Origin of the sequence: Pseudomonas sp. BNK-44-b, from assembly GCF_047456245.1 — a bacterium.
Lineage (GTDB): Bacteria > Pseudomonadota > Gammaproteobacteria > Pseudomonadales > Pseudomonadaceae > Aquipseudomonas > Aquipseudomonas machongensis.
Genome location: NZ_CP179908.1, coordinates 1,999,940 through 2,057,610, shown reverse-complemented (window position 1 = coordinate 2,057,610; position 57,671 = coordinate 1,999,940). Strand labels below are relative to the sequence as shown.

The following is a 57,671-nucleotide window of genomic DNA, read 5'->3' as shown; positions in this document are numbered from 1 at the left end:
CACGGCACGATGGCCGACAGCACCGCGATGGCCAGCACGTAGAAGATCAGTACGCGGAACACCACGTTGCGCACCGCCCGCGGAATGCTCTTTTCCGGCTGGTCGGTCTCGCCCGCCGCCACGCCCATGATCTCGCAGCCCTGGAAGGCGTAGACCACGGTCATCATCACTGCGAACACCGCAGGCAGCCCGTTGGGGAACAGCGAGTCGCCAACCAGATTGTCGAGCATCGGTGCCGGTGCGCCGCTGGTCAGCGGGATGGCGCCGAAGATGACCAGGATACCGACGATGATGAAGCCCAGGATCGCCGCGACCTTGATCCCCGAGAACCAGTACTCGGCCTCGCCGAAAGCCCGGGTCGCCAAGGCGTTGAGGCCGAACAGCACGGCAACGAACAGCGCCGACCAGTACCAGATCGGCACCTCGGGGAACCAGCGGGTCATCAGCATGCCGGCGGCGGTGAACTCCAGGCCCACGGTGGTGGCCCAGCTCATCCAGTACACCCAGCCAATCATGAAGCCCGTGGCCGGGCCGATGTATTTTGTCGCGTGGGCCTGGAACGAGCCCGATACCGGCATCTGCACCGACAGCTCACCCAGGCAGACCATCACCAGGTACATCAGGAAGCCTGCCACCAGGTAGGCCAGGATCGCCCCCATCGGGCCACCCTGGTTGATGGTCACCCCCGAGCCCATGAACAGGCCGGTGCCGATCACACCGCCCAGCGACAGCATGAAAATGTGCCGGCTCTTGAGCGCGCGAGTGAGGTGGATTCCTTTGCGTTCGGAGGGCTCAGACATGAAGCACCTCCAGCATGGTGTTGGGCTGAGCTTTGGGACCTTTCATTATTCTTATCTCCAATAAGCCTGACGGACCGCGAACCACACGGTTGTCAGGGATTATTGGAAAGCGATGTAAGCGGACGTTGAAGCTTGGGATCGAAGATGTAAAAAGTCGTAAGAATTATGTACGAGCGCTCTGGATCAACTGCTCCAGCAGGATGAGCGCGGCATCCAGGGCGGTTCGCGTACTGTCTGCCAGCGCTTGCAGCGCCTGGCTGTCCAGAGCCACTGCTGCTTGCTCGACCTGCCTCAACGCCGTCGCCAACCCGCTCAGCCCCAACGAATCGCTGCTGCCCGCCAGGCGATGGGCCAAGTCTGCGGCCTGGGTGCAGTCCCCCAGGTGCAGGGCGTCGAGCAAAGCCCTGCGCTGCGCCTCGAGGCTCTGGCGCAGGGTCGCCAGCAGCCCCTGCACCTTCTGCTCGCCGAGCAACTGGCGATGGGTTTGCAGCAGGGCCAGATCCAGGGCGGTGTGTGCATCGGGCTCGAGCACCAGCGGCTCGGCCTGGGCCAGTGCACGGCGCAGTCGATCCTGGCGCAACGGTTTGGCCAGCACCCCTTGCATCCCGGCTTCCAGGTAGCCGCGTACCACGGCCGGTTGCACGCCCGCCGTCAGGGCCAGGATTCGCGTCTGCCGATTCGGCCCGGCGCCCGCGCGCAGTTGCCGGCACAACTCGACACCGCTCATGCCTGGCAGGTGCACATCCAGCAGCAGCAGGTCGAAGCGTCGTTGTGCGCAGACCGCCAGCGCCTGCGCCGCATCCTCGGCGAAGCTGACCCGGTGACCGTCACGCTCGAGCAAGCCGCCCGCCACCTCGCGGTTGAGCGCCACATCCTCGACCACCAGGATCTCGAGGGCAGGCGAAAGCCCCTGGCTGGCTGACAGGGCGGCGACGTCACGCCCCGCGGGCAGCTCCACCTCGAACCAGAAGCAACTGCCCTGCCCTTCGCGGCTATCCACGCCGATCCGACCGCCCAGGCGTTCGATCAGGTGCTTGCAGATTGCAAGCCCCAAGCCCGTACCGCCGTAACGCCGAGCCACGGTTTCACTGGCCTGGGTGAAGCGCTCGAAGATCCGCGCCTGCATTGCCGGGGCGATGCCGATGCCGTCATCGCTGACCTGCACCCGCAACCACTGCCCCTGCAGCACGCGCACCTCGAGGCTGACCCGGCCGCCTTCGGTGAACTTGATCGCATTGGCCAGCAGGTTGCTCAGCACCTGGCGCAGGTACTGCTCGGCGCCGAACTGATGGGGCGCCAGCCGGGCATCGATATGGCAGTCCAGCTCGGTGCCATTGGCGGTGGCGCGCGGCTCGAGCAGGGTTAGCACCTCGCTGCACAGCTGGCGCAGGGCAAAATTCACGGGCTCCGGGTGGCTTTCACCTTCTTCCAGACGGGCGAAGAACAGCACCTCGTTGAGGATGCTCGACAGCCCTTCGCCGGCCTTGTACAGCGCCTCCAGACGCTTGCGGCCCAACGTGTCGAAGCTGCTGGTGCGCAGCAGTTCGGCCATGCCGAGAATGCCGTTGAGCGGAGTGCGCAACTCGTGGCTCATGGTCGCCAGGAAGCGCGACTTGGCCAGGTTCGCCGCCTCGGCTTCGTCCTTGGCCCGGGCCAGGCTTTCGGTGCGCCGCTCGACCATGGCCTGCAGTTCGTCACGCTTGTCCTGCAGGGCCAGGCGATCCTGCTCGCGGCGCTCGATATCGCTGAGGATCGCCTGGCGCATGTCGTCCAGGGCGTGGGCCACGGTGTCGATCTCATCGGCGCGTGGCGAACGCCGCTTGTCCAGGCGTAGCGGCTCCTGCCACTGGCCCGCCGCCACGCGCCGGGCAAACTCGGCCATCACCTGCAAGTGGCGAGTGACCAGGCGGTAGAACAGCCCGGACAGCGCCACCGCCAGCCCGCAGAGAAACACGCTCATCCATAGCAGGCTGGTCAGCCCGGTGGCAAACAGGCGCTGATGCACCGCGCCCAAGTCGATGCTCACCTCGAGTTCCCCCAAGTGCCTCGGCGGTCCGGAAGGCGGCTGGAAGTCCAGGGCGAACCGCTCGACGCGCAGTGGCCCGGCAGGTTCGGCCTGGCCTTGCAGCAACTGAAAGTCGCTGCTGTCCAGCCGCACCCGAGCCACATCGGAGAAGTCCACCAGCCCGCGCAACTGAACGTTGAGCTGCTCCTGGTCAAGGTCCCACAGGCTGCGCTCCAGGCTCGCCAGGTAACCGGCGCGGATCAGCTCCATGCGCGCGTCGATATCGCGCATTTCGCGGCGGTACTCGAAATACAGCTGCACCGCGCTGGCCAGCACGGTGAAGCACAGGCTGAACAGCAGGATGAACAGCAGCAGGCGGCGCAGCAGGCCGTCGGCGCGCAGACGAATCATCGCGCACCTGCCGGTTGCCCGATCATGTCGCGGTAGGTCACTTCGCTCTGATGCAGCCAGTTGTCGATTTCGCCGCGCTCGCTCATCTGCTGCAACTGCGCGTCGATCTCATCCATGCGCTGGCTCAAGGGGCTATGGCGTGAAACGGCGACTCGCAGATAGTCGACACTCAGCGCCGCGGGCAGCGCCTGGATATCGCCTGCGCCGGGCAGGTGCTCGACGAACAGCTCGCCAGTGCGCCGCTCCTGGATCACGAAGTCGATGCGCCCGCGAATCAGCTTGCCGAAATTCTGCTGGCTGGACGACACCCATTCGATGTTCTGGTGACGGGCAACGAAACGGTCGAAGGCCGGGCCGTAGCTTTCGCCGAACAGCAGCCCGCCGCGATAGCTGGCAAGATCGTCGAGCTGTTCGAAACGTACCGGTCGCTTGCGGTTGACGAATACCGCGACCTCCTCGCGCAGTACCGGCACTCGGGAGAAGCGCATGCCTTGATCACGTTGATCGCTGCTGTAGGCCAGCACCACATCCACCCGCCCTTCGGCTGCATCCAGCAGGCAGCGCTTCCAGTTGCCCAGCACCACGATCTCGACCTCCAGCCCGAGCCGAGCGAACAACTCGCGCACCACGGTCGGCGCCAGGCCGCGCACCTGCTTGCCATCGCTCCACGACACCGGCGGGTACACCGGGTAGTCGCAGTAACGCACCGGCGCTGCCGCCAGCGCCTGCACGCTCAGCAGCAACAGCCAGGCGAGGCCCAGGCCGCGCATGGCCTCAGGCCGCCACGCTGGCGGTGAACAGGTAGCCGGTGCCGTGGATGGTGATGATCAGTTGCGGCTCGGCCGGGTCGTCGTGCAACTTGCGCCGCAGACGGCCAACCAGCACGTCGATGGAACGGTCGTTGGGCACCCACTCGCGGTTGCGGATCTGGTCCATCAACTGGTCGCGGCTGAGGGTGTGGCCACTGTTGCGCAGGAACACGCTGAGCAGCTGGAACTCGCCATGGGTCAGCAAGGTTTCACCGCCCTGCGGGTCGATCAACCGGCGTCGATCGCTGTCCAGCGCCCAGTCGGCGAACTGCTTGAGGCAAGGGCTGGCGATGGCGCCAGGGCGGGTTGTCTGGGCGTGGCGCACGCGACGGATCAGGTTCTTGGCCCGCGACACGAGTTCACGCGGGTTGAGGGGCTTGATCACATAGTCGTCGGCGCCGCATTCAAGGCCGACAATGCGGTCGATATCATCGTTGCGGCCAGTGATCAGGATGATGCCGACCTCCGAGCGCACCCGCAGCTCGCGGGTCAGGGTCAGGCCGTCCTTGCCCGGCAGGCGGATGTCGAGCATGACCAGGTCCACCGGCTGGCTGGCCAGGTAGCGCTCGGCCTCTTCGGCGGTGTCGGCGCAGCGTACGTCGTAGCCTTCTCGCGCGAGATAGGCCTGCAACAGGTCACGAATGAGCGGATCGTCGTCGACGACCAGTACCCGAGGTGTCATTGCGTGTGGTCTCTTCTTTGATGTTGTTCTGAAACCCGCGCCAGCAGCCTACCCGGTACTGAACGACCGATCAACAGCCTCCCGGCAGGCTGAAGCGCCGACGCCCGCCGGCCTGCAGGCCATCGACCCAGGCCTCACAGATCTGCACGCCCTGTTCCGGGGTGAAGGTGTTGGGATTGAGCCCCGATTCGAGCCACAGGCCATCGAGCAAGGCGCTCAGGCTGATTGCGGCGAGGTCCGCGTCGAAGGCCTGCCAGCCCTCCTCGCCGGCCAGCGCCGCCAGCAGTTCGGCCAGTTCGTTGCGGTATTCGGAGTAGGAGTGGTCGTGCGCCTGATTGATCGCCTCGGCTGTTTTCACCGCCCCCCAGAAGGCCAGCCAGGCGTCGAGCAACTGCGGGTCGAGCAACTCGGCGCAGAACGATCCGCGAAAGAACGCCGACAGGCGCTCGCGGGCATTGGGTGCGGCCTGCGCCATGGCCTCGCGCAGCAGGCCCATGACCCGCCCGGTCACAGCGCGGTAGGCCTCGGCGACCAGTTCGTCCTTACCCGAATAATGGTGACTGATCAGCCCTACCGACACCCCTGCCTCGGCGGAGATCTTGCGGATCGACGCGCCCTGGAAGCCATCGCGCTTGAGACAGGCCAGGGTCGCCTGGACCAGGATGGCCTTGCGCTCTTCGGGCGCCATGCGGTTGTAGCGGGCTTCCTGGGTCATGCAGATTCTCGTGGTGGCGGGTTGGACTGAACGACTGTACAACAAGGCGCAGCGCGTGATAAACCCTGTGCTCCGGCCAATAACAAGAATCCCAGCCATGCCCGACCTGATCACCTGCAGCCTCGACCAGGGTTTACTGACCCTGACCTTCAACCGCCCCGACAAGCTCAACGCGCTCAACAGCGCGATGTACAGCGAGCTGGACCGCCATCTGCGGGCGGCCAGCGAAGACCCGGCCGTCGAGGTGATCCTGCTGACCGGCGGCACGGCGTGCTTCAGCGCCGGCAATGACCTGCGCGACTTTCTCGACACCCCCCCACGTGATCTGGACAGCCCGGTGTTTCGCATGATGCGCACCGTGCTGGCACTGGACAAGCCGCTGCTCGCCGCCGTCAACGGCCCCGCCATCGGCATCGGCTGCACCCTGTTGCTGCACTGCGACCAGGTGCTGGTCAGTCGTTCGGCGAAACTGCGCATGCCCTTCGCGCCCTTGGGCGTGTGTCCGGAATTCGGCTCGAGCCTGCTGCTGCCACGCCTGCTCGGACATCAGCGGGCGGCGCGACTGCTGCTGGCCAACGAGTTGCTCAGCGGCGAACAGGCACTGGCCTGGGGCCTGGCCAATGAGTTGCATGACGACGGCGAACAGTGCCTGGCGGCCGCGGTAGCGCTTGCCCGACGCTTGCAGGCCATGCCGCAGCAGGCCCTGCGCATCAGCAAACGCCTGCTCAAGGATGGGCTGCGCCGGGAGCTGGAAGAGACCGTGCGGCGCGAGGGCGAACTGTTTATCCAGTGCCTGGCCAGCGATGAAGCCCGGGCGGCGTTGCAGGCGTTGGTCAACCAGTAGCAGAGCACACCGATCTCGGTGTAGGAGCGGCCTTGTGCCGCGATCGGGCGCGAAGCGGCCGCAAACTCGGCAACCGAGGTTTTCCTGATAGATCTCGGCGCCTGGTTTTACGGCCGCTTCGCGCCCGATCGCGCACAAGGCCGCTCCCACAGGGGTTGGACTGGCCTCTAGATTTTGAACAAGACGCTTGCTCCTGCACACAAAGGAGCAGGCCGCGCCCAATAGAAGCATTTCGCCACCAGTCATTCCTCTGTCATCTTGCTGTCTTATTTTGGCTGCACCACAGGGCCCGGGAACAACACAACGTGAACCGCCGCTCCCCCTCGCCTGCAGGCTTGTTGCCCCTGCTGCTGCTGATGCTGTGCACCGTCACCCTGGCCTTTCTCTGGGGGCTGCATTTCACGCAAAAGGCCGCCGCCCGTCATGATGCCCTGGCGGCCAAGGCCGCCGAGCACCTGAACCTGGCCAGCATTGTCGGCGAAAGCCTACGCCAACTGGTCGATCGGGCCCAGGCCGTAGGACGTGTCACTCAGGATGACCTGCTCAACATGCGCCAGGGCAACCTCAGCCTGGCGCGGCTGCTGGCCGAAGACCCCGTGTTCAAGCGCATGAGCCTGTACGACCAGCAGGGTCGTCTGGTCTCTGCCAGCCCTATCGACGAGGCCCAGCAACTGCCGGAAGACTGGCTCAAGCAGCTCAAGCAGCATGTCGCGCGCCATGGTTTCAAGCCCTTCATGCCCCAGATCGCCCCCGACAACGCCCCCAACGCCTTGCCAAAATGGCGCCTGCCCTTCCTGCTGCCGCTGACCGACCCGAGCGGCCGCGAGATCGACAACATCCTCGTGGTACAGCTGGACATCGGCTACCTGGCGGTACTCTTCCAGCACATCGACCTGGGTCACAGCGGCCTGTTGCGCCTGCTCCAGGCGGACGGCCAGGAGCGCGTACGCATCGACAGTAGCGGCGTGGTGGTGGCCGCCGAGTCGCTGGAACCGGAACTGCCCAGCGGCAACAGCGATGCGGGACAGTTCACCCAGTACACCTACGCCAGCACCTACCAGAGCCTGTACCGCCGGGTCGCCGACCGCGGCTTCAGCGTGGTGGTCAGCCAGCGTCATGACGAGATTCTCGCGCCCACCACCCTCGCCTACGACCGCCAGTTCTGGCTGAACCTGTGCATGACCCTGCTGATCCTCGGCGGCCTGTTCTGGAGCCTGCGCCTGCTGCGCAAGCGTCAGGAAGCCTTCAGCGAGCTGGAGCAGACGCAACAGGTCAACCAGCAGTTGATCGGGCGCCTGGAGGATGAACACCGACGCAGCAGCCACGCCGCCGCCACCGACCACCTCAGCGGCCTGCACAACCGCCGCCAGTTCGTCGAAGTCGCCGCCCAGGCCCTCGCTCGCCAGCGCGCCCGGCGTCGCCTGACGGCGATCCTGTTCATCGACATGGACCGTTTCAAGTCGATCAACGATTCACTCGGCCACAAGATCGGCGACCTGTTGCTGCAAGCCGTCGCGGGGCGCATCCAGCGCATGCTCGAACCCGAAGACGAAGCCTCGCGCTTCGGCGGCGATGAATTCGTGGTGCTGTTGGCCGGCAACCGCAGCGAGGAACAGATCGACGCCTGGGTCCGCGCGCTGGTGATCAAGCTGTCCGCGACCTACGCCCTGGACGGCAAGGAAGTCAACACCAGCCCCAGTGTCGGGGTGAGCATCGCCCCGCGCGATGACCAGGAAATCGACAGCCTGATCCGCTGTGCGGACGCGGCGATGTACTCGGCCAAGCAGGCTGGGCGTGCGCAGTACCGCTTCTTCGACCCTTCGCTGAACCTGCCCGACATCCAGGCCTTCACCCTCGAACAGGCCTTCGGCAGCGCCCTGGCCGAGCACCAGTTCGTGCTTCACTTCCAGCCGCAGATTCGTCTGGACACTCTGCAGGTACTGGGCTACGAGGCACTGGTGCGCTGGGAGCACCCCGAGTTCGGCCTGCTCTACCCGGACCGTTTCATCGGCATGGCCGAGCGCAGCGGCTTCATCGTCGAGCTGGGCTGGGAAGTGCTGCGTCTGGCCTGCGAGGCGTTGGCGAGTTGGCAGGCCCAGGGCCGTGATACGCGCCTGGCGGTGAATGTCTCGGCGCTGCAACTGCGCCAGGCCGACTTCAGCGAGCGCTTGCTTGAAAGCCTGGCGCAGCATGCCATCGACGCACGGCACCTGGAGCTGGAGATCACCGAAACCACCGTGCTCGACCCCGAAGGCACAGCCCTTGAGCACCTGCACCGGCTGCGCGCGGCCGGTATCGGCATCAGCCTCGACGACTTCGGTCGTGGCTACGCGGGCTTCGCGCACCTGCAGGCGCTGCCGCTGTCGAAGCTGAAGATCGACCGCGCCCTGATCGCGCCGCTGTGCAACAGCCATGACGACAGCCCGATCGTCTCCTCGACCATCATCCTGGCCAAGCGCCTGGGCCTGGAGGTGGTGGCCGAGGGCGTGGAGACCCGCGAGCAGTTGGTGTGCCTGAAGCTCGCCGGTTGCGACATTGCCCAGGGCTATCACTTCAGCCGTCCGCTGTCGCCGGCACAACTGCGCGACTACCCGCCCTTCAATGCCCTCGAGGAGAAATCATGCGTGCATTGAAAGCACTGACACTGCTGGCCCTGATGCTGCCAGCGGTCGCCGCGCGGGCCGACTGTGCGCCCCGCAGCCTGCGCCTGGCGGTGATCCCGCTCAAGGGCGCCGAGGCGATGCTGCGCGAGAACCAGCCACTGTTGCAGCGCCTGAGCGAGGCCACGGGCGTGCCGGTGGAGCTGGTGGTCGCGCCCTCCTACGAGGGCGTGGTGGATGCCATCGTCTCCGGCGGCGCCGACATCGCCCGGCTGGGGCCGGCCTCCTATGTACTGGCGCACCGTCGCGACCCGCAGGTCGAGGCCTTCGCCACCTTTACCCTGAGCGCCGGGCCCTATACCCCGGCCGGCAACCACTACCAGGCATTACTGCTCACCCGCAGCCCGGGGCCTGCGGACCTGACGGCACTGCGCGGCAAGCGCGTGGCACTGAGCGACCCGGCCAGCACCTCCGGCAGCCTGGTACCGAGCGTCGAGTTCGCAGCGCAGGTGACCACGCCCTTGCAGCGCTACTTCGGTGCGCTGGTGTACGCCGGCACCCATGACAAGGCGCTGCAGGCCCTGCTGGAAGGGCGCGTCGATGCTGCCTTCGTCGCCAGCGAGCGCGCCGATGCCTACCTTGCCAGCCACGCCATCGACCCCGCAGGGCTCCAGGTGCTGTGGCGTTCGGCGCCGATCTACTACGACCCCTACGTGTTCCGCGCCCACCTGTGCCCGGCGCTCAAGGCGCGCATTCGCCAGGCCATGCTCGACGACCCCGAAGCCCTCGCCGCCTTCGCCCACTCCCAGGACGCCAGCGGCCTGGTTGCGGTCAGCCATGCCGAGTATGCCGCGCTTGAGCGGATGATGGACGCCGCGCTGGAGCCACGCTGAAAGATTCAACTTTCGCCAGTGTCCGGCGTCCAAGCAATCACACCACAGTCATTGCGGAGGTTGTTCATGGCGATTCGCGCCACCTTGCTCGTTTCCTGCCTGGCCCTGGCGCTGGGCGGTTGCGTCGGCTCCTCGGCGGACAAGCCGCCACCCAAGACCATGCCGGTCAATCTCGAGCAGTACCAGGGCAAATGGTACGAACTGGCACGCCTGCCGATGTTCTTCCAACGTGACTGCGTGCAGTCCGAGGCCAATTACCAGTTGCGCGAAGATGGCCAGGTCGATGTCACCAACCGCTGCCGAGACGAAGACGGCGAGTGGCAGGAGGCGACCGGCATTGCCCAACTGCAGCAACCCGGCCAGACCGACAAGCTGTGGGTGAGGTTCGACAACTGGTTCAGCAAACTGGCGCCGGACACCGCCAAGGGCGAATACTGGGTGCTGTACCACGATCCGGACTACCGCGTGGCCGTGGTTGGCCATCCGAACCGCGAGTACCTGTGGCTGCTGTCGCGCACGCCTACGGTGAGCGAACGCACGCGCAACCAGTTGCTCGAAGTGGCCCGCCAGCGCGGCTACGATACCCGCGAGCTGATCTGGCGCCAGCCCGACTGATATCTGCAGCTCAACGCAGGTCCTGGGTCACCTGCCCGACCGCCTGCACCACGCGGCGTGCGCCTTCCTGAATATCGGTGATGGCGCTGCCCGCCTGGCCTGCCAGGGTCAGCCCGACCCCCGCCTGCTCGCGGCTGTGTTCGATCTCCACCACTGCTTGATCGGCCAATTGCTGGTTACGCGCCACCACCGCGACGATCTCTTCGGTCGCCGCGCTGGTGCGCGCTGCAAGCTGGCGCACCTCATCGGCGACCACGGCAAACCCGCGCCCCTGCTCGCCCGCACGGGCCGCTTCGATGGCAGCGTTGAGCGCCAGCAAGTTGGTCTGCGAGGCGATGCTGCCGATGGTCTGCACGATCGAGCTGATGACCAGCGACTGCTTGCCCAGGGCCTCGATGGTGGTCGAGGCGCTGTGCATCTGATCGGCCACCGCCTGCATCGTCTGCACCGCTTCCTGCACCACGCTCGCCCCCTCGCGAGCACTGACGTCGGTGTTGCGCGACACCTCCAGTGCCATTTGCGCAGCGCGGCGGATATCGTCCTCCTTGCGCACCTGGTCGGTGATCACCGAGGCGAACTTGATCACCCGGCTGATCTTGCCCTCGGCGTCGTAGACCGGGTTATAGCTGGCCTCCAGCCAGACTTCCTGCCCCCGGCTGTCCAATCGGCGGAAGCGCCCGGCGACATAGCGCCCGCTGTTGAGGGTCTTCCAGAACTCCTGGTAGGCGGGAGCTGCAGCCTCTTCCTTCGGGCAAAACAGGCGATGGTGCTGGCCGACCAGTTGCGTGAGCGAATAGCCCATGGCGCCGAGGAACTGTTCGTTGGCCGTGAGGATATTGCCTGCCAGGTCGAACTGGATCACCGCAGTGGAGCGCAAGAGCGCCTCGACGAATGCACCGTTCTCACGGCTCTTGTCGATCTGTGCCGTGACCTCGCTGCCGTAGCCCTGTACGTAATCCAGACGGCCATCGTCGCCGCGTACCGGTAGCCAGGTCAGGTGCAGCCAGATCAATCGGCCTTCGCGGGTGAGGAAGCGGTAATCGTCACGAATCGGCTCGAAGCGTGACAGCGCCTCGTTGAAGCGCCGATAGCACGGCAGAGCGGTCACGTACCCCGGCACCACATCAGCCAGGGCCTGGCCAATCAAGGCGCCATGCGGATGCCCCAGCGCAGCCGAACAGGCTTCGTTACAGGCGCTGATCCGGCGCTCGGCGTCCAGGCGCAGCGCCAGGTTGCCTCGTTCCATTGGGTCGAGCAGCGCGCGCAGGCGTTTGACCTCGGCTTCGCTTGCCGCGAGCCGAGCTTTGATTTTGCGATCGAACATGGGACACCTTGCAAACAGTTGTGTGGTAGAGCACGCACGCATCCTGCAAGCCAGCTTCCCTGGTGGCCGTCAGGCCCCGACTTCCGGGGGCCCGTCACTTTCAAAGGAGAATGTGATGCAGCATCTCAGGAAAGACCGAGCGCCGCTATCAAAGTGCTATTAGCCGTTACAAAATAACGTTTCGATCCGATGAACGGTCGTGCGTTAGTGGAGGGCTAGAGGAGGTTGGCTGGAAGGGGGTTAGGGCTGGCAGGTGCTCGCCGGGAGATTTTTAGTGCCCATGAGATCGAGCGCCGCCCGCGCGGCGCTTCGCGGGCAAGCCCGCTCCTACATTTGTTTCCGGCCAGTTATGCCTGTGCCACAGGCGCGCGACCGCCTGGTGTGTACGACTCGGTAACGCGCCGTGCGCCAAAGGGGTCGCGCGAAAATGCCACAGGATTTATTGGCCCGAAACAAACTGTAGGAGCGGGCTTGCCCGCGAAGCGCCGCGCGGGCGGCGCTCGATCTCATGAGCACTAAAAATCTCTCGGCGAGCACCTGCCAGCCCCCACACATAACCCTCGAAAGAGATGACTCCTACACCCCGCGCGCCAACCGCCACAACCGTGCGATATCCCCCGCCCGCCCCTCGAGCAGCGCCCCGGCCTCGGCACAAGCGCGCTCGAGTGTCATCGGCCCGCTGGTCACGGCGAACGCGGCATCGATGCCATGGGCATACAACGCCTCGTAGCCCTCCCCCAAGGTCCCGGCAATCACCACCACCGGCACACCGTGACGCTTGGCCACGCGGGCCACGCCCATCGGGGTCTTGCCGCGCAGGGTCTGGGCATCGAAACGGCCTTCGCCGGTGATCACCAGGTCCGCGCCCTGCACCAGCCCGTCCAACCCGGCGAGCTCCGCCACCACTTCGACCCCAGGACGAAAACGCGCGCCCATGAAGGCCTTGGCCGCAAAGCCCATGCCGCCCGCCGCACCGCAACCGGGAGATTCACGCAGGTCTTCACCCAGCAACTGCGCGCAATGATCAGCGAAATGCCCCAGTGCCTGGTCCAGCTGCAATACCTGCTCGGGCGTTGCGCCCTTCTGCGGGCCGAAGATCGCCGAGGCACCATTGACCCCGCACAAAGGGTTGTCGACATCCGCCGCCACCTCGAACTGCACCTCGGCCAGGCGCGGATCGAGGTCGCTGGCGTCGATGCGTGCCAGTTGCGCCAGGGCCAGGCCGCCCTCGGCCAGTGCCTGGCCTTCGCGGTCCAGCAAGCGCAGACCCAAGGCCCGCAGCATGCCGCTGCCAGCGTCGTTGGTGGCGCTGCCGCCGATGGCCAGCACGATGCGCTGCGCACCTGCCGCCAGGGCTGCGGCAATCAGCTCGCCGGTGCCCCAGGTACTGCTGCGACAGGCATCGCGCTGCGCGCTGGGCAGCAACTGGATGCCACTGGCCTGGGCCATCTCGATCACCGCGGTGCGGCTCTGCGCCAACCAGCCCCAGCTAGCCTCCACTGGCGCCCCCAGCGGCCCGCGCACCACCTGGCGGCGCTGCTCGCCCTCGGTGGCCGCGACGATCGCCTCCATGGTGCCCTCACCGCCATCGGCCATCGGGCACTCGATTCGCTCCGCCTCGGGCCAGACCTTGGCCAGCCCGGCACTGATCGCCCGGGCGACACCGGCGGCATCGAGGCTGTCCTTGAACGAATCGGGGGCGATGACGACTTTCATGGGGAATCTCCTGGTCCTGTTAGCCCGCATGCTGACAGCTGCGCGCCAGAGCGGCCTCGGTCGGATGCACAAAACACCTGGCCGGTTGTTTGGGCAAATGCCACTGCCCGGATCCGGGACTCACTCGGCGGGTAGCAGTTGCAAGCCCAGGTACAGGCTCAGCATCCCTTCCAGACGCAGCGGATCCACCTCGCCCAGTTCAGCGATTCGCTCCAGTCGATAACGCAGGCTGTTGCGATGGATCCCCAAGGCATCGGCGCATGCCTGGCTCTGTCCGTCATGGGCGCACCAGGCACGCAAGGTGGCGAGCAATTGGCCGCTGGCATCCTTGGCGCGGATGCGTTGCAGCGGTTCGAGCAACTCGTCCAGGGCATCATCGTTGCGGTGGCGCCAGAGCAACGCCGGCAAGCGATAGCGCGACAAACTCAACACGCGCTCGCCGGGCACTACCTCGCGGCCATACGCCAACAGGTCGCGGACCCGACGGTAACCTCGTCGCAGTTGTTCCAGGCTCTGCGCCACACTGCCCAGGGCCAGGCGCTGGACCTGCCAGCCATGGCGCTGCAAGCGTTCGATCAGGCGCACCTCATCCAGTGCCACGCTTGCCGGACGGCACCAGAGCAACGATTGACGCGCCGGGCTTACACACCAGCTGTCCGGGTAACGGCTGGTCAGCCAGGCCGACAGCGCTTCGCCCGGTGGCCCAGCCTCCAGTTCGAACAGGCAAGGCACCCTTGGCAGTTGCGGCTTGAGCCCCAGTTGCCGGGCTTCGTCCACCAGCCGAGGGGACTCGCCACTGCCACCGAGCAGCAGCGCCAGCAGATCGTCGCAGCGCTGCCGGCGCCACTGTTGCTCGATCTGCAGGTGACGCTGTGCCAGGAGCATCTCGGCGGTCATGCGCACCAGCTCGCCGTAGGTGCGCAGTTGCTGCGGATCGCCGGTCAGGCCGAGCACGCCGATCAATCGGTCGTCGAGCATCAACGGCAGGTTCACCCCTGGCTGCACGCCCTTGAGACATTTGGCCGCCTCGCTGTCGAGTTCGACGATGCGCCCATTGGCCAGGACCAGTTGCGCCCCCTCATGGCGGGTATTGATGCGCTCTGGCTCGCCGCTGCCCAGGATCAGGCCCTGGCTGTCCATGACGTTGACGTTGCACGGCAGGATCGCCATCGCCCGGTCGACGATATCCTGGGCCAGGTCGTGGTCAAGCTCGAACATGTGGGTTCCTTGCAGTGGCAGACTTTGTTCCGCAGCACAGCCGTGCGTGCCCTACGCTGTGCAAAAGCACAAAGACAGCGGCGCCCTGCTCGCCGAGACTCGTTTCAGGCGAGCGCCGGAACAGGCGCCGCGTGACAACCATAACAACAGAGAATTTCATCATGGCACACAGCCCTGCCCCTGACCAAGGCCAAGACCCCAGCCGCAATGCGCTGTACCGGCGCATCACCCTGCGGTTGATCCCGTTCATTTTCATCTGCTACCTGTTCAACTACCTGGACCGCGTCAACGTCGGCTTCGCCAAGTTGCAGATGCTCGACGCGCTGAAGTTCAGCGAGACCATCTACGGCCTGGGCGCCGGGATCTTCTTCATCGGCTACGTGCTCTGCGGCCTGCCCAGCAACCTGGCGCTCAACCGCTTTGGCCCACGGCGCTGGATCGCGGTGATGATGATCGCCTGGGGCACGCTCTCGACCTGCCTGCTGTTCGTCACCACGCCGATGGAGTTCTACGTGCTGCGCCTGTTCACCGGCGCCGCCGAAGCCGGCTTCTTCCCCGGCGTGGTCCTGTATCTCTCGCGCTGGTTCCCGGCTGACCGCCGCGGCCGCATCATGGCCCTGTTCATGTCGGCGATCCCGGTCTCGGGTCTGCTCGGCGGGCCGTTCTCCGGCTGGATTCTCGACCACTTCGCCGCCAGCCAGCACGGTCTGGCGGGCTGGCAGTGGATGTTCCTGATCCAGGGCTTGCCGACCGTGGTGCTGGGCATCCTCGCGGTGTTCCTGCTCAGCGATGGCTACCAGAAGGCCGCCTGGTTGTCGGACAGCGAGCGCCAACTGATCGCCAGGGACCTCGCCGCCGATGCCGCGAGCAAGCCGAGCACCACCGGCGACAGCGTGTGGGCCGTGCTGACCAACCCGCTGATCTGGACCTTCGGCTTCGTCTATTTCTGCATCCAGAGCGGCGTCTATGCGATCAACTTCTGGCTGCCATCGATCATCAAGAACCTGGGCTTCGACAGCCCGCTGCTGATCGGCTGGCTGAGTGCGATCCCCTACCTGCTGGCCGGTGTGTTCATGATCATCGTCGGTCGCTCGGCGGACCTGCGCAACGAACGCCGCTGGCACTTGGTAGTGCCGATGCTGATGGGCGCCATCGGCCTGCTGATCGCGGTCAACTTCGCCAGCAACCCAACCGTGGCCATCCTGGGCCTGTCCATCGCCACCATGGGCGCCCTGACCGGCCTGCCGATGTTCTGGCCGATGCCGACCGCGCTGCTCAGCGCCAGTGCGGCCGTCGCGGGCCTGGCGATCATCAACTCGGTGGGCCAGATGGCTGGCTTCCTGAGCCCGTACCTGGTTGGTTTCATCAAGGACCAGACCGGCTCGACCGACGCTGCGCTGTACTCGTTGGCCGGAGTGATCGTGCTGGGCAGCCTGGTGGCCCTGCGCGTGTCGCGCGCCGGGGCACTGAACGCCGCACGGGCCAACTGACGCCTGGAGGCGCGGGCTTGCCCCGCGCCTGCCGCAACGGCATGTGCGCTCAGGGCGCCGCAGTCACCGCAACACCCTTGGCCTGTTCAGGGGTCACCACCTGGCTGAGGTCGATGTGACGAAAGTCCGGCTTGGCGCCCAGCCGTGCGTTGAAGCGCACGTTGAAGGTGAACGGGTCGTCGGTCGGCACATCCAGCGCCTGGCCGTAGATACGGGTGACGGCTGCGGCGTCATAGCCCAGCAGCTTGAGCAGCGTCGGATAGATGTTGTAGTGGCTGGAGGCGTTGCGGTTCTGTGGCAGGTGAGCCTGCCAGTCCAGGGCCTTCACGCCCGCGCCCTGGATCACCACCAGCGGTACCAGCCCCTCCTCCATCACCGGGTCGCTGTCGCAGTGGGTGTTCAGGCCCGGATTGCCGCGCTCATGCAGGTCCTGGCCATGGTCGGAGGTGTAGATCAGCACCGCCTGGCTCAGGTCGGCCTCGGCGAACAGGCGGCGAAAGAACTCGCCCACGTTCCAGCCCAGCGTATTGCGGTACGCGTTGCGATACAGCACCCAGTCTTCGGGGCGGCCATCGAAGCCGTCGCGGGTGGCGGTGTCGGCCACATCGGCGAAATGCCCACGCGGCAATGCCGGCTGGTAGGTCAGGAAGGCGTCGGGGTACTTGTCATGAACCGGGAAATGCGCGCCAACCTTGTTGATCACGATCAGTTGCGCCTGGTCATCCTTGAGCAGGCTGACCAGTTGCTCCAGCGCCGCCATGTCGCGCTGCACCACGGGGGTGTCGTCGAACTGGACGAAGCGGTCGATGTCGCGCTTCTCGGTTTCGTCCATCAGGTTCTGCAGATTGCCGCCGGTGCGCTGGGCATCGATGTACACCGTGCCCAGCCCTGCTCGCTTGGCGTATTGCCAGATCGACGGCTGGGTCGAATTGATGCGCAGGTAATCGCTGCGGGTGCCGCCGTAACGCAAGGTGACGTTGGTGTCGGCGCTGCAGTTGGCCACCGAGGCCGCGTAGCCGTAGTTGACGATACTCACCCCTGGGTGCGGCTGCAGCAGGTGAGTCGCCACGCCGGCAGGGGTGTTGAGGTCCAGGTAGTTGCCCGAAATGCTCTCGTCGATGATCAGCACGATATCGCGCGCCATCGGCTTGCCGGACTGCGCCAGGCTCACCGGCTCGCGTGGGCCGACACGGTCATGCAGCGCCTCGTAGCCGAACAGGCTCACATAAGCCAAGGGTGTGTACATCACCGGAAGGCCGCGGGCCCCCTCGCCAGCGCGGATGAACAGCACACCGACCAGCAACGCCAGCGCCAGAAATGGCGCGACAATTGGCACCAGGCGCGGCAGGCGCAGCACAGCGCCCGGCCGCAAGCCCACACCCAACAGCACCAGCAGCGCGTTGAACGCCGCCAAGGTGATCGCATAGTGGTACTGCTGTAGCGCTTCCTGGATGAAGCCACCGGCATACACCATGGACACGAACGCACTGTAGGTGAGGTAGGAATCGGTGATTCGCATATAAGCATCGAAGAACAGCGCACTCACCGCAAAAGCCAACGCCAGCACCCAGCGCAGCCAACCTGGGCGAATCCACGCCGCCAGCAGCAACCCCACCACCAGCACCCCCGCCACGCCCAGGTAAAGCAGCAAAGGCAGGCCAACACCCAACGCTTCTATCCGCTCCCGGTAATAGCCATGAAAGCTCGCCAGGTAGAGGAACAACAGGGCCAGCTTGATCCATCCGCGCATGATTCGACCACTCCGGTCATGGGTTTTCATTCAAACCGTAGCAGTCTTGAAACAAATCACAAGCCGGAAAAGTCAATTTTCCGACGGTATCTCAACGCCATATTCTGGCGCAAAAAACGTATCGCGGTTGAGACGCTCTATCGTCACGACCCCGCATTATTCGTGGCCTGCAACCGTTCATCGGTTCATCGAACGGCCAAATGCCAGTAGCTTTCAACGCTAAACCCCGGATTGGCAAAGGGTTGGTGGCCAATGGCCGTTTTGTTTAGCGTCTGTAAATGCGACGAAACATGCCATTGGTTTGACGCATTTCCCGCGAGCTGAGCTATACAGAAATCACACCACTGTTTCATACCCCTTACTCATCCATACGAGGCACGCCGACATGGACGTGAGCGTTTTTGGCACTGGCTACGTAGGACTGGTACAAGCGGCGGCACTTGCCGACGTCGGCCACCGGGTCCTGTGCGTGGACGTGGATGCCCACAAGATCAACCAACTGCGTCAGGGCGTCCCACCGATCAGCGAGCCGGGCCTGTCGGGCCTGCTGGAAGACAACATCAAGGAAGGTCGCCTGCTGTTCAGCACCCAGGCCAGCGATGCGGTCAGCCATGCCGAGCTGATCTTCATCGCCGTCGGCACCCCACCTGACGAGGACGGCTCGGCCGACCTGAGCCATGTGCTCAACGTCACCCGGCAGATTGCCGAGCTGATGGAGGCCGACCGCACCCTGATCGTCAAATCCACGGTACCGGTCGGCACCGCCGACCAGGTCGTGACCCTGGCCCGCGATGAACTGCAGCGCCTGGGCAAGGGCCATTTGCAGGTGCGTGTGGTGTCCAACCCCGAATTTCTCAAGGAAGGTAGCGCCCTGGCCGACTGCATGCGCCCCGACCGGATCATCGTCGGCACCCATGACGAGGTCGCCCATGACCAGCTTGCCGAGCTTTACGCGCCCTTCTGCCGCAACCACGAAAAGCTGATGTTCATGGACAACCGCAGTGCCGAGCTGACCAAGTACGCCGCCAACGCCATGCTCGCCACGCGCATCAGTTTCATGAACGAACTGGCCAACCTCAGCGAACACCTGGGGGCCGACATCGAAGCGGTGCGCCGCGGCATCGGGTCGGACCCACGCATCGGCTACCACTTCATCTACCCCGGCTGCGGTTTCGGTGGTTCGTGCTTCCCCAAGGACATCAAGGCGCTGCTGCACACCGCCGAGCACAGCGGCATGCCCCTGCGCCTGTTACAGAGCGTCAACGAAGTCAACGACCAGCAGCGGCGCATCCTGTTCGCCAAGCTCAAGCAGCGCCTGGGCGGACTGCGCGGCAAGTCCATCGCCCTGTGGGGCCTGGCCTTCAAGCCCAATACCGACGACATGCGCGAAGCACCGAGCCGCTACCTGATGGAAGCGCTGTGGGACGAAGGCGCCACGGTGCGAGCCTATGATCCCGAAGCGATGGACGAATGCCGACGCCTGTACGGCTACCGAGACGACCTGCAACTGTGCGCCACCCGCGACGACACCTTGCAGGACGCCGACGCGCTGGTGATCTGCACCGAATGGAAGAACTTTCGCGTGGTGGATTTCTCGCTGCTGGCCAGCAAGCTGCGCGCACGGGTGATCATCGACGGCCGCAACCTGTACAACCCCGAGCAGGTCGCCGCCCACGGCCTGCACTACAGCGGCATCGGCCTGCGCCAGGTCGCGCCCGACCAGAGCGCACCGCAGGTCGGCGCGCCATGAAAGTGCTGGTCACCGGCGCGGCCGGTTTCATTGGTGCCCACACCTGCCTGCGCCTGCTGCGCGACGGTCATGAGGTGCTGGGCCTGGACAACTTCAACGACTATTACGATCCGTCGCTCAAGCATGCTCGCGTGCACTGGGTGCGTCAGAACGTCGGTGACTTCCCCCTGAACTGCTTGGACCTTGCCGACCGCGACGCCATGGCCCGGCTGTTCGCCGAGGAGCGCCCCGAGGTGGTGGTGCACCTGGCTGCGCAAGCCGGTGTGCGCTACTCGCTGCAGAATCCCCAGGCTTACCTGGACAGCAACCTGGCGGGCTTCCTGAACATTCTCGAAGGCTGCCGGCGCCACCCGGTGCAGCACCTGCTGTACGCCTCGTCCAGCTCGGTATATGGCGCCAACCAGCGCACGCCATACCGGGTGCAGGATGCAGTCGATCATCCGCTGTCGCTGTACGCCGCCACCAAGAAAGCCAACGAGGCCATGGCGCACAGCTACAGCCATCTGTTCGGCATCCCTTGCAGCGGCCTGCGCTTCTTTACCGTCTATGGGCCCTGGGGCCGCCCGGACATGTCGCCGATGCAGTTCGCCCGCGCCATCAGCGAAGGCCGGCCGATCCAGCTGTTCAACCATGGTCGGCACCAGCGCGACTTCACCTACATCGACGACATCGTCGAAAGCCTGGCGCGGCTGCTGCCCTACCCGCCCCGCGCCGATGCGCAGTGGGATGCCTTCAGCCCCGACGCGGCCAGCAGCGCAGCGCCCTGGCGCCTGTTCAACATCGGCGGCCAACGCCCGGTGGAACTGCTCGACTACCTGGCCCTGCTGGAAAAACACCTGGGGCGCGATGCGGTGATCGAGTTGCTGCCGCTGCAACCGGGCGATGTGCTGGCCACCTGTGCCGATGCCAGCGCCCTGGCCCGGGTCACCGGCTTTACCCCAACGATTTCCCTTGATGAAGGGCTCGGGCGATTCGTCGCCTGGTTCAAGCACTACTACTCGCACGGCGCCACAGATGGCGAACCTGCAGGCGAGCAGCCGAAACAACGGAGGGTGATATGACAGGACAACCGAAAAGCGCCCAGCTGCAGGCGCTGTACCAGGATAAACGCATGGATCCGGCGCACCGCCAGCGCATCGATGCCGCCATCCACATGCAAGGCCGTGGCTGGATGACCGGGCGGGTCGGCGGGCGCCCTTGGACGCTGTCGCGGACCAACCGCGTGCTGTCATGCCTGGCGGCGCTGAACCTGCTGCTGTTGCTGTCGCCGGTATTCCTGGCATTGGCGGTGATGATCAAGAAGTCCAGCCCGGGCCCGGTGTTCTTCGTGCAGAAACGCACCGGCTACCGCGGCCGCCTGTTCGGCATGTTCAAGTTCCGCACCATGGTCGCCAACGCCGAGGCGCTGAAAGACTCGGTACGCCACCTGAACAAGCACGGCGCCGACTCCATCGATTTCAAGATCGACAAGGACCCGCGCATCACCTCGGTGGGCAGTTGGCTGCGGCGCAGCAGCCTGGACGAGCTGCCCAACCTGATCAACGTGGTCACCGGCGACATGCGCCTGGTCGGCCCGCGCCCTACCTCGTTCAACGCCTACCGCTACAAGGATAACCACCTGGCACGGTTGTCGATCTACCCCGGCATGACCGGCCTCTGGCAGATCTCCGGACGCAGCAACATCGATTTCGACCAACGCGTAGAGCTTGACCTCAGCTACATCAACGAACAGAGCCTGCTGCTGGATCTGAAAATCCTGCTCAAGACCCCGTTCAAGGTTTTCACTGGCCACGGAGCAAGTTGAGATGGACGGTTCCACTTCTAGAAGCCTGAGTATCGCCAACCCGAGCGAGACCAACCTGACCGCCACTGTCCTCGACCTCGACCAGCGCACCCTGCTGCTGACCGCGGCCAACACCGGAACCGGCACCAGCACCAGCGCCCTGGCCTTCGCCAGCCAGCTGGCGCTGATGAGCGCGGGTGCGGTGCTGCTGATCGACGGCAGTTCCAGCAGCAATGGCCTGAGCCAGCAACTGGGGCTGAACAAGCTGCGCGGCTACACCGATCTGTTGTTCGACGAGGACACCCCACCCTTGGCGCAGGACTGCGTGGTGCACCTGTCCGACCAACCATTCGACGTGCTCCCGGCGGGCACCTGGAAGCGCGGACGCGACCGCCTCGACCCCGAACGCCTGCGCATCCTGTTGCGCCAGTTCGCCGCCCACTACCGCTTCGTGGTGATCGACGGCGAAGCCATCTATGCCAGCGCCGACAGCCTGGTGATCGGCACCCTGGTCGATGGCGTGATCCTGGTGGTGTGCGCCGAGGAAACCCGCTGGGAAGTGGCCCAGGCTGCCGCCCAACGGCTGACGCAAGCTGGCGCGCGGCTGATCGGCAGCGTGTTCAACAAGCGCAAGTACTACATGCCCAAGTGGCTGTACGACAACCTGTGAGAGGACGCACGCCATGATCGCCATGAGATACCCCTCGATTGCCCTGTGCGTGCTCGCCCTGGCCGGTTGCGCCAGCCAGGAAAGCCGCGAAATGCCGGTACAGATCCTCACCGCACCAGCGGCCGAGAGCCAGGCCACCGAAGTCGCCCGCCGCGAACAGGTGCTGCGGCCACAGGACGTGCTGGAAGTGATCTTCCACGTCAGCAACCGCTCTGCCGGGGTGTACCGCATCCAGTCCGGTGACACCCTGGACCTCAACTTCATGGCCGCCAGCGGCCTCAACGGCCAGCAGCTGGTGCAGCCCGACGGCAGCATCACCCTGCCATCCACCAACGCGTCGGTGCGCGTCGAGGGCCTGACCCCGAGCGAAGCGGAGAGCGCCATTCGCCAGGCCTACAACGACAAGCGCGTGTTCAAGCCCAACCGCGACCAGGTAACGGTGCGCGTGCTCAGCCCCATGACCGACGAGGTCAACCTGAAGAACGCCCTGAGCCACCCCGGCACCGGCATGAGCCGCGACATCACCGTGGGCAACGACGGTCGCGCGACCTTCCCGGAAATCGGCTCGGTGCCGCTGCAGGGCATGACCGTCAACCAGTTGCGTGACTACCTCAACGAGCGTTACGCCAGCCTGCCCGGGCGCATGAGCGTGGATGTACTGCTCAAGTCCACTGCCGCCAACGAGATCTACGTGCTCGGCGAAGTCGGCCAGCCGGGCGCCTTCCAGATCCGTCGTCCGGTGTCGGTGCTCGAGGCCCTGACTCTGGCCCGCGGCCCGACCCTGAAGGCCAAGCTCGGCTCGGTGGTGATCATGCGCCGCGAAGGCAACACCGTGCATGCGGTCAACTACGACGTCGACCAGGCCCTCTCCGGCGGTAGCCAGAAGCTCGCCTATCTGCAGCCCGAAGACATGCTCTATGTACCCAAGACCAAGCTTGCCAGCGCTGCCGAGCTGTCCCGGCAACTGGCTGACGTGGTGCTGTTCCAGGGCTTTGGCTTCAGCTTCAGCTACCGCGTCGACAACAAAGAAAGCAACGACTGACCAGGGGACGGACCATGACCACGCAACCGAAAGAAAACTATGTGCATGAGTTCTTCCGCATCTTCTTCGCCAACCGTCAATTGGTGAAACGGGTGTTCCTGATCTTCGCGGTGATCGCGGTGATTCTGCCGCTGGTGCTCAAGCAGAGCTTCGACATCACCGCCGAAGTCATCGTGCAATCGAAGAAGCTCTCGCAAAGCGATACCAGCTCCTCGCTGGCTCAGCAGGCGGACCAGTTCATCCCGCCGTCACTGGCCGACATGGAGACCGAGAGCAACATCCTGCGCTCGCCCACGCTGATCCGCCAGACCATCAGCCAACTGCGCCAGGAAGGCCAGTACCAGGCCGAACCCGGCTTGCTGCGACGCACCGTGATCGACCCGCTGCGCCATGGCATCGTCGATCCGCTGCATCGCCTGCTGGGCAAGTCGGTGGCCGACGAGCGCGATACCCAACTCGACGAGCTCACCGATCAGGCGGTCAAGGACCTCAAGATCGAGACCCTGCCCGGCTCCAACGTGATCTCGGTCACCTACAGCGCCGATGACGCCCGCCTCGGCACCCTGTTCGTCGCCCGCCTGCTGGACAACTTCCTGAAGAACCGCCAGGACCTGCAGTCCAACGAGCTGCCCGAGACCTTCTACGAGCAGAAGAAACTGCACTACCAGGCGCGCCTGGGCGACCTCGAGGGCCAACGCCTGGCCCTGCTGACGGCGATCGGCTCGTCTGATCCGAAAGAAGAGATCACCTTCCGCCTCAATGCGATCAACACCGAGGAACAGGCACTCAACCTGCAGCGCGACCGCAAGCTGGAGAACCAGCAGTGGCTCGACTACCTGCAGAGCAGCCTGGCCGCGGCAAGCAAGGCGAAGATGGCCGACTATGCCTTCCCCTACACCTTCACCACCACGGTCGACAACGTCGCCTTCGAAGACCGCGAGATCAAGCAACTGGGCGAGCAGCTGACCACCCTGTTGGCCCGCTACAACGGCGATGCCACGGTGTTCCAGCCCGGGGCCGAGCAGATGGTCCTGGCACGCCAGCAGATCGCCCAGCTGCGCGGCCAGTTCCTCAAGATCGTCGAGAACCGTATCCGCGAACGCCAGCAGGACCTGGCCGTGACCCAGCAGGTGATCGACCAGAAGACCCAACGCATCGGTGAATACAAGAACCGCATCACCGAGCTGCGCGAGACCCAGAGCAAGACCCGCCAGCTCGACACCGAGATCGATGCCCTGCACAAGGCCTTCTCCACCTATGCCCAGCGCTATGAGGAAAGCCGCGGCCAGGGCCTGCTCGATGGCAGCCAGTCCAACGCGCGGATCCTCAGCGCACCCTATGAGCCGGCCACCGCGTCGTTCCCAAAACCTGGCCTGATCATCCCGTTCGGCCTGGTCACCGGCCTGCTGCTGGCCATCGCGCTGGTCTACGTCAAGGAGTTCTTCGACCACCGCTTCAAGCACCCTGCACAAATCAGCCATGAGCTGGGCCTGCCGGTGCTGCTGGTGATCAACGACCAGACCCCGGCGCTGCCCAACCCGCACAAGTCGTGGTCGCTGCCTCGCCTGATGCACTGGGTGCGCAATTGAACGCTGCCGTGCCCGCTACCGGCCAGTTGATCCTGCATCTGCTCAGCAGCGGCGGATTCTACGGCGCCGAGCGCATGCTCCTGGACCACTGCCAGGCAACCCCTGGCAGGCACCGGGTGCTGTTCCTCGACGCGCCGCAGGATCTGGTGATGCGCTTTCGCGAAGCCGGCATCGACTGCCAGAGCTGCCATGGCCTGGGCGCACTGCTCAGGCAAGTGGCGGCCATGCGTGGCGAGCGGCCGTTGATCAACACCCACAACTTCAAGGGTATGGTCTTCGGCTGGCTGGCCGCGACCCTGTGGCGCCTGCCACTGGTGACCACCCAGCACGGCTTCACGCCGCGCAGCACCAAGCAGCGCTTCTACACCTGGCTGAGCCTGCAACTGTGCCGCACACCCACGGTGGCGACCGTGGTGTGCGTGGCCGAGAGCATTGCCCGCATCCACCGCCAGGCGGGTGTTCCAGCCAGCAAGTTGCAGGTGATCCCCAACGGTCTGCCGGAGCCTCTGGCATCTGTGCAATCTGCCCCTGTGGGAGCGGGCTTGTCCCATGATGGCAGCACCGCAGTGCAGGGCACCGGCTGCGCCGGTGATCGCGGCACAAGGCCGCTCCCACAGGGTTCGCTGCAGGCCGCAACACCTCCTGTGGGAGCGGGCTCGTCCCACGATGGCAGCACCGCAGTGCAGGGCACCGGCTGCGCCGGTGATCGCGGCACAAGGCCGCTCCCACAGGGTTCGCTGCAGGCCTCGACACCTGTGCATTGCGCAACCCCCACGGCCCCTGTGGGAGCGGGCTCGTCCCGCGATGGCAACACCGCGGTACAGAGCCAGGGATCGCGCCAAGCCCCTTGGCTGGCAGGCTATGTCGGGCGGCTGTCCAGCGAAAAAGGCCCCGACCTGTTCCTCGACACCCTGATCCCGCTGTGCCAACGCCACCCGCACCTACACGCGGTGATGCTCGGCGACGGCCCCGAACGCGCCACGCTGCAGGCGCGCATCGATGCCGCTGGATTGGCCGAGCGCATCACGCTGCCGGGTTTCCAGCGCGACATGCAAGCCTGGATGACCCGACTGGATGCCCTGGTGATCAGCTCGCGCACCGAAGGCACGCCAATGATTCTGCTCGAAGCCATGCAGGACGGCGTACCGGTGGTGGCCTTCGGTGTCGGCGGCATTCCCGATGTGATCGAACACGGCCGCAGCGGGTTGCTTGCCGCACCGCTGGCGGTCGATGAACTCGCTGCCCACCTGCAGGCGCTGCTGGACGATCCGCAACAGGCTGAAGAACTGGTGGCCCGCGCCCGCCAGACCCAGCGCGAACGCTACCACCTGCCGACCCTGGCACAACGCTGGGCCCTGGTGTACCAGGGCACGGCCATGGAGGTTGTCGCATGATCATCCCCCTGTCGCTGGTGGGCCTGGTGGCCCTGCTGTCGCTGGGGCTGCTGGCCAGCCCCTACCCTTACCTGGCCCCTGGCGCCGTGGTCGGCCTGGCCGGTGCCTTGGTGCTGTACCGCAAGCCAGCCTGGGGCCTGCTGGCGATCGCCGCGCTGGTGCCGCTCGAAGGGCTGCTCAAGGACAGCATGGTCTCTGGCGCCAAGCTGATCGGCCTGGGCCTGGTGCTGATCCTCACCCTGCAACTGGCTGTGCGTCAGTTGCCGGCCGAGCGCCTGCGCAGCAACCAGTGGCGGTTGCTGATCCCGTTCATGGCCCTGTACCTGCTGAGCCTGTGGACCAGCGACAGCTTCGAGCTGTCGGTGCTGCACCTGCGTGAACTGCTGGTGGGGCTGGTGGTGTTCGTCATCACCTTGCTGGTGGGGCGCGACCTCAATCTGCCGATGCTGGCGCGGCTGATCACCGTCAGTGTCTGCGTGACCTGCCTGTTCGCCATCTTCTCCACCAAGTACCAGGAACAGGGCCGCGCCTCGGCCATGCTCGACCCCAACGCCTTCGCCCTGCTGATCACCATCGCCATGCCGCTGGGGTTGTGGCTGGCGATCAAGACCCGGCAGGTTCCACTCAAGCTGTTCTGGGCCGGCTGCTGCCTGTTGCTGCTGGTGGGCATGACCAAGACCGAGTCGCGCTCAGGCCTGGTGGTGCTGCTGATCAGCCTGGGCATCGTGCTGTACAACTACCGCGAGCAACTGACACGGATCCGTCCGCGTCACCTGGGCTTCGCCATGCTCGGCCTGGCCATTGTCCTGCCGCTGGGCGCGGCCCTGATGCCGGCCGGCTACGCCGATCGCATCCAGTCGCTGATGCTGCTCAAGTCCGGGGTCAATGCGCACCAGGACGAATCCCTGGGCCGACGTGCCTCGTACCTGGTGGTGGGCAAAGAGATGATCAGCCACAGCCCGATGCTCGGCACCGGCCCCGGCACGTTCCCGCTGCACTATGCCGACACCGGTTTCTCCAAGGCCTTCGCCCCGGTCAACAGCAAGACCACCGACCTCTATCGTCGCGCCCACAACACCTACCTCGAGCTGTTCAGCGAGACCGGAGTGCCGGCGGGGCTGGCCTTCGTCGGCATGATCGCCCTGGCCCTGCGCAACTTCTGGCAGGCCCGCGCGGCCTGGCGTGCCACCGGCGAGCACGACAACGCCGACCTGATGACCCATCTGACCATGAGCATGCTGGCCATCGGTCTGTTCCTGATGTTCCTCAGTGCCCCCAGCCACAAGTACCTGTGGCTGATGCTGGCGCTGTCCAGCGTGCTGCTGCGCCAGGCCACCGCGTCGCGAGACGTGGAGGCGCAGCGATGAACCAGGTAAGCATCGTCATCCCGATGTTCAACGAAGCCCGGCATATCGGCCGCACTCTCGATGCCGCGCGCAAGGCCGCCCACTGCGCGGGTCTCGGCTGTGAGCTGATCGTGGTCGACAACGGCTCCAGCGACGACGGCCCGCTCATTGCCCGCCAGCATGGCGCTCAGGTGCTGAGCCTCCCCGGCGTCGCCATCGGCGCCCTGCGCAACCAGGGCGCGCAGGTCAGCCACGGTGAATGGCTGGCGTTTCTGGATGCCGACATCGAGGTGCCGGACAACTGGCTCGACCTGCTGCTGGGCCTGCAGCGCCGCGGTGAAGGCGACGTCTTCGCCCTCGACTGTGACACCCCGCGCCAGGCGCCGTGGTTCGCCCACGCCTGGCAACGCCGCACCCTGCGCGCCGGGCAGACGGTACAGGACTGCACCTGGCTGCCTACGCCCAACCTGCTGATGCGCCGCACCTGGTTCGACCAGGTTGGCGGCTTCGATGAGCGCCTGCGCACCGGCGAAGACAAGGACTTCACCCTGCGCTTGCACGAAGCCGGCGCCCGTTTGCGCGTGCTGCGCCAGCCGGTGGTCCTGCACTGGGGCTTCGAGGGCAGTTGGGGTGAGTGGCTGGGCAAGGAGATGTGGCGCCAGGGCAGCCACTTGCAACTGCTGCGCAGCCATGGCGTGAGCCTGCGCCTGCTGCGTTTCCCACTGCTGTCCGTGGGCGCCTGGGTACTCGACGTCATGGCGCTGTCGACGCTGCTCGAAGGTTTCCCCCATGTGGCCCTGGTGCTGCTGCTGATCAGCGCCCTGCCTGCCCTGGCGCTGAGCCTGCGCCAGAGCCTCAGGCACCACGACACGTTGCTGACCCTGCAGCTCTGGGGCCTGCACTGGCTGCGCCTGCACCTGGCCGGCGCTGCGTTCATCCTCAGCCTGTTCAACCGCACCGCAAGGAGGCCCGCCCGTGGCTGAGATCATCTTCTGGTTGTGCCTGCTGTTGCCGCTGTACGCCTGGGTCGGCTATCCCGTGCTGCTGACCCTGGCGGCGCCGTTCTTTCCTGTGCGCACACCCGGCCCGCTAGCGCCGCAGCGCGTCAGCGTGGTGATCGCCGCGCACAACGAGGAGCGGCATATCGAAGCCAAGCTCGCCAGCGTGCTCGCCCAGGACTACCAGGCCGCCGAACTGCAGGTGGTGGTGGCCAGCGACGGCTCCAGCGACCGCACCGTGGCGCTGGCCCGCGCCGTGGACGATCCGCGGGTACAGGTGCTGGACCTGCCGCGCCTGGGCAAGACCGGCGCGCTGAACACTGCGGTGAGCGTCTGCCGCGGCGATATCCTGGTGTTCACCGACGCTGACAACCAGTGGTCCGGCAACACCCTCGGCCTGCTGCTGGCGCCCTTCGCCGACGCAGATGTCGGCGGGACTGCCGGGCACATGATCATCCCCGACCCAGGCAAGGGCCTGAGCCTGGGCGACAGCCTGTATCGCCATTACGAAGCCTGGGTGCGCAAGGTCGAGAACCGCACCGGCTGCATGGTCTCGGCCGACGGCGCCCTGCTCGCCCTGCGCCGCCCGCTGTACCAGGCGATTCCCAAACAGGTCAACGACGACTTCTACATCAGCACCTGCGCCCCGGCCGCCGGCCAGCGCATCGTCTACGTGCCCGAGGCGATCGTCCTCGACCAGGGCGTGGACGAGGCCGACAAGCAGTTCCGCCGTCGCCAACGCGTCACCGTCGGTGGCCTGCAGAGCCTGGCCGCGCGCAGCGAACTGCTCAACCCGATGCGTCACGGCCTGTACGCCATCGCCCTGATCAGCCACAAGCTGATCCGCCGCCTGGCGCCGGTACTGTTGCTGCCGCTGCTGTTGGCCAACCTGTGGCTGGTGGGTGAATCGCACTTCTACCACCTGACCCTGACCGCGCAACTGCTCGGCTATGCGGCCGCAATCGCCGGCCTGCTCGATGCTGGCCACCGCCTGCCCAGGCCATTCCGCCTGGCCGCCTTCGTGCTGGTGACGCTGGCGGGCATGAGTGTCGGCCTGTGGCAATTCCTGCGCGGGCACAGCTACAGCCAATGGAATCCCGACCAGAATCGATGAGCGATGGACATGCCGATCAAGACGACGATCAAACAGGCCAGTGGCTGGCTGTATTTCAAGTCGCCCAAGGGCCGCGCCGAATTGCGCGGCGCCGGGGTGATCCTCATGCTGCATCGAGTACTGGCCGATGATGCCAGCGCCACCTTGCCGCACCGCAACGAGCTGTGCGTCGGGCCGCGCGCCTTCGAAGGGTTGCTGCGCTGGCTACCGCGGCACTTCGACTGCGTCAGCCTCATGGACCTGCTCAAGGACCATGAGACACCCCGCAGCAACCAGCGCCCCAAGGTTGCCCTGACCTTCGACGACGGCTGGCGCGACAATGCCAGCAACGCCTTCCCGCTGCTGCGCAAGCACCAGGTGCCGGCGAGCATTTTCCTGTCCACCGACTACATCGGCAGCCGCCAGCGCTTCTGGTGGGAAAGCGTCGGCGAGACCCTGTGGGGCAGCCACGGCGAACCTGCGCGGCACAACCTCATCGAGTACCTGCGCAAGCTCGGCCGACCGCTGCCGGCCGCCTACTTCATGAACGACCGCTCGCAAGCGTGCAGCCAGGTGCTGGCGCACTACCTGCAAAGCCTCAAGAGCCTCAGTCCGCAGGCCCTGCAGCAACTGACCGACGCCTGCCCGGCCGAATCGCTGCCCCAGGCCATGGACTGGCAGCAAGTGCGCGAGCTCGAGGATTCGGGCCTGGTGCGCTTCGGCCCGCACGGCGCCAGCCACGCGTTGTTGCCCTATCTCGACGACCGGCGCCTGGACGAGGAACTGCAACGCAGCCATGCCGCGCTGGAGCATGGCTGCCAGCAACCACTGCCGGTGTACTGCTACCCCAATGGCGATCATGACGACCGCGTGCGCGCACGCGTGGCGGCGCACCGCTACCCCTTCGCCCTGAGCACGCGCGCCGGCATCTGCCAGGGGCATGACGATCCGCTGGCCCTGCCACGCATCGGCGTCAGCCAGCGCAATGCCAGCCGCCCATCGCTGCTGGCCTGGCGCATCAGCCGCGGGGGCCGCTCATGAGCCGCAACCATTACCTGCGCCATCTGGCGCTGAGCATGGGCACCAAGCTGGCGATGATCGGCCTGCGCCTGCTGCGCAACGTGCTGCTGGCGCGCATCCTCGGCCCCAGCGAGCGGGGCTTGTTCGCCCTGCTCAGCACCCTGCCCGACCTGATCAGCGCCGCCACCAGCGGCGGGCTGAACAGCGCCGTTGGCTACCAGGCGGCCAAGCAGCGCGACATGGGCCTGCTGCTGACCCAGGTGCTGGTCTACGGTTGCCTGCTGGCGGGGCTGTTGACGCTGGTCTGCGTGCTGCTGGTGCGCGAGTTCGGTGCCGACCTGGACATCACCCTGCAGTTGGGCCTGCTGGCCTGGCTGTTGCTGCTGGCGGTGCCGATGACCGTGCTCAAGAGCGGCCTGCTGACGCTGCACAACGCCAGCGGTGGCGTCGGCGCGTTCAACGTGCTGCGCCTGACCGAATCGGCGGCACCGCTGCTGCTGTTTCTTGCGCTGTTCTGGATGTGGCGTGAAGAGGCGCTGGAGGCGGCGCTGATCAGCTGGCTGGTGGGCATCGCCCTGGTGCTGGTGCTGGGCCTGTGGTGGCTGCGCCGCCAGCATCCGCTGGCGCTGCGCTGGGACCGCGGCGGCCAGCGCGAGCTGCTCAGCTACAGCGCCAAGAGCCATCCTGACCTGTTGTTCCAGCAAGTCATTCTGCGCTCGGACTACCTGTTCATCGGCGCCATGCTCGGCAGTACTGCACTGGGCCACTACGCCATGGCCAGTGCCGCCGCCGAACTGCTGCTGATCGTCCCGGAAGCGGTGACCACACCGCTGATGAAGCGCCTGCTGCAGCAGGACGCCGGCATGGAAAAACTCACCCCCCTGGCACTGCGCCTGACCGCCACGGTGATGCTCGGCGCCTGCCTGTGCATGGCGGTGATCGGCGACTGGCTGATCGTCACCCTGTTCGGCATGGCCTACCAACCGGCCTACCCGGCCCTGCTGGCCTTGCTCCCAGGGCTGCTGGGGCTGTGCTACGCCAGCATCCTGCGCCTGGACCTGCTGGGCAAGAATCGCCCCGGCACGGTATCGCTGATGATGGGTGCAGGCGCCGCGCTGAACCTGGTGCTCAATGTGCTGCTGATCCCGACCTGGGGCATCGTCGGCGCCGCCGCGGCGTCATCGATCGCCTACCTGGCGGTGACCGTGGCCATGCTGGTGCTGTACTGCCGCCTGAGTGGCGTGCCGGTACTGCACACCCTGATCATCCTGCCCAGCGACTTCGCGCCGCTGCGCCAGATGTTGCAGCGCAGGCCAGCATGAAACGCTGGCTGCTGCTCTGTGCCCTGTGGGTGCCGCTGGCACCTGCGGCCCCCCTGCAATGGGGCGATATCCGCGATGGCAGCCTGTACCTGCAACCAGGACGCAACGATGAACTGCGCTTGCGCTGGCACCCGGCCTGGCAGGCCGACGCCAATGCCGAGCGCATCTTCCTGCTCGACGGCCGTGGCCAACTGCGCGGCGAGCGGGCGATCAAGGCCGAGGAATTGCGCGGCGATCAGCGCTGGCCGCTGAGCGCCGACGCCGGCCCCTATCGCCTGGAAGTCCCTGGGTACAGCTTCCGTGGCTACCAGATCGAGCACAGCGACACCACGCGCGCCCTGTTCGCCCCCGCCAAGGTGCACTTCAGCGCCGAGGTCGGACCACGGGTCGAGCTGTATTTCCGGGTCAAGGCCGGTGAGCAGGCGACGCTGGCCGGCAAATTCCACGGCGGCGTGCGCGGGCTTTCGGCGCAACGCCTGAGCGACGGCCAGCAGGTCGAGGTGGCGCTCAAGCCCTACCCGGCCTACTGGCGCTTCGACCAGCAGACGCTGCCAGTCAGCCCCCGCGACGAAACCTGGCGCCTGCGCCTGCAAGGGCGCGGCAAGGCGGCATTCTGGCTCGACGGCAGCGCCAACCTGTTCGCCCAGCGCGCCGATCATCTGGGCGATGTCGCCAACCTTGCCGGGCAGGTGCGGCTCAAGCTCCAGGCCAAGGTGCTCGGCCCCACGCCGCTGCTGGGGGTCAACCTGCCCTACGTACTACCGCCACCGTCGAGCTTCGCGGCCCTGGACGCCCTGCGTCCGCAGGCGGCCGGCTACTACAGCTTCATGGACGTGCTCGCCCGCCAACCCGGCTATGAAGACGCCTGGCGACGCCTGTACCAGCGGCGCTTCGGCATCACCCAGGACATCACCCTGCTCGCCGGCACCGGTAGGCGCGCCGACCTGGCCGCCGATCGCACCAGCCACGATGGCCTCGATGCCTGGCTGGCCGGCACCGCGCGCCTGGGCGGCAAGGGCCTGCACTACCTGGCCTTCGCCGACGAGCCGAACCTCAATTACCGCAACTATGAAAGCTACCGCGACTTCTTCACCGGCATGGCCCAGCGCGTAAGCGCCTGGCCGGGCGCTCGGGAGGCAGGCGTGCGGATCGCCATGCCCGCTTCATCACGCCTGCTCGGCGGCCCCTTCACCCAGGGCAGCAAGGACCTGCGCGGCATCGACTGGGCCCGGCGCCTGCTCCAGGAGCACGGTGCGCAGATCGATGCCCTGGCCTGGCACGAATGGATGGTCCGCGACCTGCTCGCCACCCGCAGCTACCGCGACAGCGTGCGCCAGGCCGCGGCCTTGGTCGGCCTCGACAACCAGGGCCGCCCGCGCAAGGCGCTGCTGCTCGACCAGACCAACCTGTCCAGCGGCTCCAGCCTCAGCCCCTATGACCAGAACACCCACTACGCTGGCCTGTGGTGGGCGTCGGTGGTGATCAACGCCTCCGCCGACGGCCTGTTGGACATGCTCAACTGGTTCCATGTCGCCGACGAGCCCGAATGGCCGAAGGGCATGATCCGCGTGCTGGGCGATGAGCGTTTCGAGCTCAAGCCGGTGGGCCTTGCCCAGCAGTTCATCCAGCGCCACTGGCTGCGCCAGGTGCTGGCCCTGGACAACGACGCCTTCGAGGTCGACGTCCTGGCCATGGCCGACGGCCGTCAGCGCAGCCTGCTGGGGGTCAACAAGGCCGAGCGCGTGCAGCAGGTCGAGCTGGCACTCGGCGACTGCCCGGCCGCCCGGCTCGAGCTGTTCGGCCCCGATAATCAGCCGCGCCCTGCCCGCGTCAGCTGCCAGCAGGGACAGATCCGTTTTCAACTGCCAGGGCAGACCTTGTTTGCCCTGACCTGGAGTGCGTCATGAAACGCACCTCGATCTGCCATGAACAGGAGGCACCATGCGTGCATTGAGCAAGATCCAGGATCGCATCAAGCGCAAGGGACTGCGCAACACCTTGAGCAGCGCCTGGCGACACTACGTCTTCTATCATTGGGAGCTGGTGTGGATGGAACGCGACCTGGAAACCCCGGTGCCCCCGCACCGCCTCAAACCCTATGCGCGACTGCGCCTCGAAAACATCACCGTGAACAACGTCAAGGCCTTCACCCGGCATTTCGGCGACCGCGTCGAGACCATGCGCGAGCTGGCCGCCGAGGGCTACACAGGCTTGATGTTCGTAGATGACGAAGGCGACACCGTGGCCTTCATCTGGGGCAGCGCGCGCAACTACCACGACCGCCACTACTATGGGTGCTGGTTTCCGGTAGGCCCGGGCGAGTTCTTCGAATTCGGCGGCGAGTTGATCCGCAAGTACTGGGGCAGCGAGCTGTCGGTGGACTTGCAAGTGGCGTTGTGGAAGGCCATGGCCGCGCAGGGTTGCACCAAGGTGGTGGACGTCTGCGAACAACACAACATCCCGGCGCTCAAGCTGCACCTGCGCATGGGCTACCAGGAGCAAGGGCGCATCATGAATGTCTACTGCCTGTTCGGGCGCTGGAAGTTCTTCCGCGAGAGCCGCTACAGCGAGTCGCGCCTGGAAACCTTGCGTAAACCGGCGTCCGAAAGCGCCACGGCCACGGCGTCCTGACCCCATGGCCCTGCAACTGAGCTGGTGCGCCTCGCTGCGCACCCCCAGCTTCCCCGCCGCCGGCTATGAGGCGCTGCGCCAGCGCGTGGCCGGCAGCACCCCGTTCAATCACCTGGGCTGGCTGCGCGCCGCCGAGGCCGCACTGCAGCCGGGCCAGCAACTGCAGATCCTGCTCGGCCACCTCGATGGCCGCCTGTGCCTGTGCCTGCCGTTGGTGCGCGAGCGCCAGGCGGTCGGCCCACTGAATGTCCCGGTGGTGCGTCACCTGGGCCACCCGCTGAGCGACCGCATCGCGTTGTTGCTCGATCTGCCCGCGCACCACGCCACACAAGTGCTCCAAGCCATCCGCAAGCACCTGCCCCATGCGCTGCTGCAATTGAGTGAAGTGGTGCAAGGTGGCGATGAGAATTGGCTGCGCCAATGGGCTGCGGCCTGTTCGACCTTCGAGCGCCGCCTGACCTGCCGTGTACCGGTGCACCGCATCAGTGAAGCCGACCGCCGGGAGGTCAGTGGCGACCCACGCTACAAGCTGCGCCGTGCACGCAAGCGCATTGCAGCCTGCGGCGCGCAGGTGCGTCGGGTGGTCGCCGACCGCCACAACATCACCGCCCTGCTCGATGCGATCAGCGCCGTGGAAGCGGCGAGCTGGAAAGGCGACGACGACGTCGGCATCTTCTCGGGCAGCCAGCGCCGCGAGTGGATGTACCAGGCCTTCACTGAGCTGGCTGGCGAAGGGTTGGTGTGCCTGGTGTTGCTGGAGCTGGACGGGCGCTGCATCAGCTACCGCCTGGGCCTGCTCGAACACGGTCGCATCTACGACTACAACCTGGCGTTCGTGCCCGAACAGCGCGAGCTGGGCAGTGGCCGGGTGCTGCTCGAAGAGTGGATCCACTGGGGTCTCGACGAGGGCTGGAGCTGGGTCGACGCCTCGCGGGTAAGCCTTGAAAACTCCAGCCACCAATTGCATGAACGCCAGACCGGCCAGGTCGAGCAATGGCGCCTGAGCGGCTACAGCTGGCGCCCCGACGGCATCGCCCTGGGCCTGGCCCTGCGTTGCTGGCGCTGGCTCAAGCCGCGCCTGCGCAAGGCCGACAGTGCAGCCACCGTCACCCCGAACCCCACACAGGAGCGAACGGATGCCATCCCAGGTCATAGTCAACGCTGACGATTTCGGCCTCAGTGCCCCCATCAACGCGGTGATCCTGCACGCGTTCCAGGCCGGGCTGATCAGCTCGGCAACACTGATGGCCAACATGCCGGCGTTCCAGGCCGCGTGCGTACTGGCCCAGCAGCCGGCGCTGAAGGGCCGCATCGGCCTGCATTTCAACCTGACCTACGGCCGCCCCCTGAGCCAGGCGATCCTCGCCGAACCGCGCTTCTGCACCGCCCAGGGCGAGTTCGACCTCGGGCTGCGCCAGCGCACCCTGCGCCTGTCACGCAGTGAGCGCGAGGCGGTACGCGCGGAGCTCGAGACCCAATGGCAACGCTGTGTGGCCCATGGCGTCATTCCCAGCCACCTGGACTCGCACCAGCACGTGCACAACATCTGGCCGGTCGGTGAGGTGGTCGCACGGTTTGCCCGCGAACACGCCATACCGGTGCGTCTGGCGCGCAATGTCGGGGCCAATATCGGGCCACTGAAGCGGGTCTTCAAGACCCTGCTCAACCGGCGCCTGAAACAGCTCTGCGGCGTGACCGCCGACTACGTCTGCACCCCGCTGGATCTCAAGGCCGGACTGGCGCCGGCGCATGGCGTACTGGAGGTGGTGGCCCATCCCAGCGCCCTGGGCGGCCACGACTTCGGTGATGCCTACCTGGCAACCGGGGAATCCCTCAAGAGCCTGGTCGACCGCCAGTTGCAGGGGGTTGAGCGGGTGGGTTATACCGAGTTGAACATGTCCTGACGCCTGCGCACTGGCATGCCCGGTGCGCGTGTGCGTGGTGTGCTTTCGCAGGTAATCCAAAGAAAAGAGCACCACGGTCTGCATCTATCTACCACCCGAATCAGCCATCGATGGCGCCTGCTGTTGCGTTCCACAACAGGAGCGACAGCCATGCCTTCAACTCTCCCCTCCACCCACCAGAACCTCATCACCCAGCGCTTGCCTTCATGGGCGTCAAGACTCAGTGAAGAACAATGGCAAACCCTGCGCGCCAGCGCGCTGCCTCTGCAGGGCCTGCCAGGGCAACACGCCGACGACTTCGAAAACGCCTTGCCCGAACTGCGTGAGGCCGTGCTGGCCAGCGAGGCGCAGTTGGCCACGGCGCAGCAGCGCCTGGCCCGGACGCTCAAGGGCCTCCAGCAGATCGACGAATTCGCCGAGCCACTGCTCGCCGCGCAATTGAAAGCCGAGCACGGGTTCCAGGCCCCGCTGCGCACATCGGAACTGATCCATGTGCATGACCGTTACACCCATGAGGTCTACGTGAGCACCTACGAGCGACGCACATTGCTTGAGGCTGCCCTGCACAACTTCGCCGATGGCATCAGTTTCAACATCAAGAGCGCACTGGCCCTGAAGGGTGATACCGAGATCACCGACATCACGGTGACGGGCACCACCACCCTCGGTGACAGCGAAACCCGAGTGCCCTACCCACTGGCCTCCAAAGCCTTCAGCATCAAGGCGTTGCCGCTTTCACCCGAAGCCTTCGCCAGCACCTGCCGCAATCTCGACCTGGGCCAGCGCTACCAGGAACACCTGCAAGCCAGGTTCAGCCCGCCCGATGTCCGCCCCGCCGCGATCAGGCTCTACCAAAGCAACCTGCAACTGGCGGCAGACCTGGCGCGGCTGCAGCATCGGATCGGCGGCGACGCACGGGATTGCATCCAGCAGCTGCTCGATGACGGATCGGCCCTGCCTTGCCAACGGTTGCAACTGTTCGGCGTGACGCTGCACGAGGCCCTGCTGATCGACGCCGGTGACGTCGGTCGACTGCTGTATCTCCCAGGTCAGGAAGCCGCCGTCCGTGTCTTCAGCAGTGATCAGGCGCTGGTGGTGCAATTGCAGACCGACCTTTGCGACCCCGCCTTTCGCAAACACTGCCTGGCGCTGATCGCCAGCGAAGAACGCCTGCAGTTCCTCGATCGTGCCCGGCAGAACCTCAGCAGCGATGCGCACGCAGGCTATGAGCAGACCTGGACACCGCCTGATGGCGCCGATCTGCACCTGGAGCGGCACGATATCGAAGGGCCGCTGTTCGACTTCCTGTACACCGACCATCTCGCCTGGCTCAAGGCCGAGGCAATGCTGTTCGCCGTGCCCACGGCCCAAGCCGACGAACAGGCGCGCAAGAAGCGCCTGCAGATGTGGGAAAGCCTGGGCTTGAATGCCCTGATGACCATCGGCATGTTCATCCCCGCAGTGGGCGTACTGATGGTCGCGGTAACGGCCTGCCAACTGCTGCATGAGGTCTACGAAGGCTACGAGGCCTGGGAGGTCGGTGATCGCGACGAGGCGTTCCAGCACCTGAAAGTGGTAGGCCTCAACCTGGCAGTGATCGCCGGGCTGTATGTCGGCGGACAGGTAGTACGCACGCTTACCCGCACACCGTTGCTCGAGAGCCTCGATCCGATCACCCGCACCGATGGCAGCCAACGCCTCTGGCGCGGCGACCTGACGCCCTACCGTGTCCAGGCCTCCGAGGCCACACCGGAGTCCTTGCACATGGACGGCCACCGATATCTGCGGCGCTTCGACGCACAGCTGCAGCGCTGGCGACTCGTTCATCCTGATGAACCTGAGGCCTACCAACCGCTGCTGGAGCACAATGACGAAGGCGCCTGGCGCGCCGAGCACGAACAACCACGCGACTGGTCACTGGCGACACTGGTGAGGCGCCTGGACAACCGTCTCGAAGCCTTCACCCCGGCGCAACTGGAGCAGGCAGCACGCATCAGCGGCATGGACGAAGCACAACTGCGCCAGGTACACCTGACCCACGCCAAGACCCCACCGCTGCTGGCCGACACCTTGGCACGCCTGCGCGTGCAACGTCAGATCGCGCAAAACTATCCGACAGCGAGCGCCGCCGAGCGTGACAGGCTGTTCGCCGAAAGCTACGAGGCCAGTGTGCCGGCCCATGTCGACGAAGCGCGGATGCTGCAGGACTACCCCAGACTCGGTGCGCCATTGTGCAGGCGCCTGCTCGGCTCGATGACCACGACCGAACAAGCGGCCTGGAGCACAGGTCAGGTCCTTCCCGCACGCCTGGCCAGACTTGCGCAGGGCCTTGAGGCGCAGTTGCCAGTTGTCCGCGGCCTCGAAGGCCTGTACCTGCCCGAGCTGGCCAGCGCGCACAGCGAACGCCTTGCGCTCAAAGCCATGACCGCGCTGAAAGGCTGGCCACAGGATGTGCGCATCGAGCTGCGCGCAGACAGCCCCCATGGGCCTACCCTTGCCGTAGCTGGCAGCCGCTACGCTACGCGCATGCGGGTCATCACCAAGTCTGCTCAGGGGTACGAGCCCTATCTGGGCGAGCGGCCCGCCCCCACACCCGCCACTGCCGATCTGTGCCAGGCTGCGGTGAAAATACTGTCAGCCAATGAGCGTGCGGCGCTGGCGCTTGAGGCCAGCACCGGTGACAGCCTGCGAGCGCGCCTGACAGCCCTGGTCGACGCCGACCGCCAGGCCTGGGCCCGGCAACTGCGCCCATTCGGCGACTTCGCCTGGTTAAGGCAACAGGGGCTTCGTGGAGGAACGCCGATGGATCCGAACCCTGCACCCGGGATCGAGCCTGAGCCGGCAGTCGTCCCTGCGCCACCTCCCGAACCGATCGACCGGGCGCTTTACCGCCAGGTGCAGCAGATCTACCCCGCCATGAACGACGAAGGCGTCGAAGCCTTCTTTGCCGCGAGTCGCGAGCAAGGAGTGAGCCCGGATCAGGCTGTGGCGTCCCTGAACGCGCAGTATCAAGTAGTGACGGCCAACTTCGCTGCCTGGGCCGAGGGCTCACCTGCCCGAACCCAGGCCATGACGCGACTGCTGAACAGCTGGCGCGGCATGAGTCGACAAGCGCTGGGCGAACAGTGGCTGTTTTCACTGGAGCTGGCCGACCTCGATCTCACCGACGCCGACCTCGCCAGCCTGGAACTACCCCACCACTTCCCGCATGTCCAGCTTCTTGACCTGGCCCGCAACCCGCAAATCAGCACCCTTCCCGCTTCGTTGCTCGAACGCCTGCCCAATCTGCACACGCTGAGCCTGGAAGCGTGCTCGCTGCAACACTTTCCGCAACTGCGCAACCCGCAAACGCTACGCCTGCTGGATCTGGAGGAAAACAACCTGATCTGGAACGAACAGGCACAACAAAGGCTGAACCAGATGGTCAACCTCAGGACCCTGGACCTCACCAACAATCCGCTGCAGACAAGCCCTGCTCTGGAAGCCCTGCCCAACCTGGAATCGCTGCTGCTCGGCAATTGCGGACTGAGCGAAATGCCCGCTGGCCTGGCGAACATGCGCAACCCGCACATCGTCAATCTGGGCGAAAACCGTTTCACCGAACTGCCACAGCCGCAACCTCTGCCGCGTCCGCTCGCTATGGTCATGCGGCTGGAAAGCCAACACATGGACGACGGCATGATTGCGCAGATCAATGCCTACTACGTGCGTTTCGGCGTAGACCTGATGGTCGCCGAGCATGAATACGAAGCCCTGCTGTCCACGGCCAGCGACGAAGACTTCAGCGTCTGGAATCGCCTGCCCCTCCAGTACCGCAGGGACCTGAGGACGCTGATCGAGGATGATCAGTTCAATGCGGCCCCCGAGGCGAACCTCACGGAAATCTGGCGACGCCTTCACCTGATGGATCAAGACGCGGTATTGGGCGAGCAAGCGATTGCCGCGGGGGCCGAGCAGTTGCTGGAACTGCCTTTCCCACCGGCGCCCGAAGCCGAGCTCGCCGAGTCGCCTGAGCCGCCGTCACCGGAAGAGTAAACACCGTGGCCACCCGTCGGCGCCTGTCGGGCGCCAACGGCTTGGCGATGGCGAATCATCGCACTTCAACCAGACTGGAATATTTCCGACTGCAGGTGCATGCTCGGCTGAAGCGTTTCACCTGATCAGCTAAAAGTGAGGTGCAGTACCCATGGACCGTCTGCTCGATTCGCTGTTTCCCACCCCAGAAGACATCCCCGAGGCCTGGCGCCTGGGAGAGCCACTGGAGCAACGCGACTATCTGGTGGCAGGGCAGCTCAGGCGCTGGGACGGGCCGCTGGCCACGGTGCGCAGCCCGGTGTGGCTCAAGGAGGGCGATCAGGAACGCCAGGTCATCCTCGGCAGCGCGCCGCTGCTCGACGCCGACACCGCCCTCACCGCCCTCGATGCCGCGGTGCAAGCCTACGACAAGGGCCGCGGCGTGTGGCCGAACATGCGTGTGGCCGAACGTATCCAGCATGTCGAAGCCTTCCTGGCGCGCATGCGCGAACAACGCAGCGCCGTGGTCAAGCTGCTGATGTGGGAGATCGGCAAGAACCTCAAGGACTCGGAAAAGGAGTTCGACCGCACCTGCGACTACATCGTCGATACCATCAACGCCCTCAAGGACCTGGACCGCCGCTCCAGCCGCTTCGAGCTGGAACAGGGCACACTCGGCCAGATCCGCCGCGCACCACTGGGCGTGGCGCTGTGCATGGGACCGTACAACTATCCGCTCAACGAGACCTTCACCACGTTGATCCCGGCGCTGATCATGGGCAACACCGTGGTGTTCAAGCCGGCCAAGTTCGGTGTGCTGCTGATCCGTCCGCTGCTCGAAGCCTTCCGCGACAGCTTCCCGCCAGGGGTGATCAACGTCATCTATGGTCGCGGCCGCGAGACGGTCAGCGCGCTGATGGCCAGCGGCAAGGTCGATGTGTTCGCCTTCATCGGCACGCACAAGGCCGCCAGCGACCTGAAAAAGCTCCATCCGCGCCCCCATCGACTGCGGGCGGCGCTGGGCCTGGATGCCAAGAATCCGGGGATCGTGCTGCCCGAGGTGCACCTGGACAACGCCGTCGATGAAGCCTTGACCGGCGCCCTGTCGTTCAACGGCCAGCGCTGCACGGCACTGAAGATCCTGTTCGTGCACGAGGATGTGGTCGAGCCGTTCCTCGAAAAATTCCAGCGCAAGCTTGCGGCACTCAAGCCAGGCATGCCCTGGGAGCCCGGCGTTGCACTGACGCCGCTGCCGGAGCCGGGCAAGGTCGACTACCTCGATGGCCTGGTCGCCGACGCGCAGGCGCACGGCGCGAAGATCCTCAACCCGGGGGGCGGCCAGAGCCGGGGGTCGTTCTTCTACCCCGCCCTGCTGTACCCGGTGGCGCCGTCGATGCGCGTCTATCACGAAGAGCAGTTCGGCCCGCTGGTGCCGGTGGTGCCCTACCGCGACCTGCAGACGGTGATCGACTATGTGCTCGACTCCGACTACGGCCAGCAACTGAGCCTGTTCGGCAACGACCCGCAGACCGTCGGTGCGTTGGTCGACACCTTCGCCAACCAGGTCGGGCGCATCAACCTCAACGCCCAGTGCCAGCGCGGCCCGGACACCTATCCGTTCAACGGCCGCAAGAACAGCGCCGAAGGGACCTTGTCGGTGCATGACGCGCTGCGGGTATTCTCGATCCGTACCCTGGTGGCCACCAAGTTCCAAGAGTCCAACAAGACGCTGATCAGCGAGATCATCCGCAATCGCCAGTCCAGCTTCCTGACCACCGACTACATCTTCTAGCCAGCGGCCGCCTAATCGGAAAACGGCATTTGCGCATTCGTCGAAACTGTACAAATATACAGTTTCGACGAATGACCACCTTCCACAGGAGGTATGCGCAATGCCAGCCAAACCCATCCCCGAAGGCCAGCACAACATCACGCCCTACCTGGGTATCAAGGATGCCGCCAAGGCCATCGCCTTCTACAAGCAAGCCTTTGGCGCCGTCGAGATGTTTCGCCTCGACGGCCCCGACGGTCGCGTCGGTCATGCCGAGCTGAAAATCGGCGACTCCTCGCTGATGCTCGCCGACCCCTGCGACATGGACGGTGGCCTCACCGCCAGCCAGTCGCTGCCAGGGGCTGCCATCGGCTTGCACCTGTATGTCGAGGACTGCGACAAGGTCTATGCCCAGGCCGTCGCTGCCGGCGCCACGCCACTGCGAGAGGTGCAGGACCAGTTCTACGGCGATCGCAGCGGTACCTTGAAAGACCCGTTCGGCAACCTCTGGTTCGTGTCGACCCACAAGGAAGACCTGAGCCCCGAAGAGATCCACGCCCGCGCAGCCAAGCTGTTCGGCGGCAACTGAACAGGCGACGAGTCGCAAGCCGCACGCTTGAAGTTGAAAGCGCCGCGGCTTTGCTTGAAGCTTGAGGCTTGTAGCTCGGAGCTGCTATTGAATGCGAATCATCGAAAAGAACGGCGCGCAGGTGCGCACCCTCACCCCGGCCGAAGAAGAACTGCTGGCCGGGTTTGCCAGTGCCACGCTGGTTGGCCCGCGCCTGCTGCAAGCCAACCAGTGGCTGATGAAGGTGCGCAGCGCCAACCAATGGCTGGCCTGCGATTGCCGCAAGGATGCCCTGCCGGTGCTCAATGTCAGCCTCAACGGCAACACTGGCACCTTGTTCCTGCGCAATAACCCCGACACCCCGGAGCATGCTCCCGGCTGCCCTTTCACCAAGGACGAGCGCGAAGCCATGGAGCGCAGCGAGGACGTATCGCCGCCCGCCGCCTGGCTGCCACCAGACACGCCGCTGCGTCTGCTCGGCGACTTCCACCGCGCCACCACGGGTAACGGAATCGGCGGTGAGGCCGGGGAGCGCCGCGAGCAACAGCGCCTGCTGTCGCTGCTGCTGACCTGGATCGAGGCCAGCGGCCTGAACGTCTACGCCACGCACCTGAAAAAGGACCTGACCGCGCAGTTCGCCGAACTGCGCGGCGTCGCTGGCCGCTATCCGCTGCTCGAGCGGGTCCCGGCGAGCAACTACCTGGAAACGCGCCTGGACATGAAGCACATGATGATGCTCAAGGCGCGCCTGCGTGAATCCACCGTATTCGGCAACCACCGCCGCCACGGTCTGTTGCTGGACTGCGTCGAGCAGATCAAGGGGCGCAAGCTGCTCAATGCCCGCAGCGAGGACGGTTTCGACTTCCAGGGCCATCACTTGCTCTGGGGTGGCAGCAAGACCGGCGGCCCGCTGCTGGCCTTGGCGCTGTACTCGCCCGCCACTGCCGGCAGCCACTACTACGAACTGATCCATGTCGCCAGCGTACCGGTGCTCTCACGTGCTCACTTGTTCCCGGTATACCGTGACGAGGAGCGCGAACCGCTGAAAGCCCTGGTCTCGCTGATCGACTGGATGGCGGGCAAGGGGGTCAAAGTGCTGATGCGCCGCCCGGTGATCGGCGGCGAGGTGATGGACGAGCTGGTACTGACTTCCGACCAGGACCGCGTGCTGTCGGTGTCGCTGCTGGAAAAGCCGCTCGGCCCGGAGCCCGACACGGAAAACTTCAAGCGCTACGCAGACTTCAAGAGCCCGGAAACCTTCCGCAAGTACGTGGCGGGGTTCTTCATGCGTGAGCGCTGAAGCACGGCCTTGTGCTGCTTGCCAAGGCCGTCTGTTCCTTGAGTCAACTAGAACGCCGCCTCGAAAATCGCTTCGATCTCCCCCTGGCTGGCAGTGCGCGGATTGGTCAGCCCACAGGCATCCTTCAACGCATTGGCCGCCAACACCGGCACATCTTCGCGCTTGGCCCCCAGCTCTGCCAGGCCGGAAGGGATCCCTACCGCCACGGCCAGATGCTCGATCGCCGAAATCGCCGCCCCCGCGCCCTGCTCTGCCGTCAGCCCACACACCTTCACGCCCATGGCCTTTGCCACATCGCGCAGACGCGCAGCGCTGACCTGGGCATTGAAGCGCTGCACATGCGGCAGCAACACCGCGTTGCAGACCCCATGCGGCAGGTCGTAGTAGCCACCGAGCTGATGCGCCATGGCATGCACATAACCCAGCGAAGCATTGTTGAAGGCCATGCCGGCGAGGAACTGGGCGTACGCCATGTTCTCCCGGGCTTGCAAGTCCTGGCCGTCGGCAACCGCCTGGCGCAGGTTGTCGTTGATCAACGTGATGGCCTTGAGTGCACAGGCGTCGGTGATCGGGTTGGCGGCCGTGGAGACATACGCCTCGATAGCGTGGGTCAGCGCATCCATGCCGGTGGCGGCGGTCAGGCCCTTGGGCATGCCGACCATCAGTGCCGGGTCGTTGACCGACAGGATTGGCGTGACATTGCGGTCGACGATGGCCATTTTCACGTGGCGCGATTCGTCGGTGATGATGCAGAAACGGGTCATCTCGCTGGCCGTACCGGTCGTGGTGTTGATGGCGATCAGCGGCAATTGCGGCTTGGCCGAACGGTCCACGCCTTCGTAGTCGCGAATATGCCCGCCGTTGGTTGCGCACAGGGCGATGCCCTTGGCGCAGTCATGGGGCGAGCCGCCACCGAGCGAGATCACACAGTCGCAGCGTTCGCGCTGCAACAGTGCCAGGCCCGCCTCGACGTTGGCGATGCTCGGGTTGGGCTTGGCGCCGTCGAAGATCGCCGAGTCGATGTCGCGCTCGGCCAGTAGCCCGGCGATACGCTTGGCGACCCCGGCCCTGGACAGGCCTTCGTCAGTCACGATCAACGCCTTGCGCAAGCCGTAGCCGGCAATCGCCGCCATGGCTTCGTCCAGGCAATCGAGGCCCATGATGTTGACGGGTGGAATGAAGAAGGTGCTGCTCATGGCCGAGATCCTCTCAGGTTGTTGTCTGTCTACCCTCGAGGATCTGCCCTAACTGCTGGACGAATGTTGATCCAGGGCAAGCCGCCGTGACTGAACGGTCGACATCGCAGGCAATCCGCGATGAGCGGCACTCGTTTACCCCAGAAACAACCGATACGCCGGATTGTCCGTCTCATCCCAATAGCGATAACCCATGGCCTGCAGCGCCTGGGGCATGAGGGCCTGCTCGTCGGCTGGCACCTCCAGCGCAGCGAATACCCGTGCCTCGGCAGCGCCATGGTTACGGTAGTGGAACAGGCTGATGTTCCAGTTCTGGCCCAGGCGCTCGAGAAAGCCCAGCAACGCACCTGGGCGTTCGGGGAACTCGAAGCGCAGCACCCGCTCGTCGGCGCTCGGCGCAGCATGGCCGCCGACAGTGTGGCGCACATGCAGCTTGGCCAGTTCGTTGTCGGTCAGGTCGAGTACCTCATAGCCCTGCGCCCGCAAGCTGTCCAGCAGGCCCTCGCGCGGGTCGTGCTGCGGATGGGTTTGCACGCCGACGAACAGCCGGGCTTCCTTGCCAGGGTGGTAGCGGTAGTTGAACTCGGTCACCTGGCGCTTGCCCAGGGCCTGGCAGAAAGCGCGAAAGCTCCCCGGCCGCTCAGGGATGGTGACCGCGATCACCGCCTCACGCTGCTCGCCGAGCTCGGCACGCTCGGCCACATGGCGCAAGCGGTCGAAATTGATGTTGGCCCCGGAGTCGATGGCGACCAGGGTCTGCCCACGAACGCCGTCTCGCGCCACGTACTTCTTGATCCCGGCCACGGCCAGCGCGCCGGATGGTTCGGTGATCGAGCGGGTATCGTCGTAGATGTCCTTGATCGCCGCGCACAGCTCATCGCTGCTGACGGTGATCACTTCATCGACGAAATGCCGGCACAACTCGAAGCAATGGGCACCGACCTGGGCCACCGCCACGCCGTCGGCAAAGGTGCCGACCTGCGCCAGTACCACTCGCTCGCCAGCGGCCAGCGCGGCCTGCAGGCAGTTGGAGTCCTCGGGCTCGACACCGATCACCTTGACCTGCGGACGCAAGTACTTCACGTAGGCGGCGATCCCCGCGATCAAACCTCCGCCACCGACCGGGACGAAGATCGCATCCAGGGCGCCCGGGTGCTGGCGCAGGATCTCCATGGCCACGGTGCCCTGCCCGGCGATCACGTCGGGATCGTCGAACGGCGGCACGAACGTCGCGCCCTGGCGGTCGGCCAGTTGCAGCGCATGGGCCAAGGCATGGGGGAAGCTTTCGCCATGCAGCACCACGTTGCCGCCGCGCGAGCGCACACCGGCGATCTTCAGTTCAGGGGTGGTGGTGGGCATGACGATGGTCGCCGTCATGCCCAGGTGCGCTGCGGCCAGCGCCACGCCCTGGGCATGGTTGCCGGCGGAAGCGGTGATCACGCCACGCTCGCGCTGGACCTGGGACAGGCGCGACAGCCGGGTATAGGCACCGCGGATCTTGAACGAGAAGGTCGGTTGCAGGTCTTCGCGCTTGAGCAACACCTGGTTGCCGAGGCTGGTGGACAGCGCCGGGGCCGCCTGCAGCGGGGTTTCGATGGCCAGGTCGTACACGGGCGCCGCAAGAATGCGCCGCACCTGCTCCGACAGCAGCTGCTGGGGCGTGACGGGGGTACGGGGGCTGACGCTCAGATTGCTCATCGATGACTCCTGGGGTTTGCAGATGCCCAGGAGTCGAGAAGAAAAAACCCGCCTCCAGGGCGGGTTTCGGTGCCAGTGCGCGCTAGCCCGCCAATCCGATAATGGCGGTAATAATAATCAGGCCGAAGGTGCGCACAGGCGAGTAGGTATTCATGGTGTAGGAACTTATCCCGCCAAACCGTAGGAAGTCAACATTCAGCAGCGCGCCTGTTGCTGTGCCGACAGCGGCACGTCGAAGACCTTGTCAAAGCCCCACTGGAAGACGAAGGCATAGACGAAGAAGAACACGAACAGGGCCAGGTTGGTGAGCAACGCGCTCCACAGGCTGATATCCAGCCAGAACGCCACCAGCGGCAGCAGGATCAGCACCAGCCCACCCTCGAAGCCCAGCGCATGCAGCAAGCGGCGGAACCAGGTACGGGTACGCTGCGCCTGGCGTGCTTCCCAGCGCTCGAAGGCCCAGTTGTAGCCCATGTTCCAGCTCATGGCGATACCCGACATCAGGATCGAAAGTATCGTCGAATGGGCCATGCCGGCGTCGAACATCAGCGACAGCGCAGGCGCCACGCACGCCACGGCGATGACTTCGTAGAGAATGGCCTGGACGACCTTGCGGGCCTTGCCTTGCATGGAGCACTCCTTGGCGGAAACGGAAGGAGACGGTACGCCGGTTCAGGCACCGGTTCAAGCACAGGAATCGTGTGGAAAAATCGTTAGGCTGCTTTCTTTTATCCCTTGAGCCAGCCATGATTGCTGCACCGCCCGCCCGCGAACACCGCCATGACCGCCCCAGCCCCAACGCCTGTCAGCACCACCGCCCTGACCCTGCAGATCCTTTCGATCGTCTTCTACACCTTCGTCGCCTTCCTGTGCATCGGCCTGCCCATCGCGGTGCTGCCCGGCCATGTACACGACCAATTGGGCATGGGTGCGGTAATCGCTGGCCTGACCATCGGCTTGCAGTACCTTGCCACCTTGCTCAGCAGGCCCTTCGCCGGTCGCGTGGCCGATAGCCTGGGCGGCAAGCAGGCGATTCGCTACGGGCTGTATGGCATTGCCGGTTGCGGCGTGCTGACCCTGCTGTCGGCCTGGTCCCTCGCCCTGCCCTCGCTGAGCCTGGCGTTGCTGCTGGCCGGGCGTGTGCTGCTGGGGGTCGCCCAAGGCCTGATCGGCGTCGCCACGCTGAGCTGGGGCATCGGCCAGGTCGGTGCCGAACACACCGCGCGGGTGATCTCCTGGAATGGCATCGCCTCCTACGGCGCCATCGCCATCGGCGCGCCCGCCGGGGTGGTGATGGTCGGCCAACTGAGCTTCGTCGCCCTCGGCCCGGCCTTGCTGGTGATGGCGCTGCTGGCCCTGTGGGTGCTGCGCGGCCGCCCGGACGTAGTAGTGGTGCGCGGTGAGCGCCTGCCCTTCTGGTCCGCCTTCGGCCGCGTTGCACCCTGCGGCATGGGGCTGACACTGGCGTCGATCGGCTACGGCACCCTGACCACCTTCGTCACCCTCTACTACCTGGAGCAAGGCTGGGTTGGCGCGGCCTGGTGCCTGAGCGCCTTCGGCCTGTGCTTCATCGTCTCGCGGCTGTTGTTCGTCAACGCGGTCAACCGCTTCGGCGGCTATAACGTGGCGATCGCGTGCATGGCCACCGAAGTGCTGGGGCTGACCCTGCTGTGGCTGGCGCCTGCACCGGGATGGGCTTTGGTTGGGGCGGGGCTCACCGGCTTTGGCTTGTCGCTGGTATATCCGGCGCTGGGCGTAGAGGCGATCAGGCAGGTGCCCAGCGCCAGCCGGGGCGCGGGGCTCGGGGCCTACGCGGTGTTCTTCGACCTGGCATTGGGCCTGGCCGGCCCGGTAATGGGCGCGGTAGCCGTGCACCTGGGGTACGCGTCGATCTTCTGCGTGGCAGCGCTGCTGGCACTGTCAGGGGTGGGCCTGGTCCTGCTGCTGGCCCGCCGCGCCGACCGCCGCTGAGCGCTCGGCGGGCTCCGGGGCTCCCAGCGCCTGGCTGAAAAACGCCGCAGCCTCGCTCTGCAGGCCCCGGTGCACCTGGCGACGGTCGATGCCGTCGGCATCCTTGCACAACACCGCCATGCGCTGGCGCTGTTCGTCGTCGCAGGGTGCCATGAACACGAAATGCCCAGCGCCAGACAACAGACGGTAGTCGGGCGTGACCGGCAACTTGCGCGCCAGGGCGCTGGCGTTGCGGTCGACTGCAAGCAACTGGTCCTGGTCGCCGCTGTAGATCAGTGCGGGCACATGCACGCCGGCCAGGGCATGGCGGCCAAACATCAGGCTCAATGGCGCCATCAGCATCACCGCACCGACACGCGGGTCGGACTGCGGGGTCAACTCGCTGCGGTCGGCGATCAACACGCCATGGGTCTTGCAGGCATCGGCATCCATCGGCCGTTCCAGGCAATAGTTGCGCAGTCGCTCAAGGTCTGGCTGGGCGCCCGACAGGATCAATGCGGTCTCCCCGCCTGCCGAGTAGCCGATCACGCCAACCTTGCCCTGGCTGAGGTAGGGGCTGAGCAGGTGATCCGCACGCGCCGCGGTGATCGCGGCGCTGACCTGCAAGGGGCGGCCGTAGAGGTTGCTGAGCTTGCCCAGCCGACTGTGGTCGCGAAGGTTGTCGCCCGGGTGGGTGACGGCCACCACCACGAAGCCCTGGCGGGCCAGCGAGGTCGCCAGGTCGTGCAACGCCACCGGGGTGCCGGTATTGCCATGGGACACCACCAGCAGCGGGAACTGGCCCATGGCGACCGGCGCCTCTTCGGCCACCCGCAGGGTGTAGCCTTCGATGCGCGTAGGCCGCGCCGGGCTGCTGCTGGGATAGAACACCAGGGCCTGCATGGGCTGGGCGTCCACCGGGTCGGCAAGCGTGAGGCGATGCAGGCCGGCCACCCAAGGTGAAGCCTCGGCACGGGCCAGCAGGCCGCCGAGCAGGAGCAACGTCAACAGGGCACGGGTTTTCATCGCGAGCGTCTCTCCCCTCGAGGCGGACGAGTAGCATAAGCATAGAAGCTACGCGATGGACGACAGATGAAACATCCATGAAAAAGCCGGCTGTCGCACAAGGCGACAGCCGGCTTTTCGGGGTTCGGATCAGGCTGCGGCGAACAGCTCGTTGGCAATCTGCGCCTGGGCAGCGTCGATGGCCTTGCTGCGATGCTCAGGGCCATACGCCAGGCCGTGGGCGCGGACGATTTCCAGGTCGGTGATGCCGATGAAGCCCAGGAACACCTTGAGGAAGTCTTCATGGCCGACACCGCTTGGCTGGCCCTGGTGCAGGCCACCGGCAGTGGACACCAGCACGACTTTCTTGTCGCCGCACAGGCCTTCCGGGCCCGCTTCGGTGTAGCGGAAGGTCTGACCGGCGACGGCGACGCGATCGATCCAGGCCTTGAGCTGCGTGGGCACGGTGAAGTTGTACATCGGAGCACCGATGACCACGGCGTCGGCGGCGAGGAATTCGGCCAGGGTTTCGGCACTCAGGCGGGCTTCGTGGGCCAGGGCGGCGTCACGGGCTTCTTCGGGGGTGCCGGCGGCAACCAGGGTCGCGGCCGAGAAGTGGCTGATGGCATCGGCAGCGAGGTCGCGGTAGATGACTTCGACGCTAGGATCGGCGGCCTTCCAGGCATCGACCACTTCGCGGCTCAGCTGGCGGGAGGCGGAATTGTCGCCCAGGATGCTCGAATCGATGTGCAACAGTTTCATGGGACTCTCCTGTGAATGAAGACCGCGGCGGTGGGCGATCACGATGGAGAGAATCCTACACAGGCGACGAATAGCTGATTAGTCGGCAAAAATGCGTTAGTTTGTTCCACTGATGGAACAGTGAGAGATCCATATGCAAGACCTCAACGACCTCTTCTACTTCGCCCGAGTGGTCGAGGCCGGTGGCTTCGCCGCCGCCGGGCGCCAGTTGGGCATCCCCAAGTCGCGCCTGTCGCGGCGTATCGCGGAACTCGAGGAGCGCCTGGGCACGCGCCTGCTGCAGCGCACGACCCGGCAACTGAAGCTGACCGCCGTCGGTGAACGTTACCTGCACCACTGCCAGGCCATGCTGCTGGAGGCCGAGATGGCCGACGAAGCCGTCGCCAGCATGACCAGCGAGCCGCGTGGGCGCCTGCGGGTATCTAGCCCGGTAGCCCTGGCACATGCCTTTTTACCCGACATCATCAGCCGCTTTCTCGCCCAGTACCCGCTGGTCCAACTGGAGATGGTGCTGCTCAATCGCCGTGTCGACCTGATCGCCGAAGGTATCGATGTGGCGCTGCGGGTGCGCGACCTGGGGGACGAGGACCCGGCCCTGGCCACCCGCCGCCTGCGCCAGGCGCAGATGTACCTGGTGGCAGCACCTGGATTCGCCGACGGGCTCGAGCACCCGTCGCAATTGGTGGGGCTGCCGGTGCTGGGAGCGGCGGATGCCGATCGCCTGGTGCACTTTCGCCTCATCGGGCCTGGCGGTGAGGAGCAGGAGATCGCCCTGGAACCGCGCCTGACCATCGATGACTTCGTTGTGCGCAAGGCCTCGGCCCGTGCAGGCCTGGGCTTTACCGCCCTGCCAAGCAACTATTGCGAAGAAGAACTGGAACGCGGTGAACTGGTGCACCTGCTGCCGGAGTGGTCACTGCCAGGGGGTTACCTGCAGGCAGTGTATCCGCACCGACGGGGTGTGTTGCCTGCAGTGCGGGTATGGATCGATCACCTGGCGGCCTCGTTCGAGATCTGTGGAGAGCGTTATGTCTGAACGACGCATGAGCCCCGAGCAGGTGGCAGCGTTCTGCCTGAGCCTGCCCGGCGCGCGGGAGGATTACAAATGGGGCGGCATCCGGGTGTTCTCGGTGGCCGGCAACAAGATGTTCGCCGTGCTTGACCTGCCGGGAGCAGGCTTGATGTTCAAGGTCGCCGACGAGCTGTTTCTCGGTTATTGCGACCGTCCCGGCGTACGGCCGGCGCCTTATCTGGCGAGGGCGCGCTGGATCAGCATGCTGCCTCCCTACCCCATGGGCCGGGGGGAGTTGACCGATCTGCTGCAGCGTTCGCACCAGCTGGTGGTGCGACGCTTGCCCAAGCGCTTGCAGGTGGGCTTGTTGGCGGACTGAGGATTGCGCGGCGCTCGCTCAGCCCATCAATCCCAGCCAGCGCCCACCCAGCACCAGCCGATCCAGCCAGAACACCTGGTGCAACGCGACGATTGCCCAGAACACCATCTGGTACGACAGCTTGCGGGTCTTGTGCCGGAACAGTTGCTGCGCCAGCAAGGCCCCCGGCCACCCACCGAGCAGCTCGCTGGCGTGGAGGATTTTCTCGGGCGTGCGCCAGGCCTGGGTGCGGGCCTGTCGCTTGTCCTGCCAGTACAACAACAGGCAGATCAGGCTGGCCGCCGGATACAGCGCCAGGGGCAGCCAGGACTGGCCGCTCCAGGCCATCTGCGCTACCCCCACGCCCGGTAGCAGGCACAAGACCAGCAGCACCAGCAACTTCAGGCGCAGGTTGCGCACGCCCTCGCCTGCCTGGCCAGCGTCGCGCCGCCCGGCACTTTGCCCACGTGCCATCAGCCGTGCGCCGTGGCCCAGTCAACCCAGCCGAACTGCCAGGTCGCCAGGATCAGCAGGCCGAAGGCAATGCGGTACCAGGCAAAGACCGCGTAGCTGTGGTTGGCGATGAACTTGAGCAACGCACGCACCGCGATCATGGCGAAGATGAACGACACCACGAAGCCGATGGCGAACACCGGCAGGTCGGCCGGCTGGAACAGGTCGCGGTACTTGTAGCCCGAATACACCGCGGCACCGACCATGGTCGGCATCGCCAGGAAGAACGAGAACTCGGTCGCGGCCTTGCGCGACAGGCCGAACAGCAGGCCGCCGATGATGGTCGAGCCCGAACGCGAGGTCCCCGGGATCATCGCCAGGCACTGCACCAGGCCAACCTTCAGGGCATGGGACCAGCGCATGTCATCGACATGGTCGACCTCGATACGGTGATCGCGGCGCTCGGCCCAGAGCATGATGAAGCCACCGACCACCAACGCCACCGCCACGGTGATCGGGTTGAACAGGTACTCGTGGATCAGGTCGGCGAACAGTACGCCAAGCACTACCGCCGGCAGGAAGGCGATCAGCAGGTTGGCCGTGAAGCGCCGCGCCCTGGGCTGGCTCGACAGGCCGAATACCACTTCGAAAATCTTGCTGCGAAACTCCCACACCACCGCCAGGATCGCGCCCAGCTGAATGATGATGTTGAACGCCATCGCGCGCTCACCGCCAAAATCGATCAGGTCGGCCACGATGATCTGGTGGCCGGTACTGGAAATCGGCAGGAACTCGGTCAAGCCCTCGACGATACCCAGGATGATTGCCTGGAAGGCACTCCAAAAATCCATCAACTCCCCCAATGGACACTGCTCCTGGCAGCACCCTAGTTCTTTTCGATTACAAATATTCACCGCACGCGCGGCGACGCGTGTTTTACAGCCTTCGTTAGTCACAACACCAGCAAAAAAGTGCGCCGCGGCTAAAGGTTTCATCTTGCGCGGCCGAAATCCTATCAGAGGCCCCGCACGAAGGCTTGCGCGGGATGCAACATGGATTGTCGAGCCCGGCACTTAGCCGTTGGTCGACTGGGTTGCCGGCATCCGGTCATGGTTGGATGCTGCTCATATAAAAAGAACAAGACATGGAGTGACCTTTTGATGAAGACCTTGAGATCGATGTCGATCAGCCGTCGTCTGTGGCTGATCCTGCTCGTGGCCGTCGCCATGCTGTTGGTCCTGGGGCTGCTGATGCTGCGCCAGATCCATGGCGACCTGTACCAGGCCAAGGCGCAGAAGACCCAGCACGTGGTCGAGACTGCCGTGGGCGTGCTCGCCTACTACCAGGGGCTGGAGGCCGCCGGCAGCCTCGATCGGCAAAGCGCCCAGCAGCAGGCGCTGCAGGTGGTGCGAAGCCTGCGCTACGACAAGGATGACTATTTCTGGATCAACGACCTGCAACCGAAGATGGTCATGCATCCGGTCAACGCCAAGCTCGATGGCCAGGACCTGTCGGCGATCCGCGATCCTGACGGCTTTGCCGTGTTCAACGAGATGGTGACCCTGGCCAAGGCCCAGGGCGCAGGTCCGGTCAACTACCGCTGGCCCAAGCCCGGCGCCAGCGAGCCGGTGGCCAAGACCTCCTATATAGAACTGTTCAAACCCTGGGGCTGGATCATCGGCTCGGGGGTCTACGTCGACGACGTCCAGGACGAATTCGCCCGCCAGGTCCGCGAGGCCTCGCTGGTCGGGCTGGTCATTGCCCTGGTGATGGGGCTGGTGGTGTGGCTGATCGCCCGCAGCATCGCCCGTCCGCTGCACGAGGCGGTGCAGGCCATGGGCAACATCGCCAGTGGCGAGAGCGACCTGACCCGCCGGCTGGACACCCACGGACGCGACGAAATCACCCACCTGGGCGAGTACTTCAACCGCTTCAACGGCAAGCTGCAGGGCGTGGTCGGCCAGTTGCAGGGCACAGCCCATGCCCTGGCCCAGTCTGCCGGGCACGTCGGCGACAACGCCGGCAGCGCCCAGCAGCGCAGTGCCCAGCAATCGCTGCAGATGGACCAGGTGGCCACGGCGGTCAACGAGGTCACCTACGCGGTGCAGGATGTAGCGAAGAATGCCGAGCAGGCGGCCGTGGAAATGCGCGCCGCGCAGCAGCAGGTCGGTCAGGGCCAGCAGGCGATCCATGGCAGCCTGCAGCAGATCGACCGGTTGTCGGCGACCATCGATCAGGCCCAGGGGGTGATCCGCGACCTGGCCGGGCACAGCACCAAGATTGGTGGCGTACTGGAAGTGATCCGCTCGATCGCCGAGCAGACCAACCTGCTGGCCCTCAACGCCGCCATCGAGGCCGCCCGCGCTGGCGAGCAGGGCCGCGGCTTTGCCGTAGTCGCCGACGAGGTACGTCTACTGGCCCAGCGCACGGCGCAGTCCACTGCCGAGATCCAGACCATGATCGAGCATCTGCAGGGCCAGTCGGATGCCGCCGTCCGGGCCATCGACACCAGTAGCGAAGCATCGCGCCAGACCGTCGAACAGGCCCGCGAAGCCGGCACCAGCCTTGCGGCCATCGAACAGGCACTGCATACCCTGGCAGCGCTGAACACCTCGATCGCCAGCGCCACCCTGCAGCAGTCCCATGTGGTCGAGGAAATCAACCGCAACGTGCTCGACACCGCGGGCCTTTCGCAACAGACCGCCGAGGCGGCGCGCCAATCCAGCGATGCCGGTGTCGCCCTGGCCCGCCTGAGCGAGGAGCTCGAGCAGTTGCTGCGTCAATTCAGGGTCTGACCTCCAGGGGGCGCTACGGCGCCCCTTGTTGTAGAGATTCACCTTCCCCTGCCCTCAAGCTACAATCGCGCCCTTTCCCCTCCGAAGGATCGCCGATGTCCGGCCTCGAACTCTTCGCCGCCGCGCTCGGCGTCATCGCCGTCTGGCTCACGGTCAGGCAGAACATCTGGTGCTGGCCGATCGGCCTGGTGATGGTGCTGCTCTACAGCTGGATCTTCTACGACGTGAAGCTGTATTCGGACATGCTCCTGCAAGTGGTCTATGCCGTGCTCAACCTCTATGGCTGGTGGCAATGGACGCGGCCGGACCGCGTCGAGGACGCGCGCCGGGTATCACGCCTGGACACCGCCACGGTGCTGCGCGGACTGGGCTTGGGCCTGCTGGCGAGCGCCGCCCTGGGGGCCGCCATGGCCCACTGGACCGACGCCGCCCAACCCTGGCTGGATGCAGCGCTGACCGGGTTCAGTCTGGTCGCGCAGGTGTGGATGGCACAAAAACGCCTGCAATGCTGGGCGTTGTGGTTCGTGGTCGATGTGATCTTCGTCGGACTGTTCCTGTACAAGGGCTTGTACCTGACCGCCGCGTTGTACGCCCTGTTCACCCTGATCGCCGTGCGCGGTTGGCTGGAGTGGCGGCGCGATCCGGCGCTGGCCGGCGCATGAAGGTCCTGGTCCTGTGCGGCCCTGAATCCAGTGGCAAGAGCTGGCTCAGTGGCGAGATCCAGCACCGTTTCGGTGGCATCACCGTCGGCGAATACGTACGCCATTTCATCGACACCGAGCAGCGCGATACCTGTTACGCCGACATCCCGGCCATCGCCCGCGGGCAACTGGCCTGGGAGGACGAGGCGCGGGCAGCCTCGCCTTCGCTGCTGATCCTCGATACCCACCTGCTGAGCAACATGTTGTGGAGTCGCGTGTTATTCGGCGACTGCCCTGCATGGCTGGAACAAGCGCTGCTGGCCAGGCACTACGACCTGCACCTGCTGCTCAGTCCCGAGGGTGTGGAATGGATTGGCGATGGCCAGCGCTGCCAGCCGCGGCTTGAGGAGCGCCAGGCGTTCTTCGGTGACAGCCTGCACTGGCTACAACAGCATCGCCAGCCACTGCGGGTGATTGACGGGGACTGGCAGCAGCGCCGGGATGACGCGCTGGCGGCGGTGGCCGAGCTCATGGGGTGAGCCCAGCCCGGCCCCTCAGCACGACCGGACTGTTAACTCACTGATACACCCACTCGCCATCAAACCCCTATTGCCGGGGCCTTCCCCACACTTTCGGGGGAACTGTCACAGCGCTGATACACCCCCTCCGCACCCCGCCAGATCGCCCGTGCTTCGGCCCTTGACGGGCGACGACCCGGCACCTTGTATCAACGCTGATACAGCAGAAAACCGGCACTGCCACCCCACTCGCACAACCCACTGATAAATCGGCAAAAAGCAAAACCGGCACGGCTTTCGCTCCCTGTTCTGGCAACGCTCAAGGGCCAGCGCACAGAAAGGGAGCACCGCCGTGGGGAACCAGCACAACACACTGCCTGCACTGCTCGTTCTGGCTTGCCTTGCCGCCACATCGATTGCGCCGCCGGTCTTCGCTGGCGGCAACGGGGTGATCGTCCTCAATCGCGATGTCCAGCCGCGTCAGGCTGATCGCCGAACCGGCACGCCAGACCCCTACCCGACCACCGCCAACACCAACGAGTCGGCACGCATCCAGGCCCAGACCAACAACGAACTGACCGATGGCGACTTCGCCAGCGTCGCCAGCGGCTCGACCGTCAGCCGCATCTTCCAGCCCGACAACTCCGGCAACCTGCGCGGCATGGGCACCGCCCAGTCGCAATTGCCCGGCATGCCCGGCGGTTCCGGTGCCGGGGCGTCCGGCGCCAACAGCATCTCCAACACGGTCAACCAGAACGTTCAGCGCGGCATGGCGCCGCTGCAGATCCTGACCCGGGGCCAATGATCATGCAGACCCTCAATCTCTCTCTGCTGTGCCTGGCCCTGGGCTGCAGCGCCAGCGTCTTCGCCGGCTCCCCTGTGGTCGACAACGCCACCCTCGACGCCAGTGGCCGCGCCTACCAGGGCAACCTCAACATCAACCAGGCCGCGGGTGACGCCCTGCAACAGGCCAACGTGAAAGCCATCGCCATCGGCACCGAAGGCCAGGCCAGCACGCAGATCCGCCAACGCAGCGACTTTCGCGCCAACAGTGCGCTCGACGCCCACGCCAGCATCACTGGCAATGCCTTCAGCAACGGCAACGGCATGCTGGGCATCAACCAATCGGCGGGCGCCGCCACGCAGCAGGCCAACGCGGTGCGCATCAGCATCAGCGCAATTGCACAGAGCATCGACGACAGCATTCTCAGCCAGC

48 protein-coding genes and 3 pseudogenes (2 of these 51 running past the window's edge) are annotated in these 57,671 nt (G+C 65.5%); 34 read left to right on the top strand and 17 right to left on the bottom strand.

Features of this window, described 5'->3' with window-relative positions:
• From ACMGGG_RS09255 to ACMGGG_RS09235, 5 genes are all read right to left on the bottom strand, one after another.
• A protein-coding gene (locus ACMGGG_RS09255) for an amino acid permease (RefSeq protein WP_054894136.1) crosses the window boundary here: on the bottom strand, positions 1-800 show its 5' portion. Its footprint begins 613 nt before the window's first position; the window shows 800 of its 1,413 coding nt (coding positions 1-800); it begins with the start codon at positions 798-800; its stop codon lies beyond the left edge, outside the window.
• A 163-nt stretch (positions 801-963) separates the two neighbouring features.
• Complete coding sequence (locus ACMGGG_RS09250; RefSeq protein WP_414155328.1) at positions 964-3,216, bottom strand: ATP-binding protein; 2,253 nt, start codon at positions 3,214-3,216, stop codon at positions 964-966.
• Complete coding sequence (locus ACMGGG_RS09245) at positions 3,213-3,986, bottom strand: substrate-binding periplasmic protein (RefSeq protein WP_112898032.1); 774 nt, start codon at positions 3,984-3,986, stop codon at positions 3,213-3,215. The genes ACMGGG_RS09250 and ACMGGG_RS09245 overlap by 4 nt, the downstream gene beginning before the upstream one ends.
• Positions 3,987-3,990: 4 nt before the next feature.
• Entirely contained in the window at positions 3,991-4,707 is a 717-nt protein-coding gene (locus ACMGGG_RS09240; RefSeq protein WP_054894133.1) for a response regulator, read from the bottom strand.
• Positions 4,708-4,777: 70 nt separating this feature from the next.
• Positions 4,778-5,422: a TetR family transcriptional regulator C-terminal domain-containing protein gene (locus ACMGGG_RS09235; protein WP_054894132.1), complete on the bottom strand. Its 645-nt coding sequence runs from the start codon at positions 5,420-5,422 to the stop codon at positions 4,778-4,780.
• Between the two features lie 97 nt (positions 5,423-5,519).
• Here ACMGGG_RS09235 and ACMGGG_RS09230 point away from each other — a divergent pair, with 97 nt between their 5' ends.
• From ACMGGG_RS09230 to ACMGGG_RS09215, 4 genes are all read left to right on the top strand, one after another.
• Positions 5,520-6,266, top strand: coding sequence for an enoyl-CoA hydratase (locus tag ACMGGG_RS09230; RefSeq protein WP_414155327.1), 747 nt, complete (start codon positions 5,520-5,522; stop codon positions 6,264-6,266).
• A 305-nt stretch (positions 6,267-6,571) separates the two neighbouring features.
• On the top strand, positions 6,572-8,899 hold the full coding sequence (locus ACMGGG_RS09225) for an EAL domain-containing protein (protein WP_414155326.1): 2,328 nt from the start codon (positions 6,572-6,574) through the stop codon (positions 8,897-8,899).
• Positions 8,887-9,759 carry a phosphate/phosphite/phosphonate ABC transporter substrate-binding protein gene (locus ACMGGG_RS09220; protein WP_414155325.1) on the top strand — a complete coding sequence of 291 codons (873 nt, stop codon included), beginning with the start codon at positions 8,887-8,889 and terminating at the stop codon, positions 9,757-9,759. The genes ACMGGG_RS09225 and ACMGGG_RS09220 overlap by 13 nt, the downstream gene beginning before the upstream one ends.
• A gap of 66 nt (positions 9,760-9,825) precedes the next feature.
• Entirely contained in the window at positions 9,826-10,374 is a 549-nt protein-coding gene (locus ACMGGG_RS09215) for a lipocalin family protein (RefSeq protein ID WP_054894128.1), read from the top strand.
• 10 nt (positions 10,375-10,384) lie between these two features.
• On the opposite strand, the pseudogene ACMGGG_RS09210 reads toward ACMGGG_RS09215, so the two are convergent.
• From ACMGGG_RS09210 to ACMGGG_RS09195, 4 genes and pseudogenes are all read right to left on the bottom strand, one after another.
• Positions 10,385-10,819, bottom strand: a pseudogene (locus ACMGGG_RS09210) (methyl-accepting chemotaxis protein); the annotation flags it as partial.
• Positions 10,820-10,927: 108 nt separating this feature from the next.
• Positions 10,928-11,620: pseudogene (locus tag ACMGGG_RS09205) on the bottom strand (PAS domain-containing protein); the annotation flags it as partial.
• A 654-nt stretch (positions 11,621-12,274) separates the two neighbouring features.
• Positions 12,275-13,414, bottom strand: coding sequence for a glycerate kinase (locus tag ACMGGG_RS09200; protein ID WP_414155324.1), 1,140 nt, complete (start codon positions 13,412-13,414; stop codon positions 12,275-12,277).
• A gap of 120 nt (positions 13,415-13,534) precedes the next feature.
• Positions 13,535-14,632, bottom strand: coding sequence for a sugar diacid recognition domain-containing protein (locus ACMGGG_RS09195; RefSeq protein WP_054893964.1), 1,098 nt, complete (start codon positions 14,630-14,632; stop codon positions 13,535-13,537).
• 161 nt (positions 14,633-14,793) lie between these two features.
• Between ACMGGG_RS09195 and ACMGGG_RS09190 the strand changes: the two genes are divergently transcribed.
• Positions 14,794-16,122 (top strand): MFS transporter, encoded by a 1,329-nt coding sequence (locus tag ACMGGG_RS09190; RefSeq protein ID WP_414155864.1) that lies wholly within the window; start codon positions 14,794-14,796, stop codon positions 16,120-16,122.
• Positions 16,123-16,171: 49 nt separating this feature from the next.
• Here the strand turns inward: ACMGGG_RS09190 and ACMGGG_RS09185 are convergent, their stop codons facing one another.
• Positions 16,172-17,872 (bottom strand): sulfatase-like hydrolase/transferase, encoded by a 1,701-nt coding sequence (locus ACMGGG_RS09185; protein ID WP_414155323.1) that lies wholly within the window; start codon positions 17,870-17,872, stop codon positions 16,172-16,174.
• A 385-nt stretch (positions 17,873-18,257) separates the two neighbouring features.
• On the opposite strand from ACMGGG_RS09185, the gene ACMGGG_RS09180 reads away from it, so the two are divergent.
• The 20 genes from ACMGGG_RS09180 (at position 18,258) to ACMGGG_RS09085 (ending at position 44,067) form a co-directional block, all read left to right on the top strand.
• Entirely contained in the window at positions 18,258-19,622 is a 1,365-nt protein-coding gene (locus ACMGGG_RS09180) for a UDP-glucose dehydrogenase family protein (protein WP_063544520.1), read from the top strand.
• Positions 19,619-20,683 carry an NAD-dependent epimerase gene (locus tag ACMGGG_RS09175; RefSeq protein WP_414155322.1) on the top strand — a complete coding sequence of 355 codons (1,065 nt, stop codon included), beginning with the start codon at positions 19,619-19,621 and terminating at the stop codon, positions 20,681-20,683. The genes ACMGGG_RS09180 and ACMGGG_RS09175 overlap by 4 nt, the downstream gene beginning before the upstream one ends.
• Positions 20,680-21,426, top strand: coding sequence for a sugar transferase (locus tag ACMGGG_RS09170; RefSeq protein ID WP_054893959.1), 747 nt, complete (start codon positions 20,680-20,682; stop codon positions 21,424-21,426). Before ACMGGG_RS09175 ends, ACMGGG_RS09170 begins: the two co-directional genes overlap by 4 nt.
• A gap of 1 nt (position 21,427) precedes the next feature.
• A complete protein-coding gene (locus tag ACMGGG_RS09165) occupies positions 21,428-22,075 on the top strand; it encodes a CpsD/CapB family tyrosine-protein kinase (protein ID WP_054893958.1) in 648 nt (215 codons plus the stop codon).
• 22 nt (positions 22,076-22,097) lie between these two features.
• On the top strand, positions 22,098-23,117 hold the full coding sequence (locus tag ACMGGG_RS09160; RefSeq protein ID WP_054893969.1) for a polysaccharide biosynthesis/export family protein: 1,020 nt from the start codon (positions 22,098-22,100) through the stop codon (positions 23,115-23,117).
• A 14-nt stretch (positions 23,118-23,131) separates the two neighbouring features.
• Positions 23,132-24,706: a GumC family protein gene (locus tag ACMGGG_RS09155; RefSeq protein ID WP_054893957.1), complete on the top strand. Its 1,575-nt coding sequence runs from the start codon at positions 23,132-23,134 to the stop codon at positions 24,704-24,706.
• 8 nt (positions 24,707-24,714) lie between these two features.
• Positions 24,715-26,100: a glycosyltransferase gene (locus ACMGGG_RS09150; protein WP_414155321.1), complete on the top strand. Its 1,386-nt coding sequence runs from the start codon at positions 24,715-24,717 to the stop codon at positions 26,098-26,100.
• Positions 26,097-27,467, top strand: a complete 1,371-nt coding sequence (locus tag ACMGGG_RS09145) for an O-antigen ligase family protein (protein WP_414155865.1) — start codon at positions 26,097-26,099, stop codon at positions 27,465-27,467. The genes ACMGGG_RS09150 and ACMGGG_RS09145 overlap by 4 nt, the downstream gene beginning before the upstream one ends.
• Complete coding sequence (locus ACMGGG_RS09140) at positions 27,464-28,429, top strand: glycosyltransferase (RefSeq protein WP_414155320.1); 966 nt, start codon at positions 27,464-27,466, stop codon at positions 28,427-28,429. Before ACMGGG_RS09145 ends, ACMGGG_RS09140 begins: the two co-directional genes overlap by 4 nt.
• Positions 28,422-29,558 carry a glycosyltransferase gene (locus tag ACMGGG_RS09135; protein ID WP_414155319.1) on the top strand — a complete coding sequence of 379 codons (1,137 nt, stop codon included), beginning with the start codon at positions 28,422-28,424 and terminating at the stop codon, positions 29,556-29,558. Before ACMGGG_RS09140 ends, ACMGGG_RS09135 begins: the two co-directional genes overlap by 8 nt.
• Before the next feature lie 9 nt (positions 29,559-29,567).
• Positions 29,568-30,578: a polysaccharide deacetylase family protein gene (locus tag ACMGGG_RS09130; RefSeq protein ID WP_414155318.1), complete on the top strand. Its 1,011-nt coding sequence runs from the start codon at positions 29,568-29,570 to the stop codon at positions 30,576-30,578.
• A complete protein-coding gene (locus ACMGGG_RS09125; protein WP_414155317.1) occupies positions 30,575-31,879 on the top strand; it encodes a lipopolysaccharide biosynthesis protein in 1,305 nt (434 codons plus the stop codon). Before ACMGGG_RS09130 ends, ACMGGG_RS09125 begins: the two co-directional genes overlap by 4 nt.
• Complete coding sequence (locus tag ACMGGG_RS09120; protein ID WP_414155866.1) at positions 31,876-33,786, top strand: hypothetical protein; 1,911 nt, start codon at positions 31,876-31,878, stop codon at positions 33,784-33,786. Before ACMGGG_RS09125 ends, ACMGGG_RS09120 begins: the two co-directional genes overlap by 4 nt.
• 34 nt (positions 33,787-33,820) lie before the next feature.
• Positions 33,821-34,510 (top strand): GNAT family N-acetyltransferase, encoded by a 690-nt coding sequence (locus tag ACMGGG_RS09115; protein ID WP_054893951.1) that lies wholly within the window; start codon positions 33,821-33,823, stop codon positions 34,508-34,510.
• A gap of 4 nt (positions 34,511-34,514) precedes the next feature.
• Positions 34,515-35,675, top strand: a complete 1,161-nt coding sequence (locus ACMGGG_RS09110) for a GNAT family N-acetyltransferase (protein WP_414155315.1) — start codon at positions 34,515-34,517, stop codon at positions 35,673-35,675.
• A complete protein-coding gene (locus tag ACMGGG_RS09105; protein WP_414155314.1) occupies positions 35,647-36,414 on the top strand; it encodes a ChbG/HpnK family deacetylase in 768 nt (255 codons plus the stop codon). Before ACMGGG_RS09110 ends, ACMGGG_RS09105 begins: the two co-directional genes overlap by 29 nt.
• A 150-nt stretch (positions 36,415-36,564) precedes the next feature.
• Positions 36,565-40,449, top strand: a complete 3,885-nt coding sequence (locus ACMGGG_RS09100) for a dermonecrotic toxin domain-containing protein (protein ID WP_414155313.1) — start codon at positions 36,565-36,567, stop codon at positions 40,447-40,449.
• 151 nt (positions 40,450-40,600) lie between these two features.
• Positions 40,601-42,220, top strand: coding sequence for an NADP-dependent glyceraldehyde-3-phosphate dehydrogenase (locus ACMGGG_RS09095; protein WP_414155312.1), 1,620 nt, complete (start codon positions 40,601-40,603; stop codon positions 42,218-42,220).
• Positions 42,221-42,320: 100 nt separating this feature from the next.
• Complete coding sequence (locus ACMGGG_RS09090) at positions 42,321-42,788, top strand: VOC family protein (protein WP_414155311.1); 468 nt, start codon at positions 42,321-42,323, stop codon at positions 42,786-42,788.
• Positions 42,789-42,879: 91 nt separating this feature from the next.
• Positions 42,880-44,067, top strand: a complete 1,188-nt coding sequence (locus ACMGGG_RS09085; protein ID WP_112898014.1) for a hypothetical protein — start codon at positions 42,880-42,882, stop codon at positions 44,065-44,067.
• A 47-nt stretch (positions 44,068-44,114) separates the two neighbouring features.
• Here the strand turns inward: ACMGGG_RS09085 and yiaY are convergent, their stop codons facing one another.
• From yiaY to ACMGGG_RS09070, 3 genes are all read right to left on the bottom strand, one after another.
• The gene (gene yiaY, locus ACMGGG_RS09080) at positions 44,115-45,263 is read right to left on the bottom strand and encodes an L-threonine dehydrogenase (protein WP_414155867.1); all 1,149 of its coding nucleotides are present in this window, start codon (positions 45,261-45,263) and stop codon (positions 44,115-44,117) included.
• Between the two features lie 135 nt (positions 45,264-45,398).
• A complete protein-coding gene (gene ilvA / locus ACMGGG_RS09075) occupies positions 45,399-46,961 on the bottom strand; it encodes a threonine ammonia-lyase, biosynthetic (RefSeq protein WP_414155309.1) in 1,563 nt (520 codons plus the stop codon).
• A gap of 195 nt (positions 46,962-47,156) precedes the next feature.
• Positions 47,157-47,591 carry a PACE efflux transporter gene (locus ACMGGG_RS09070; protein WP_054893942.1) on the bottom strand — a complete coding sequence of 145 codons (435 nt, stop codon included), beginning with the start codon at positions 47,589-47,591 and terminating at the stop codon, positions 47,157-47,159.
• A 150-nt stretch (positions 47,592-47,741) separates the two neighbouring features.
• Here ACMGGG_RS09070 and ACMGGG_RS09065 point away from each other — a divergent pair, with 150 nt between their 5' ends.
• Positions 47,742-48,932, top strand: a complete 1,191-nt coding sequence (locus tag ACMGGG_RS09065) for an MFS transporter (RefSeq protein WP_063544484.1) — start codon at positions 47,742-47,744, stop codon at positions 48,930-48,932.
• Here ACMGGG_RS09065 and ACMGGG_RS09060 read toward each other — a convergent pair.
• Positions 48,882-49,937: an alpha/beta hydrolase family protein gene (locus tag ACMGGG_RS09060; protein ID WP_065863475.1), complete on the bottom strand. Its 1,056-nt coding sequence runs from the start codon at positions 49,935-49,937 to the stop codon at positions 48,882-48,884. The genes ACMGGG_RS09065 and ACMGGG_RS09060 overlap by 51 nt on opposite strands.
• Positions 49,938-50,066: 129 nt before the next feature.
• Positions 50,067-50,678 carry an FMN-dependent NADH-azoreductase gene (locus ACMGGG_RS09055; RefSeq protein ID WP_054893939.1) on the bottom strand — a complete coding sequence of 204 codons (612 nt, stop codon included), beginning with the start codon at positions 50,676-50,678 and terminating at the stop codon, positions 50,067-50,069.
• Between the two features lie 133 nt (positions 50,679-50,811).
• On the opposite strand from ACMGGG_RS09055, the gene ACMGGG_RS09050 reads away from it, so the two are divergent.
• Together ACMGGG_RS09050 and ACMGGG_RS09045 are read left to right on the top strand one after the other, a co-directional pair.
• The gene (locus ACMGGG_RS09050; RefSeq protein WP_414155308.1) at positions 50,812-51,714 is read left to right on the top strand and encodes a LysR substrate-binding domain-containing protein; all 903 of its coding nucleotides are present in this window, start codon (positions 50,812-50,814) and stop codon (positions 51,712-51,714) included.
• A complete protein-coding gene (locus tag ACMGGG_RS09045) occupies positions 51,707-52,069 on the top strand; it encodes an MmcQ/YjbR family DNA-binding protein (RefSeq protein WP_414155307.1) in 363 nt (120 codons plus the stop codon). The genes ACMGGG_RS09050 and ACMGGG_RS09045 overlap by 8 nt, the downstream gene beginning before the upstream one ends.
• An 18-nt stretch (positions 52,070-52,087) precedes the next feature.
• Here ACMGGG_RS09045 and ACMGGG_RS09040 read toward each other — a convergent pair whose 3' ends face one another.
• Positions 52,088-52,522 carry a DUF1294 domain-containing protein gene (locus tag ACMGGG_RS09040; RefSeq protein WP_054893936.1) on the bottom strand — a complete coding sequence of 145 codons (435 nt, stop codon included), beginning with the start codon at positions 52,520-52,522 and terminating at the stop codon, positions 52,088-52,090.
• Positions 52,522-53,352, bottom strand: coding sequence for an undecaprenyl-diphosphate phosphatase (locus ACMGGG_RS09035; protein ID WP_054893935.1), 831 nt, complete (start codon positions 53,350-53,352; stop codon positions 52,522-52,524). Before ACMGGG_RS09035 ends, ACMGGG_RS09040 begins: the two co-directional genes overlap by 1 nt.
• A gap of 201 nt (positions 53,353-53,553) precedes the next feature.
• Here ACMGGG_RS09035 and ACMGGG_RS09030 point away from each other — a divergent pair.
• From ACMGGG_RS09030 to ACMGGG_RS09005, 6 genes and pseudogenes are all read left to right on the top strand, one after another.
• A pseudogene (locus tag ACMGGG_RS09030) lies at positions 53,554-54,423 on the top strand (cache domain-containing protein); the annotation flags it as partial.
• Between the two features lie 138 nt (positions 54,424-54,561).
• Positions 54,562-55,296 (top strand): methyl-accepting chemotaxis protein, encoded by a 735-nt coding sequence (locus tag ACMGGG_RS09025; protein ID WP_370671098.1) that lies wholly within the window; start codon positions 54,562-54,564, stop codon positions 55,294-55,296.
• Between the two features lie 95 nt (positions 55,297-55,391).
• Positions 55,392-55,958 carry a nicotinamide riboside transporter PnuC gene (gene pnuC / locus ACMGGG_RS09020; RefSeq protein WP_054893933.1) on the top strand — a complete coding sequence of 189 codons (567 nt, stop codon included), beginning with the start codon at positions 55,392-55,394 and terminating at the stop codon, positions 55,956-55,958.
• On the top strand, positions 55,955-56,476 hold the full coding sequence (locus tag ACMGGG_RS09015; protein WP_414155306.1) for an AAA family ATPase: 522 nt from the start codon (positions 55,955-55,957) through the stop codon (positions 56,474-56,476). Before pnuC ends, ACMGGG_RS09015 begins: the two co-directional genes overlap by 4 nt.
• A gap of 331 nt (positions 56,477-56,807) precedes the next feature.
• Entirely contained in the window at positions 56,808-57,260 is a 453-nt protein-coding gene (locus tag ACMGGG_RS09010) for a hypothetical protein (protein WP_063544474.1), read from the top strand.
• Between the two features lie 2 nt (positions 57,261-57,262).
• On the top strand, positions 57,263-57,671 hold the 5' portion of the coding sequence (locus tag ACMGGG_RS09005) for a hypothetical protein (protein ID WP_063546709.1). 173 nt of this gene lie beyond the right edge of the window; 409 of the gene's 582 nt are visible here — the first part of the coding sequence; its start codon is at positions 57,263-57,265; its stop codon lies off the right edge, out of view.

Bases quoted from the DNA above. Each gene is read 5' to 3' on its own strand.
- ACMGGG_RS09250 (WP_414155328.1), bottom strand. From the start codon at position 3,216: ATGATTCGTCTGCGCGCCGACGGCCTGCTGCGCCGCCTGCTGCTGTTC.
- ACMGGG_RS09245 (WP_112898032.1), bottom strand. From the start codon at position 3,986: ATGCGCGGCCTGGGCCTCGCCTGGCTGTTGCTGCTGAGCGTGCAGGCG.
- ACMGGG_RS09240 (WP_054894133.1), bottom strand. From the start codon at position 4,707: ATGACACCTCGGGTACTGGTCGTCGACGACGATCCGCTCATTCGTGAC.
- ACMGGG_RS09235 (WP_054894132.1), bottom strand. From the start codon at position 5,422: ATGACCCAGGAAGCCCGCTACAACCGCATGGCGCCCGAAGAGCGCAAG.
- ACMGGG_RS09230 (WP_414155327.1), top strand. From the start codon at position 5,520: ATGCCCGACCTGATCACCTGCAGCCTCGACCAGGGTTTACTGACCCTG.
- ACMGGG_RS09220 (WP_414155325.1), top strand. From the start codon at position 8,887: ATGCGTGCATTGAAAGCACTGACACTGCTGGCCCTGATGCTGCCAGCG.
- ACMGGG_RS09215 (WP_054894128.1), top strand. From the start codon at position 9,826: ATGGCGATTCGCGCCACCTTGCTCGTTTCCTGCCTGGCCCTGGCGCTG.
- ACMGGG_RS09200 (WP_414155324.1), bottom strand. From the start codon at position 13,414: ATGAAAGTCGTCATCGCCCCCGATTCGTTCAAGGACAGCCTCGATGCC.
- ACMGGG_RS09195 (WP_054893964.1), bottom strand. From the start codon at position 14,632: ATGTTCGAGCTTGACCACGACCTGGCCCAGGATATCGTCGACCGGGCG.
- ACMGGG_RS09190 (WP_414155864.1), top strand. From the start codon at position 14,794: ATGGCACACAGCCCTGCCCCTGACCAAGGCCAAGACCCCAGCCGCAAT.
- ACMGGG_RS09185 (WP_414155323.1), bottom strand. From the start codon at position 17,872: ATGCGCGGATGGATCAAGCTGGCCCTGTTGTTCCTCTACCTGGCGAGC.
- ACMGGG_RS09180 (WP_063544520.1), top strand. From the start codon at position 18,258: ATGGACGTGAGCGTTTTTGGCACTGGCTACGTAGGACTGGTACAAGCG.
- ACMGGG_RS09175 (WP_414155322.1), top strand. From the start codon at position 19,619: ATGAAAGTGCTGGTCACCGGCGCGGCCGGTTTCATTGGTGCCCACACC.
- ACMGGG_RS09170 (WP_054893959.1), top strand. From the start codon at position 20,680: ATGACAGGACAACCGAAAAGCGCCCAGCTGCAGGCGCTGTACCAGGAT.
- ACMGGG_RS09165 (WP_054893958.1), top strand. From the start codon at position 21,428: ATGGACGGTTCCACTTCTAGAAGCCTGAGTATCGCCAACCCGAGCGAG.
- ACMGGG_RS09160 (WP_054893969.1), top strand. From the start codon at position 22,098: ATGAGATACCCCTCGATTGCCCTGTGCGTGCTCGCCCTGGCCGGTTGC.
- ACMGGG_RS09155 (WP_054893957.1), top strand. From the start codon at position 23,132: ATGACCACGCAACCGAAAGAAAACTATGTGCATGAGTTCTTCCGCATC.
- ACMGGG_RS09145 (WP_414155865.1), top strand. From the start codon at position 26,097: ATGATCATCCCCCTGTCGCTGGTGGGCCTGGTGGCCCTGCTGTCGCTG.
- ACMGGG_RS09140 (WP_414155320.1), top strand. From the start codon at position 27,464: ATGAACCAGGTAAGCATCGTCATCCCGATGTTCAACGAAGCCCGGCAT.
- ACMGGG_RS09130 (WP_414155318.1), top strand. From the start codon at position 29,568: ATGCCGATCAAGACGACGATCAAACAGGCCAGTGGCTGGCTGTATTTC.
- ACMGGG_RS09125 (WP_414155317.1), top strand. From the start codon at position 30,575: ATGAGCCGCAACCATTACCTGCGCCATCTGGCGCTGAGCATGGGCACC.
- ACMGGG_RS09120 (WP_414155866.1), top strand. From the start codon at position 31,876: ATGAAACGCTGGCTGCTGCTCTGTGCCCTGTGGGTGCCGCTGGCACCT.
- ACMGGG_RS09115 (WP_054893951.1), top strand. From the start codon at position 33,821: ATGCGTGCATTGAGCAAGATCCAGGATCGCATCAAGCGCAAGGGACTG.
- ACMGGG_RS09110 (WP_414155315.1), top strand. From the start codon at position 34,515: ATGGCCCTGCAACTGAGCTGGTGCGCCTCGCTGCGCACCCCCAGCTTC.
- ACMGGG_RS09105 (WP_414155314.1), top strand. From the start codon at position 35,647: ATGCCATCCCAGGTCATAGTCAACGCTGACGATTTCGGCCTCAGTGCC.
- ACMGGG_RS09100 (WP_414155313.1), top strand. From the start codon at position 36,565: ATGCCTTCAACTCTCCCCTCCACCCACCAGAACCTCATCACCCAGCGC.
- ACMGGG_RS09095 (WP_414155312.1), top strand. From the start codon at position 40,601: ATGGACCGTCTGCTCGATTCGCTGTTTCCCACCCCAGAAGACATCCCC.
- ACMGGG_RS09090 (WP_414155311.1), top strand. From the start codon at position 42,321: ATGCCAGCCAAACCCATCCCCGAAGGCCAGCACAACATCACGCCCTAC.
- ACMGGG_RS09085 (WP_112898014.1), top strand. From the start codon at position 42,880: ATGCGAATCATCGAAAAGAACGGCGCGCAGGTGCGCACCCTCACCCCG.
- yiaY (WP_414155867.1), bottom strand. From the start codon at position 45,263: ATGAGCAGCACCTTCTTCATTCCACCCGTCAACATCATGGGCCTCGAT.
- ilvA (WP_414155309.1), bottom strand. From the start codon at position 46,961: ATGAGCAATCTGAGCGTCAGCCCCCGTACCCCCGTCACGCCCCAGCAG.
- ACMGGG_RS09070 (WP_054893942.1), bottom strand. From the start codon at position 47,591: ATGCAAGGCAAGGCCCGCAAGGTCGTCCAGGCCATTCTCTACGAAGTC.
- ACMGGG_RS09065 (WP_063544484.1), top strand. From the start codon at position 47,742: ATGACCGCCCCAGCCCCAACGCCTGTCAGCACCACCGCCCTGACCCTG.
- ACMGGG_RS09060 (WP_065863475.1), bottom strand. From the start codon at position 49,937: ATGAAAACCCGTGCCCTGTTGACGTTGCTCCTGCTCGGCGGCCTGCTG.
- ACMGGG_RS09055 (WP_054893939.1), bottom strand. From the start codon at position 50,678: ATGAAACTGTTGCACATCGATTCGAGCATCCTGGGCGACAATTCCGCC.
- ACMGGG_RS09050 (WP_414155308.1), top strand. From the start codon at position 50,812: ATGCAAGACCTCAACGACCTCTTCTACTTCGCCCGAGTGGTCGAGGCC.
- ACMGGG_RS09045 (WP_414155307.1), top strand. From the start codon at position 51,707: ATGTCTGAACGACGCATGAGCCCCGAGCAGGTGGCAGCGTTCTGCCTG.
- ACMGGG_RS09040 (WP_054893936.1), bottom strand. From the start codon at position 52,522: ATGGCACGTGGGCAAAGTGCCGGGCGGCGCGACGCTGGCCAGGCAGGC.
- ACMGGG_RS09035 (WP_054893935.1), bottom strand. From the start codon at position 53,352: ATGGATTTTTGGAGTGCCTTCCAGGCAATCATCCTGGGTATCGTCGAG.
- ACMGGG_RS09025 (WP_370671098.1), top strand. From the start codon at position 54,562: ATGGACCAGGTGGCCACGGCGGTCAACGAGGTCACCTACGCGGTGCAG.
- pnuC (WP_054893933.1), top strand. From the start codon at position 55,392: ATGTCCGGCCTCGAACTCTTCGCCGCCGCGCTCGGCGTCATCGCCGTC.
- ACMGGG_RS09015 (WP_414155306.1), top strand. From the start codon at position 55,955: ATGAAGGTCCTGGTCCTGTGCGGCCCTGAATCCAGTGGCAAGAGCTGG.